The organism is Pseudoxanthomonas putridarboris (assembly GCF_038321125.1).
GTDB classification, from domain to species: Bacteria; Pseudomonadota; Gammaproteobacteria; order Xanthomonadales; family Xanthomonadaceae; genus Pseudoxanthomonas_A; species Pseudoxanthomonas_A putridarboris.
Genome location: NZ_JBBWWT010000006.1, coordinates 169106 through 225553, shown reverse-complemented (window position 1 = coordinate 225553; position 56448 = coordinate 169106). Strand labels below are relative to the sequence as shown.

Genomic DNA, 56448 nt, shown 5'->3' with positions numbered 1-56448 from the left:
CAACAACGGCGTGGTCCGCCGCGGCACGCTGGGGCTGGAATCGCAGGACGTGGACGAGCGCATGGCGCGCGGCCTGGGCCTGGACAACGCGCGCGGCGCGCTGGTGGCGCGGGTGTACCCCGGCTCGGCGGCGGCGGCCGCCGGCGTGCAGCCGGGCGACGTGGTGCTGGCGGCCAACGGCCAGCGCATCGACAACCGCGCGGCGCTGCACAACTTCGAGGGCCTGCAACCGGTGGGCGCGCGCATCACCCTGGACGTGCGCCGCGACGGCAGGCCGCTGCAACTGGTGGCGACCTTGAAGGAAGGCGTGCGCAACCTGGAAGGCGCCAGCATCGACCCGCGCCTGACCGGCGCGACGTTCAAGGACCTGGACGAAGCCACGCGCCAGCGCCTGGGCGTGCGCGGCGCCCTGCAGGTCAGTGCGGTCGCCGCCGGCAGCCGCGCCCACGCCAGCGGCCTGCGCACCAACGATCTGGTGCTTGCCAGCAGCAGCGGGGAGTTCGGCGACCTGGCCAGTTTCCGCGCCAGCTTCGAGCGCAAACCCGCGCAACTGGTGTTGCAGATCCGGCGCGGCAACGGCGTGGGCAGAGTGTTGATGCAGTGAGGGCCGGGATTCGGGATGGAGGGGATTCGGGATTCGGGAACGGATTCGCTTTTGCGAATCCCCAATCCCCAATCACGAATCCCAGCTTCGCCTAACAGCCCCTTCATCCGTCTGCGCTAGAGTGGCCTCATCCCCGCCCGCAGGAGATCACCATGAACAACCCCACCGCCACCGACACCGTGAAAGCCAACCTGAGCGAGGCCGGTTCGCACCTGAAGTCGGCCGCGTCGGCCGCCACCGAGGCGATCAAGGGCGCCGCCAGCGCCGCCGGCGACGAGTTGAAACTCGGCAAGGCGAACGTGAAATCCGAACTAGCCGACGGCGCGCTGTCGGGCCTGGCCGCCGCCGAAGCCGGCGGTGGCGCCGCGCGCGAACAGGTGGACGTGCTCATGGACAAGGGCCGCGACCTGGTCGACAGCGCGGCGGAACTGATCCGCGAGCGTCCGCTGACCTCGTTCGGCGTAGCCTTCGCCGCCGGCTGGATCATCGCCAAGCTGGCGCGCGGCAGCAGCGACAAGTAAGCCGTCCGCGCCGTGAGCGACGCACCGCGCGAGTCCCCCGACGCCGAAGACGAACGTCCGGCACCCCCGGGGCTGGAAGAAAGCCTGCGTGCGGTGGGTTCCGCCGGACGCGCGGCCTATGGTTCGGCCAGGGACACGGGGCGGGCATTCCGCACGCTGTTCTCCGCCGACCTGGCGCTGGCGCGCAGCGCGTTCGGCCGCGCGCTGGCGTGGTCGGGCGTGGCGATCGTGTTCGGCGCCTCGGCCTGGCTGCTGGTCGCCGCCGCGCTGATCGCGCTGATGCAGCGCTTCGGATGGTCGTGGCTGCAGTCGCTGTCGTTCGCCGCGCTGGTCAGCCTGGCCGTGACCGCCCTCGCCATATGGAAGGTCGGGCATTACTTCGATCATACCGGCCTGCACGCGACCCGCCGGCAACTGTCGCGCATGGGCCTGTTCGACGAGAGCGGCGGCAAGGACGATCCCGACGACGACGCGCCCGCCAAGGACGCACCCGGGAAAGGCACGTCGCCATGAGGTTCGAGGCGTTGCAGCAACGCGTGGCGCGCGCCGAGCAACGGGTGGAACTGCGCGCGACGCACACGCAGACGCAATGGACCACGCTGAAGCAGGCCTGGCGCGCGGGCTGGACGCCCGGCCGCATCGTCATCGCCGGTCTGGTCAGCGGCTTCCTGGTGGGCCGCGCCGAGCCGCTGCGCGCGCTGACCGGGGTGCGCTGGATGCAGATGTTCAGCGCGGTATCCGGCCTGCTGGCCACCGTGCAGGCCGCCGGCGCCGCCGAACAGGCCGAGCAGGCGGCCGACACCGCGCAGGAAGTGCAGGCCGAAGCCGAAGGCGCCACGCTGGAAGAGCCGGTGGTGGACCAGACGTTCGACGAGGACGACATCGTCGTCACCGCCCCGCGCCCGGCCGAAGCGGCGACCGAGCTTTCGGAGCGCTGAACCCCCACTGTGGGAGCGACGTCAGTCGCGACCGCGGAAACGAAGCATGCCGGATACCGGACCCCGCGGACACATCATGGCGGGATATTGCCGGTGTCGTTCCCGCCTCCCGTCGGTGAACTTTCGGGGTATTCCATTCCCGGGGTCGCGACTGACGTCGCTCCTACAGGGATGCGTCCATAATCGCCCGTCCCTTCCGGCAGCCTGCCCATGAGCACACCGTCCGTTCCCGGCGAACCGCTGCCCGACGCCACTCCGCCCCCGCCGGCATCCACCGCCTCGCCGCCTCGCCCGCGCGCTTCCGTGCCCTTGCTGGTGCTGGCCACGCTGGCGGTGGGCTACACGCTGTGGGCCGCGCAGGACGTGCTGCTGCCGGTGCTGCTGGCGATGTTCTTCGCGCTGGTCGGCAACCCGATCATCCGCCTGCTGCGCCGGCTGTACGTGCCGCGCTTCCTGGCCGCGCTGATCGTGCTGCTGGGCGGCATGACCGCGGCCGGCCTGCTGGCGCAGCAGATGCTGCCGTCGGCGATGGAATGGGCCCGCGAGGCGCCGCGCGAGCTGCGCCAGCTGGCGCCCAAGCTACGCCAGTTGACCAAGCCGATGCAGGACGCCAACCAGGCGGCGGAGAACTTCGCCCGCGCCGCCGGCGGCCAGACCGGCAGGCAGCCGCAGGTGGTGCGCACCGCGCAGGACGACCCCTACCGCATGCTTATCGCCACGCCGCGCCTGCTGGCCTCGCTGCTGGCGGTGGTGCTGCTGACGTTCTTCTTCATGGTCTACGGCGAGAACCTGCAACGCAACGCGATCGCCCTGCTGCCCGGCCGGCAGAAGAGGAAGTTCACCGTCGGCATCCTGCACTCCATCGAGCGCGAGGTGTCGCGCTACGTGCTGACCATCAGCCTGATCAACACGGTGGTGGGGCTGGTCTTCGCCGGCGCGCTGTACCTGCTGGAACTGCCGCTGCCGGAGGCGCTGCTGTGGGGCACGGTGGTGGCGCTGCTGAACTTCGCGCCGTACGTGGGCCCGCTGATCGGGATGGTGGCGATGCTGCTGGTGGGCTTCATCACCTTCGACGATCCGTGGCGGTCGCTGCTGCCTGCGGCCGCGTATCTGGTGTTGCACACGATCGAGGGCCAGATCGTCACGCCGATCGTGCTGGGCCGGCGGATGGCGCTGTCGCCGCTGGTGCTGATCCTGGCGCTGATGCTGTTCGGCTGGCTGTGGGGGATCATCGGGCTGTTGCTGGCGGTGCCGCTGCTGGTGTGCGTGAAGCTGGTGCTGGCGCGGGTGGAAGGGATGGAAGGCTGGGCGCGCTTGCTCGAGTAGGGTGCGCCCCGGCGCACCACATGCTGACCGCGATGACCCGAGCCCCTCTCCACCGGGAGAGGGGTTGGGCTGAGGGCCGAACGAAGCCCACCTGTTTCTTGTCTCCCGCACCGGTTACGTGCGCAATTCACTCGAAACGTTCACTTGCATTGAACGAAATACGTTCACTCTTCGGAAGGGGCTGTGCTGCTTCCAGCATGGCGCGCTCGCCGCGAGGCGTCACTTTCTTTGCTTGTGCAAAGAAAGTAACCAAAGAAAGCACACCCCAGGCGGCGCGCCCTGCGTGCTTCGCACTCCGGGTCCGCAAGCGGGCCGGGAATTTTCGTAAGGCACATCCTTGTGCCATACGAAAACGCCGCCCATCCGGGGCGGCGCCCTACGGGTTTTACCCGGCCCGCTTGCCGCGCCTAAATGGGGGCCCCTAAGAGCCAGAGACAAAAGCAAAGGCAAAGGCGCGCTCCGGTTGTGTCAGTCCTGGCTTTCGGGGCCCCTTTAGGTCCGGCAGTCCCGGCAGGTCAAACCCCGCAGGGGCGGCGCACAAGGATGTGCGCCGTTTCCGGATGACACAGGATGTGTCTTCCGGAAATTCCTGCCGGGACTGCGCACCCGCCACGCAGTGGCGGGCGGACCGCCGGGGTGTGCTTTCTTTTGCCTACTTTTCTTTGCACAAGCAAAGAAAAGTAGGGCCCCGCGGCGAGCGGCGCCATGCCGGAAGCAAAGCAAGTCATGCCGAAGGTGCAATGGCTTCAGTCTGGACGGATGGCGATCGTGCGCCAGGGCGCACCCTACGCATCGGATGGCGGAGGCGAACAGGCTCCGTTCGCCCCTCTCCCCAACCCCTCTCCCGCAGGGAGAGGGGCTTGTCCGCGGCCGGGTGAAGGCCACCGGGAGGGCTGGGGTAAAATCGCCCCGTGAGCTTTCCCGTCCGCGCCATCACCCTCGACCTCGACGACACCCTGTGGCCGTTCGCCCCCATCGGCGCCCGCATCGAACGCGTGCTGGACGACTGGCTGCGCGAGCACAGCCCGGCGACGGCCGCGATGTTCCCCGTCGAACGCATGCGCGCCGTGCGCGAGGAAGTGTTCGCCACCCACCCGCAGCACAAGCACGACCTCAGCACCCTGCGCCGGCTGACGCTGGAACGCGCCCTGCGCGAGAGCGGCGCCGACATGGCGCTGCTGGAACCGGCCTACGAAACCTTCTACGCCGCCCGCAACCAGGTGGAGTACTACCCCGACAGCCTGGCCGCGCTGGAACGCATCGCCGCGCGCGTACCCATCGCGGCGGTGACCAACGGCAACGCCGACCTGCAACGCATCGGGCTGACCCGCTACTTCGCCCACCAGATCCATTCGCGCGACCACGGCGCGGCCAAGCCCGAGGCCAGCATCTTCCTGGCCGCCTGCGAACGCCTGAGCGCGGCGCCGGCCGACGTGCTGCACGTGGGCGACCACATCGAGATGGACGTGCTGGGCGCCGCGCGCGCCGGCCTGCGCAGTTGCTGGATCAATCGCCCCGGCGATGACGGCCGACCGCAGGCGTGGACGCACGACACGCTGCGCCCCGACCTGGAATTCACTACCCTGACCGCACTGGCCGACTGGCTGGACGCGCATCCCCACTTCGCCACGGAGCATGCCGTCGCATGAGCCTCGCCAACGCCTATACCGATGCCTCCGCCGATGCGCGTCCGTTCCACGTGCTGGAACGCGCGCAACTGGCCGCATGGCGCGCCACGCAGTCCGCCGCGATCAACGCCTGGATCGACGCGCAGAACTTCACCGCCTCCGCGGGGTCGCTGCTGCTGCTGCCCGGCGAGGACGGACTGGCCGGCGCGGTGATCGGCATCGGCGATGCGCTGGACCCGTATTCGTACGGGCACGCGCCGTTCGGCCTGCCGATCGGCGACTGGCGGTTGGCGACCGACCTGCCCGACGACGCGCGCAACGCATTGCAACTGGGCTGGGGGCTGGGCAGCTACCGGTTCGACCGCTACAAGACGCCGCCGCGCAAGCCGGCACGGCTGGTGCTGGCGCAAGCCGACGCCGAAACGCTGGACCTGCTGGCCGCCAGCCTGCGCGTGCGCGACCTGGTCAACACGCCCACCGAGCACATGGGCCCGGACGAACTGGAAACCGCCGTGCGCGAACTGGCGCAGGTCCACGGCGCGCAGGTCGAGGCGATCGCCGGCGACGCGCTGCTGGCGCAGAACTTCCCCGCCATCCATGCGGTCGGCCGCGCCTCGCACCGCGCGCCGCGGCTGGTCGCGCTGCGCTGGGGCGGCGATACTGATGAAAGCCGGGCGCATCCGCACGTGGCGCTGGTCGGCAAGGGCGTGTGCTTCGACACCGGCGGGCTGGACATCAAGCCTGCCGACGGCATGCGCAACATGAAGAAGGACATGGGCGGCGCGGCGCACGCGATCGCGCTGGCGCAACTGGTGATGGCGCGCAAGCTGCCGGTGCGGCTGACCCTGCTGGTGCCGGCGGTGGAGAACAGCATCGGCCCCAACGCCTTCCGCCCCGGCGAAGTGATCGCCACCCGCAAGGGCGTCAGCGTGGAGATCGACAACACCGACGCCGAAGGCCGCGTGGTCCTGTGCGATGCGCTGACCTACGCGGGCGAGCAGTCGCCCGATCTGCTGCTGGATTTCGCCACCCTCACCGGCGCGGCGCGCATCGCGCTGGGTCCCGACCTGCCGGCGCTGTTCGCCAACGACGATGCGCTGGCCCACGATTGGATTTCCGCCGGCGAACGCATGCGCGACCCGGTCTGGCGCATGCCGCTGTGGCGCCCCTACCTGCGCTACCTGACCAGCGGCATCGCCGACCTGGCCAACGCCGGCTCGCGCATGGCCGGCGCGGTGACCGCCGCGCTGTACCTGGAGCGCTTCGTCCCCGAGGGCACGAAGTGGGCGCACCTGGACGTATACGCGTGGAACGACAGCGACCGCGCCGGCCGCCCCGCCGGCGGCGAAGCATTGGCGTTGCGCAGCGCCTACGCGATGCTGAAGGCGCGCTACGGCGTTTGACATGCCCCTTGTGGGAGCGACGTGAGTCGCGACGGAGAAAATGAAGTGCGATCCGCGCGGATGATACGAATGAACACGGATGATGTGTCGGGAGACTTCATTCGCGCTCATCCATGCTATCCGTGGCTTGCGCTTCCCGTCGCGACTCACGTCGCTCCCACAGGCACGTGGATTCACATCGACATCTCTGTAGGAGCGGCTTCAGCCGCGACCGCACGGACGACGAATCTTTTTAGCCACAGATTGGCTCAGATCACACGGATAAAGCAAAACTTGCTCTATCCGCATCAATCCGTGGCTAAGACGATTTCCTTGTAGTGCACGGTCGCGGCTGAAGCCGCTCCTACAGAGGATCCGCTTTGTAGGAGCGCCCCATGGGCGCGATGCTCCTGTTCCTGGCATGAGGCATGGCCCCCTCCTACAGCGAACCAACGGGACGGATACCTTGCAGCAACGCCCTTCATGCCTTCGGGCACGTGGGCGCGATGCTCCGCCGCACGGATGCGCGCATCGCGCCCATGGGGCGCTCCTACAACCACCCCCGTTGCCGCGCCAACCGGTACGCTTCGATGCGGTTGGTCACGCCCAGCTTGCCGATGGCCTCGGACAGGTAGTTGCGCACGGTGCCTTGCGACAGGTTGAGCTGTTTGGCGATGTCGCCGGCCGACAGGCCTTCGCCGGCCAGCCGCAGCACCCGCCGCTCGCGGTCGTTGAGCGGATCGGCGTCGGACCACGCCTCCACCGCCAGTTGCGGGTCGATGGCGCGGCCGCCGCGGTGCACCTTGCGCAGCGCTTCGGCGAGGTCTTCCGCCGGCGCGTCCTTCAGCAGATAGCCCGACACGCCGGCTTCCAGTGCGCGGCGCAGGAAACCCGAACGCGCGAACGTGGTGACGATGACCACCTTGCACGGCAGTTCCTGCCGATGGATGCGCTGGGCCAGTTCCAGCCCGGTCAGGCCGGGCATCTCGATGTCGGTGACCAGCAGGTCGGGCTTCAACCGTTGCAGCTCGCGCCATGCGGCCTCGCCGTCCGCCGCGCTGCCGACCACCTCGATGTCGTCCTCCAGGTTCAGCAGCGCCGACAGCGCGCCACGCACCATGGCCTGGTCTTCGGCAAGCAGTACGCGGATCATCGGAAGGCCGGCAGACGGGAAGTGGACGACACGCTAGCAAATCGCCGCCCAGGATGGGAACGCCCTTGTAGGAGCGACGTAAGTCGCGACCGCACGACTCATGAGTACGGGAGCCCTGCCGAAGCGCTGGAAATTTTCGTCGTGGCCATCATGCCCTTGGGTGGCTTTGGATGACGTGCAGGCGGGCGGCAGGCGGTCGCGACTTACGTCGCTCCTACAGTGCCTTCTTCGGAGGGTACTGGGGCATCCTGCGAACCGTCGTGGTCCTCGCCGGAAATCGGCAGCGTGGCCTCCAGCTGCGTGCCCTGGCGTGGCGCGGACTCGATGCGCAGCCGGCCGCCATGCGCTTCCACGCGTTCGCGCATGCCGGTCAGGCCGTTGCCCGGTGCGATGGCGCCGCCGGCGCCGTTGTCGCGCACGCGCAGCGTCACTTCGCGTGGCGACGCCGCCAGCGACACCTCGGCGAGGCTGGCGCGGGCGTGGCGCTGGATGTTGGTGACCGCTTCGCGCAGGGTCAGCGCCAGCACGGTCTCCACCTGCGGCGGCAGACTGGCGTCGTCCGCGGCGTACCGGAACGCGACGCCATCCGTTTCCAGCAGCAGCTTGGCCGACGCCAGTTCGGCGGCCAGCCCCGCCGCGCGGATGCCGGTCACCGCGCGGCGCACCTGCGACAGCGCATCGCGGGCGACGCGGCTGACCTCGCCGATCTCGTGGCGCGCGGCCTGCGGATCGCGCTCGACCAGGCGGCCGGCCAGGTCGGACTTCAACGCCACCAGCGACAGCGTGTGGCCCAGCAGGTCGTGCAGGTCGCGGCCGATGCGCTCGCGCTCGGCCAGCGCGGCCAGCCGCCGCACTTCGTCCTGCGACAGCTTGAGCACCGCCTCGCGCTCGCGGTTGATGCGATCGACCGCGACCACGGCGCCGACCACCACCGTGACCACCGGCATCCACACCACCGCCTGCCATGGATAGCCGATGTGGCGCGCATAAGCCGCCAGCGCCACGTTCAGCACGGCGAGCAGCGCGAAGTAGCCCAGGAGGGAGCGACTGCGCCGCGGCTGCAACATCACGCAGCCGAACACGAAGTAGCTCAGCCCGGACGGATACCACGGCAGCAGCGCCAGGCACAGCCCGACCATGCCCAGCGCGCAGGCATGGGCCTTGCGCGGCGCGGCGACCAGCGTCATCGCGTACAGCCACAGGAACAGCGGATACGACGCCAGGGTCAGCAGCGCCCATCGCGCCGTGAAGCCGAACGCGCCGCCCGAGAACGCCGGCGTCAGGAACACCCATACCGACCAGACCAGGTGGACGGCGTGCGTCCACGGCGAGCGGCCCATGCGCAGGTCGTGCGCGGCCAGCGAATCCGGTCGCGGTTCCAGCCAGCGCGTCAGTGCGGACGTCTTCACGGGCGCATCCTCAGGGACAGGCGGCGATCATCGCGCGCTCACGCGGCCGCGTACAGGCGGCGGCGCGCCAACACGAAGCAGGCCGTGGCGACCGCAATCAGCACCGCGACGTGCAGGGCCGGGGACCCTCCCGCATCCACCCCGACCACCTTCTGCGCCAGTTGCGCCACGTGGTAGGCCGGCCACAGCGGCGCCAACGCCTGCAGGGCCGAAGGCAGCACCGACAGCGGGACCCACAGGCCGGACAGCAGCGCCATCGGCAGGTAGACCAGGTTGATCAGCGCGGGCGCACCGCGTCCGCCGACCAAGGTACCCAGCCACAGGCCGAGCGCGCTGAAGGGCAGCGCACCCGACAACACCGCCAGCGCCAGGCCCAGCCACTGCGCCGGCGGCAGCCGCACGCCGGCCACGCCGACCGCCAGCGCGGCCAGCAGCAGGAGCACGATGGACGAGAACAGCATCGCCATGGCCATCTTCGCCGCCAGGTAGGCGCCGGGCGGCATCGGCTGCGCGCGCTTGAGCGTCAGCAGGCCCTGCTCGCGGTCCAGCGCCACCGTCACGCCGAAGCCGAACAGCGCCACGCCCATCGTGCCGAACACGCCGTAGCCGGCCAGCAGGTAATGCGCGACGGCCGTCGAGCCGTTACGGCCGCCCAGCAGCACGCCGAACAGCAGGTAGAACAGTGGCGGGAACGACAGGCACGGCAGCGAGAACGACGGCGTGCGCAACAGGCGCAGGAACTCGTAGCGCGCTTCCAGCAGGTAGGCGCGCCACGGGGAGAACGGTGCGGGAGCGACGGCGTCCATCAGGCGGCTTCCTCCAGGGCGGGTGGGCGGGTGAGCTGGATGAACGCGTCGGCCAGGCCGGCGCGCCGCACTTCCAGTTCGGACAGGGCGGGGTCTTCGGCCAGCAGGCGACGGACGATGGGCTCGGCGCTGTCGGCGACGATCTCCAACCGCCCGCCGACCTGGCGTGCGTCGTGCACGCCCGGCCATGCCGACACCGTGGCGGCGGGCAGCGACGACGCGCAGCCGATCCGTCGCTGCGACACGCGCGAGCGGATCTGCGCCACGCTGCCCTGCGCCACCAACCGTCCCTGGTTCACCACCACCACGCGGTCGGCCAGCGCCTCGGCTTCCTCCAGGTAGTGCGTGGTCAGCAGCACGGCGCAGCCCTGCGCCGCCAGTTCGCGGATCGCCTTCCACAGGCCATGGCGCGCCTCGATGTCCAGGCCGGTGGTGGGTTCGTCGAGGAACAGCACCTGCGGACGCCCGCACACCGCCAGCGCGAACTGCACGCGCCGCTGCTGGCCGCCGGACAACTGGCCGTAGCGGCGTTCCATCAGGCCTTCCAGCCCGGCCAGCGCCACGCAATCGGCCACGCTGCGCGGCTGCGGGTAGTAGCTGCGGGTCAGTTCGATCAACTCCCGCACCTTCAGCGTGTCCGGGATGCCAGCGGTCTGCAGCATCACGCCGATGCGCCGGCGCGCGGCCAGCGCGTGCGGCGACAGGCCGAACAGTTCCGCCTGCCCCGCATCCGGCGTCTGCAACCCCAGCAACAGGCTGATCGCCGTGGTCTTGCCCGCGCCGTTCGGGCCCAGCAGGGCCAGCACCTGCCCCGCATGCAGTTCCAGGTCCAGCGCTTCCAGCGCGCAGGTCGTGCCGTAGTGCCGCCGGGCGCCGCGCAGGCGGGCCAGGACAGGAGAAGAAGCAGTTGCCATGTTCATGTCCGTGCCTCGTGGGAAGTGCGGTCATGGTGGATTGTCGCCATGCGTGTGATCAGTGGCGTTGTTCAGGCGAATCAGATGACAGGTGTCACTTGGCTGCGCCACGGTCGTCACGCACGATGCGCCCCGTGCCGTCGGCCCATCGGCCGCCGGCCTCGGGCACGAAGTGACTTCCGGCAGCTAGGCTCGGTTACCCTAGCCGGTCACACTTTCCCGCATTCACCGTCTGGATACGCGATGAACTCTTCCGCCGACCTGTTGAAGGAACTCCGCATCGACCGCAAGGCGCCGCCGCCGGAACCGCCGTCGCGGCGTCGCCTGTGGATCGTGCTGGGCGTCGCCGTCGCGGTGATCGTGCTGGCGCTGGTCGCGTGGGCCGTGCTGGGCCGCGAGAAGGCCATCGAAGTGCGGACCGCGCCGGTCGCCGCGCTCGGCAACGGCGGCGGTGCGGCCACCGTGCTGGATGCCTCCGGCTACGTGGTCGCCCGGCGCATGGCCACGGTGTCGGCCAAGGTCACCGGCAAGGTGCAGGAAGTGCTGATCGAGGAAGGCATGCGCGTGGAGGCCGGCCAGGTGCTGGCGCGGCTCGAACCCATCGACGCCAACGCCGAGCGTGCCCTGGCCAGCAGCCAGTTGCAGGCCGCGCGCAGCCAGAGCGGCAGCGTGCAGGCGCAACTGATCGAAGCCGAGGCGAACGCGCGCCGGCTGTCGTCGCTGGCGGCGCAGCAACTGGTGTCGCGGGCGCAGTACGACCAGGCCGTGGCGCAGCGCGATTCGCTGCGCGCGCAGCTGCTGACCGCGCAGCGTAACGAGCGTTCCGCCGCCGACCGCCTGCGCATCGCCGATATCGGCCTGGACAACACGGTGGTGCGCGCGCCGTTCGCCGGCGTGGTGATCGCCAAGGCCGCGCAGCCGGGCGAGATCGTCTCGCCGCTGTCGGCCGGCGGCGGCTTCACCCGCACCGGCATCGGCACCATCGTCGACATGGAGTCGCTGGAAGTGGAAGTGGAGGTCAACGAGTCCTTCATCGGCCGCGTGCAGCCGAAGATGCCCATCCAGGCCACGCTGAACGCCTACCCGGACTGGCAGATCCCCGGCGAGGTGATCGCCATCATTCCCACCGCCGACCGCAGCAAGGCCACGGTGAAGGTGCGCGTGGCGCTGAACCAGAAGGACCCGCGCATCGTGCCCGACATGGGCGTGCGCGTGAGCTTCCTGGAATCCGCCAGGCCGCAGGCCGCGCAGGCGGCGCCCAAGGGCGTGCGCGCCCCGGCCGCCGCCGTGAGCGAACGCGACGGCGCCCAGGTCGCCTTCGTGGTCGGCGACGACGACACGGTCGAACAACGCACATTGAAAGTCGGCGGCAAGCTCGGCGACGACGTCCAGGTCACCGAAGGCCTGACCGCCGGCGAAACCGTCGTCGTCGACGCCCCCGCCGGACTGAAGGACGGCGCCAAGGTGAAACTGGCGGAAGACAACGAATAAGCCCCGTCGAAACGGCGCGCGTGAGGAAACCCACGCCGCGACGAATCACCGGGTGGTAGTTGGTTGCTGGTTGTCTTTGCTCTCGCTTTACCGGGCCCCATCTAGGCGCGGCAAGCGGGACGGGTAAAACCCGAAGGGCGGCGCGCAGGACGCGCGCCGTTTCCGGATGACACAGGATGTGTCTTCCGGAAATTCCCGGCCCGCTTGCGGACCCGGAGCGCTTCGCGCGGAGGGCGCGCCGCCTGGGGTGTGCTTTCTTTGGTCCTTTCTTTGCACAAGCAAAGAAAGGACGCCCCGCGGCGAGCGCGTCGAAACGATGCGCCATGGACCCGAAACGCAAGCCGCATCAAGCACGCCCAGCGGACAACCGCCAACGTGTCGAAAACCACCACCCCGCTTCGTCGCACGAAAGACTCCGCCCCTCCGCCAATCAGGCCAGAACCCGCCCTGATTGCCCGCAAAGATCGCAGTCTCCGTACTCCGTACACGCCAAATCCCGAACGCCACCGAAGGAAAACGCCCATGTCCTCCCTGGTTTCCATCCGCAACCTCACCAAGACCTACCAGCGCGGCCCCGAGAAAGTCCAGGTGCTGCACGGCATCGACCTGGACATCCCCCATGGCGACTTCGTCGCTCTGATGGGTCCCTCCGGCTCCGGCAAGACCACCCTGCTCAACCTGATCGGCGGCCTGGACAACCCCAGCAGCGGCGAGATCGAGATCGAAGGCCAGCGCATCGACCGCATGAACGACGCCCAGCTCGCCCAGTGGCGCAGCCACCACGTCGGCTTCGTGTTCCAGTTCTACAACCTGATGCCCACCCTGACCGCGCAGAAGAACGTCGAACTGCCGCTATTGCTGACCAAGCTGGGCGCCAGCCAGCGCAAGCGCAACGCCGAGATCGCGCTGCAGCTGGTGGGACTGGCCGAGCGCGGTTCGCACCGCCCCAACGAACTGTCCGGCGGCCAGCAGCAGCGCGTGGCTATCGCCCGCGCCATCGTCTCCGACCCCACCTTCCTGATCTGCGACGAACCGACCGGCGACCTCGACCGCCATTCGGCCGAGGAAGTGCTGGGCCTGCTGCAACTGCTCAACAAGGAACACGGCAAGACCATCATCATGGTCACCCACGACCCGAAGGCCGCCGAGTACGCCACCCACACCATCCACCTGGACAAGGGCGAACTGGCCGATACGCCGGCCGCCGCGCACTGACGGAGGCGGACATGAAATATTTCTCGCTGATATGGGCCGCGCTGTTCCGCAGCAAGACCCGCACGTTCCTGACCCTGCTGTCGGTGGTGGCGGCGTTCCTGCTGTTCGGCCTGCTCGATTCGGTGCGCGTGGCGTTCACCTCCGGCGGCGGCGTCGCCGGCGCGGACCGCCTGGTGGTGTCCTCGCGCCTTTCGCTGACGCAGATGCTGCCGCTGAACCTGGAACAGAAGATCGCCGCCACGCCGGGCGTGAAGCAGGTCGCCTACGCCGCCTGGTTCGGCGGCATCTACAAGGACCCGAAGAACTTCTTCCCCAACTTCTCGGTCGGCCCGGGCTACCTGGACCTGTACCCGGAATACCTGATCCCGCCGGACCAGCTGAAGGCCTGGGAGAACGACCGCACCGGCGCCGTCGTCGGCGATGCGCTGGCGAAGAAGTTCGGCTGGAAGGTCGGCGACACCATTCCCCTGCAGGCCACCATCTTCCCGCAGAAGGACGGCAGCAACGCCTGGCCGCTGACGCTGCGCGGCACCTTCACCGTGGCCGACGACAAGAAGAAGGGCGAAGAGAACCAGTTGCTGTTCCACTGGAAGTATTTCGACGAAGCCAACCAGTACGTCAACGGCCAGGTCGGCTGGTACATGGTGAAGCTGGACAACGTGGACCACGCCACCCGCGTGGCGAAGGCCATCGACGCGATCTCGGAGAACTCCGACCGCGAGACCAAGTCGCAGACCGAGCAGGCGTTCAACCAGTCCTTCCTCAAGCAGTTCGCCGACATCGGCTTCATCGTCACCGCCATCATGGGCGCGGTGTTCTTCACCCTGCTGCTGCTGACCGGCAATACCATGGCGCAGGCCGTGCGCGAGCGCGTGCCCGAACTGGCGATCCTGAAGACGCTGGGCTTCACCAACGGCAGCGTGCTGGCGCTGGTGCTGGCCGAGTCGGTGCTGCTGGTGGTGCTGGGGGGACTGATTGGAATGGGCATGGCTGCGGTACTGATGCCCATCCTGGGCAAGCTAACGGGCGGCGCGTTGCCGGTGGGCAGCATTCCGGTCGAGACCTGGGGCCTAGGCTTGGCACTGATGGTGGGCATCGGCCTGGTGGTGGGGGCATTGCCTTCGCTGCGCGCGATGCGCCTGAAGATCGTCGATGCGCTGGCCGGCCGCTGAGGAGAACACACCATGAAGAAGAATGTCTGGATCGGCAACCTGATCGCCGTCCTCTGCATCGTCATCGGGCTCGTCGCCTGGATCATGCTGCCCTGGCAGGGCGTGCTCGGCATCGTCGTGCTGCTCGCCCTGTGGCTGGCGCTGACCGGCACCGGCCGGGTGGCGCTGGCGGCCACGCGCATCGGCATCGCCAGCCTGCCGCAGCGCTGGGGCGCCTCGTCGGTGATCATCGTCGGCATCGCCGGCGTGGTCGGCGTGCTGGTGGCGATGCTGGCGATGGGCGCGGGCTTCGAGGCCACGCTCAAGCAGACCGGCAACGACACCACCGCCATCCTGTTGCGCGGCGGGTCGCAGGCGGAAACCAATTCCGTCATCACCCGCGACCAGTCGCCTCTGATCGGCAGCCTGCCCGGCATCGCCAAGGATGCGCAGGGACGCGCGGTGATCTCGCCGGAGCTGTCGCAGGTGGTCAACCTGCCCACGGCCAGCAGCGGCGAGGACGCCAACGCGCAGTTCCGCGGCGTCAGCGACGCGGCGTGGGCCATCCGTCCCAACATCAGGATCGTCGAGGGCCGCAAGTTCAACGTGGGCGTGCGCGAGATCGTGGTCGGCCAGGGCGCGAAGGGCCAGTACCGCGGCCTGGACGTGGGCAAGACGATCAAGCTGGGCAACCAGGACTGGACCATCGTCGGCGTGTTCGCGGCCGGCGATGCGTTCGACTCCGAACTGTGGACGGACATCGAGACGCTTTCGTCCGCCTACGACCGCCGCGCCTACCAGTCCATCACCGTGGGCCTGGACGGCAAGGAGGGCTTCGCCCAGTTGAAGGCGGCGCTGGACAACGACCCTCGCCTGAAGCTGGATGCGCAGACCACACAGGACTACTACTCCAAGCAGACGCAGCAGCTGACCATCATCATCAAGGCACTCAGCATCGTCATCGGCGCCATCATGGCCATCGGCGCGGTGTTCGGCGCGCTCAACACGATGTACGCCGCCGTCGCCGGCCGCGCGCGCGAGATCGCCACGATGCGCGCGATCGGTTTCCGCGGGCTGCCGGTGGTGATGGCGGTGATGCTGGAAACGATGCTGCTGGCGCTGCTGGGCGGCGTGCTGGGCGGGCTGGTGGCCTGGGCGATCTTCAACGGCTACAGCGTGGCCACGCTGGGTTCCAACTTCAGCCAGGTGGTGTTCCAGTTCAAGGTCACGCCGGAACTGCTGTGGAGCGGCCTGAAGTGGGCGCTGGGCATCGGCCTGGTGGGTGGCCTGTTCCCCGCCCTGCGCGCGGCGCGGTTGCCGATCACGCAGGCGCTGCGCGCGATCTGAGCGTATCCGGAAGCTGGAGCCGAGCAATCTCGGCTCCAGCAGAAGCGAACTGACCGAGACATGATCCCGCTTGTTGTGGGAGCGACGTCAGTCGCAACGGCCCTCCACGGCTGGGGGAACGACGAGCGCGCCGCCGGGTGTCCAGCTGAAGAATTACCGGAATTCGAGAGTGTTTCGGATGCGCGGTCGCGACTGACGTCGCTCCCACAGGAAATGGGCCGCGCTCATTCCGCTACGGCCACCACCACAGGACGCCGGCGCGAGCGCCACAGCCCGTCGCTGGCGAAGATCAGCAGGCCCAGCCAGATCGCCGCGAAGCCGATCATGCGTTCCGGGCCGAACGCTTCCTTGAACACCAGCACGCCGATCAGCAACTGGATGGTCGGCGCGATGTACTGCAGCAGGCCGACGATCGACAGCGGGATGCGGCGCACGCCGTAGGCGAAGCCGATCAAGGGCACCGCCGTCACTACGCCGCCGAACACCAGCAACAGATCGTCCTTCCAGCCGAAGCCGTGCACGAAACCGCCGCCGTGGCCCAGTTCGCCCCACACCACGTAGGCCAGCGCGGGCAGGAACAGGTACACGCTTTCCACTCCCAGTCCGGCCACCGGGTCCACCGAGACCAGCTTGCGCACCAGCCCGTACAGGCCGAACGAGAAGGCCAGGCCCAATGCGATCCACGGCGGCGAGCCGGATTGCAGCGTCAGCCAGGCCACGCCCAGCAGCGCGAACGCCACCGCCACCCATTGCGCCGGCGACAGGCGTTCGCGCAGCACCAGCACGCCCAGCATCACGTTGATCAGCGGATTGATGAAGTAGCCCAGGCTGGTTTCCACCACGTGCCCGGCGTTCACCGCCCAGATGTACAGGCCCCAGTTGAACGCGATCAGCACGCTGCTGATGCCCAGCAGCGGCACCGCGCGCGGCTGCGCGCGGACCTGACGCCACCAGGCCAGTCCGTTCTTCAGCAGCAGCCAGCCGATCACCAGCACCGCGCTCCAGACGATGCGGTGCGCGATGATCTGCAGCGACGGCACCGCCTTCAGCAAATGCCAGTACAGCGGCACCACGCCCCACAGGAAGAAGGTGCCGGCGGTGATCGCCAGGCCCTTGCGGTCGATCGCCTGCGGATTCATGCGCTTTTCCTCACGCGCGCCAGCGTGATGATCACCACGCCCGCCAGGATCACGCCCATCGCGCCCAGGTCATGCGCGGTGAAGGTCTCCTTGCCGATCCACGCGCCCAGCGCCACCGCGATCACCGGATTGACGTAGGCATAGCTGCCCGCCAGCATCGGGCGCGCGTGATGCAGCAGCCACACGTAGGCGGTGAAGGCGATGACGGAACCGAACACCGCCAGGTAGCCCACCGCCAGCGCGCCATGCAGCGTCCACTGCGCCGTGTTGAAGCGTTCGCCATACAACAGGCCCGCGACCACCAGCATGGCGCCGGCCGCCAGCATCTGCGCGGCCGCCGCCATGAACGGCGAAGGCAGGTCGCGACCCCGCGACCATACCGAGCCGTAGGCCCAGGCGATGGATGCGACCAGCAGCAGCACCAGGCCCACCGGCGAACCGGTCAGCGAACTGCCCGCGTTGAGCCAGACCACGCCGGCGAAGCCGACGACGATGCCCAGCCATTCGCCGCGCGTCGGGTGCTGCCCGCGCATCGCGCCGAACAGGCCCATCCACAACGGCATCGACGCCACCGCCACCGCGGCCAGGCCGGATGAGACGGTCTGCTCGGCCAGCACCACCATGCCGTTGCCCATCAGCAACAGCAGCGCGCCCATCACCAGCAGGTTCTTCCATTGCGCGCGCGTGGGCGGCGCCACCCCGCGCCAGTACAGGAAGGCGAACAACACCGCGCCGGCCGCCACGAAGCGGCTGCCGGACACCACCAGCAGGGGCGGAAAGCCGCCTTCCAGGGCGAAACGGATGCCCAGGTAGGTCGAACCCCAGACCACGTAGACGATGGCCAGGGCAGCAACGACGGCGAGGCCACCACGCGCGGGCGCGGCGGCGGATACGGAGGAGTTCATGGGAAAGAGGGGGATGCGGTGTAGTGCAATTCTAGGCCAGCCGCGGGCCAACGGCGTGACATGGATGTCCTCGACTGCTTGAAACCTTTCCGGGCCGGCTTGAATCCCGCTCAAGCCTTGGCCGCCCGTGCCCGTAGGAGCGCCCTTGGGCGCGATACTCTTGTTTCGGACATATCGGAACAGCATCGCGCCCAAGGGCGCTCCTACAGGGGGCAAGCTCAACCGCGCTCGCGTTCCAGCAACTGCTGCTTGCGCGGCAGGCCCCAGCGATAGCCGCCCAGCGAGCCGTCGCCGCGGATCACCCGGTGGCACGGCACCACCACGGCGATGCGGTTGTGCGCGCAGGCGCTGGCCACCGCGCGCGCGGCACGCGGCGCGCCCAGTTGCCGGGCCAGTCCGGCATAGCTGACGGTGTCGCCAGCGGGAATCTTCATCAGCGCTTCCCAGACGCGCTGCTGGAAGCTGGTGCCGATCAGGTCCACCGGCACGTCGCCGGCGCGCCCGGCCAGCCGCTCGGCCACCGCGCGCAGGCGCGGCGCCAGGAAGTCGTCGCTGCCCGCATCGACCCGCTCCACCCGCGCCTGCGGGAATTCGCCGCGCAGCCGCTGCTCCAGCGTCGCTTCGTCGTCGCCCAGTTCCACCGCGCAGATGCCGCGTTCGGTGGCGGCCACCAGCGCCTTGCCCAGCACCGTGTCCACCATGGCCCAGCGGATCTCGACGCCGCGCCCGCCGGCGCGGTAGGTGGCCGGCGTCATGCCCAGCTTCGCCGAGCTCTGCTCGTACACGCGCGAAGGCGAGCCATAGCCGGCGTCGTACAACGCGGTGGTGACATCGCGTCCGTCGCGCAACGCGGACTTCAGCGCGCCCAGCTTCTTCTGCGCCAGGTACTCGGCCGGGCTCAGCCCGTAGCGGGCGCGGAAGCGGCGCTGCAGGTGCGATGCGCTGAGTCCGGTCCGCGCCGCCAGTTCGGCCAGCGTGGGTTCGCCCGCGTCCAGCAGGCGGCGGGCCTGCTCCAGCGCATCGCGCGGAGCATCGGTGGAAGAGAGGGGCGGGCGGCGTGTCATCAGGTTCATGCGCCCATCGTAGGCAACGCCCCAGGCGCCCGCTATCCGGATCTTGCGCATCGGCCGGCCGGTCCGGCCGGCCGACGCATGCGGGTTATTCGGCCCAGCGGCCCGGGCCGGGGGATTCCGGCAGCACCTGCGCGGACAGCTTGCGGTCCTGCCCCAGGATGTCGATGGCGTCGGCCAGGATGGCGGCGGATTCGCGCAGCAGCGGATCGGGACGCTTCTCGGCCAGTTTCTCGCGCTGGGCGTCCTTGACGATGTCGCGCTCGGAGGCGCCCAGGCCGTCGTCGGCCAGGTCCTCGGCCAGCGGGTCCAGCGCCAATCCCAGCGCCTTGCGTTCCTCCTGCCGCTGCTTGCGCTGCACGTCCTGCTTGTCGCGCTCGGCGCGGCGCTCGGCCTCGTTGAGCGAGACGTACTTCTTGGCCGCCTCGGCGCGGAACTGCGCCACGTCCTCGGACCACCACTGGAATTCCTTGTCGTTGACCGAGCGCGCGGCGTGCATCGCCTGCAGGCGCGGCAGCAACGGGGCGAAGTTGCCGTACTGCGTGTGCGGCACGGGCGCGATGCGGGTCCACGGCAACGCGTTGTCGTAGGTGCTCTCGCCGTACTCGGTGGCGTCCACGCTCACCGGGAACGCGATGTCCGGCACCACGCCCTTGTGCTGGGTGCTGCCGCCGGCCACGCGGAAGAACTGCGCGATGGTCAGCTTGACCTGGCCGAAGCGCGCGTTCTCGTTGCTGGGCCAGCGATCCAGGTCGACCAGGTTCTGCACGGTGCCCTTGCCGAAGCTGGTCTCGCCAATCACCAGGCCGCGGCCGTAGTCCTGGATGGCGCCGGCGAAGATCTCCGACGCGGACGCCGAACCACGGTTGATCAGCACGGCCAGCGGGCCGTCCCACGCCACGCCGCTCTTGCGGTCGCTGTTGACGGTGACGCGGCCGCCCGATTCGCGCACCTGCACCACCGGACCCTTGTCGATGAACAGGCCGGTCAGTTCGACCGCCTCGTCCAGCGAGCCGCCGCCGTTGTTGCGCAGGTCCATGACCACGCCGTCCACGCCGTCGGCCTTGAACTGCGCCAGCAGCTTGGCGATGTCGCGGGTGGCGGAGTTGAAGTCGTTCGGATTGCGGCGGCGGCCTTCGAAATCCTGGTAGAACGCCGGCAGCTTGACCACCCCGATGCGGCGCTCGGGCTCGCTCGCGCTGGCCGGCAGCGTGATGGTCTCGGCCTTGGCCGCCTGCTCCTCCAGCTTGACCTTCTGCCGGGTGATGGTGACCAGGGTGTGCTTGCCGTCGATGCCGGTCTCGGCCGGGATGTACTCGATGCGGACCTGGGTGTCCTTCTTGCCGCGGATCTGCGCCACCACGTCGTCGATGCGCCAGCCGATCACGTCGGTCATCGCGCCGGACTTGCCCTGGCCGACCGCGACGATGCGGTCGCCGACCTTCAGCTTGCCGCTCAGGTCGGCCGGGCCGCCGGGCACGATCTCGCGGATCACCACCAAATCGTCCTGCCGCTGCAGCACCGCACCGATGCCTTCCAGCGACAGCGACATGGCCTGGTTGAAATTCTCCGCACTGCGCGGGGTGAAGTAATCCGTGTGCGGATCGATCGCGCTGGTGTAGGCGTTGAGGAAGGTCTGGAAGACGTCGTCGGTCTTCAGTTCGCCGATGCTGCGCTGCAGGTTGGCGTAGCGCTTGTCCAGCGTCTTGCGGATATCGTCGGGCTTCTTGCCGGCCAGCTTGAGGCGCAGCCAGTCGTTCATCACCGACTTCTTCCAGATGCCGTCCAGCTCCTGCGTGCCGGCGGCCCACGGCGCTTCCTTGCGGTCGTATTCCCAGCGCTGGTCGCCGGTGAAATCGAAGTCCTGCTTGAGCAGCGCGCGCGCATAGGCGACGCGCTCTTCCACGCGCTGCTTGTAGACGGCGAAGATCTCGTAGGCGGGCGCCAAGTCGCCGCTGCGGATCGCATCGTCCAGCCTGGTCCTGTACGGCGCGAAGCGCTCCACGTCGGCGGCGGTGAAGAACTGCTTGCTGCCGTCCAGCGCTTCCAGGTAACGCTTGAACACGTCCTGCGACAGCGCGTCGTCCAGCGGGCGCGGGCGGTACGCGTAGCGGCTGTCCGACAGCAGGCCGTAGACCAGCTTCGACGTGTTGGACTGGTCCGCGGTCGGCGCCACCGCGACGGCGTCGCCATCGCCGCGCGCCAGCAACGCCAGCGGGGTCATCAGGGTCAGGGCCAGCAACAGGGCAGGAGCTTTCTTCAGTTTCATCGCGTACTCGCGGCCCGGGGGCCAGGAAGGCTGTAGAGGAATGGCAGGTTCGACAGGCAGACAGTGCACAAAGTTGCGTGCCCTGTCATCTGCCTTTGGGCAGCCTAGCCGCGCCCGTGTAGTGAAATGTGAATGGAACTTGTGGGAGGAATTCCGGCTCCGACGGCCGGGCAATATGCGGCACTGGGGCGGCAGCGCTTCCCACGGGATCAGGGCCGGAGCCCCGGGTCAGCCGGCGACGGCGACGGCGGTGGCGCGGGCCGCCTCGGCGGCCTGGCGGTCGGCGTGGTAGGACGAACGCACCAGCGGCCCGGAAGCCACGTGGCTGAAACCCAGCCCGTTGCCGTACAGCTCAAGCTCCTTGAACTCGTCCGGCGTCCAGTAGCGCATCACCGGGTGGTGGTGCGGCGTGGGCTGCAGGTACTGGCCGATGGTCACCATCTCCACGTCGTGCGCGCGCAGGTCGCGCAGGGTGGCCTTCACCTGCTCCATGGTCTCGCCCAGGCCCAGCATGATGCCGGACTTGGTGGGCAGTTGCGGGTGCTGCTGCTTGAAGCGCTGCAGCAGGGTCAGCGACCACTGGTAGTCGGCGCCGGGGCGGACGTTGGGGTACAGGTCCGGCACAGTCTCGATGTTGTGGTTGAACACGTCCGGCGGATTGGCGGCCAGGATCTCCAGCGCGCGGTCCATGCGGCCCTTGCCGCGGAAGTCGGGTGTCAGGATCTCGATGCGCGTGCCGGGCGAATGCTCGCGGATGGCGGCGATGCAGTCGACGAAATGCTGGGCGCCGCCGTCGCGCAGGTCGTCGCGATCGACCGAGGTGACCACCACGTACTTCAGGCCCATGTCGGCGACGGTATGCGCCAGGCTCAGCGGCTCGGACGGATCCGGCGGCTTGGGCCGGCCGTGGGCCACGTCGCAGAACGAGCAGCGGCGCGTGCAGACCTCGCCCAGGATCATGAAGGTGGCGGTGCCGTGGCCGAAGCACTCGTGGATGTTCGGGCAGCTGGCCTCCTCGCACACGGTGACCAGGCGGTTCTCGCGCAGCTTGGCCTTGAGCTTGGCCACCGAACCGTCGGACGGGATGCGCACGCGGATCCACGACGGCTTGCGCAGCACCGGGGCATGGGCGAACTGCACCGGCGAACGGGAAATCTTGTCGCCGCCCAGCTGCTTGGCGCCCGTTTCCAGCGGAGCGGGCGCGGAACTGACGACCTGAAGGGGAATCAAGCGGGCGGAGGAGTCGGTCATGGGCCAATTCTAGCCGTTTTTGCTCTTCCGCCCTGGAAAGGATTGTCCTGCCGGGAACACCGGGCGCGCGTCTGGAGTAGAGCCCCCTGAGTCAGGGGGCGCGGCAACGCCGCGGGGTGTGGAAGCTCACGCTTGGGGCCCGAGATTCGCGCAGCGAATCTTGGGTTTTTATGCCTGCGTAGCGGGCATAAAAAAGCCCGCAAAGGCTAGGCCAATTGCGGGCTTGCTCCCTCCCCCACGTCGGGATGCGGGGCCATCGTGAAGGAGCGGTTACGGGTCTTGCACGCTGCACTGCAAAACAGTACCGGGCGGTATAGCCACGGCGGTGGCCCGAACACAAATGTGAACACGCGCACAACCCGCGCCGTTGCTGGATGTTACCGATACCAGACCAATTGCCCGGATGGAGGGTAGAACAGGAATTACTTTCTTCATTCCATTTACCTGAACAGGCCTCCCGCATCCCGTCCGCGCAAAAACCCGCCCGCGGCTACTTCAACAGGTCCGGCCGGCCGTCGTACCACTGCCTGGCCCGGACCAGGTGGAACTTGCGCTGGTCGTCCTGCAATTCCACGCCGACGCTCAAGGCACGCCACTTGGCGTACAGGTCGCCCTGCCGCTGCCTGCCCTGCAGGCGCAGCCGCGCCAACAGTTCGAAGCGATCGTTGTGGGCCTGCACGCGGTCCAGCACCAGCACGTCGTCCTGCCATTGCACGTGGCCGTTGACCTGCGCCTGGCCGGCATCGACCAGCGCGTAGACCCAGGCCGGGTATTCCTTCTTGCGCGAGAACAGCGCCAGCAGGAAAGCCACGTCCTTCATCGACACGTCCGCCTGCCCGCCCGCGCTGATCGGCCGGTCCACGTCCAGCCGCGCGCGATCCAGCCGCGCCCGCGCCCACCAGCCGCTGCGGGATTCGCCGCCGGGCTCGCTGAAGCTGGCGTTGCGCAGCTGCACGGTGCTGCCATCGGCGACGAAGGCATGCCGCTTCAGGTCGGCGCGGCGCAGCTTCAGGTCCAGGTCGACGTCGCCGCGCGCCTGGATGCCGGCCAGCACCATGCGCGTGCCGCGTCCGGCGATGCGCAGCGTGCCGTGCCCCACCTCGCCGGCCGCATCCAGCGACAGGTCGCCGCTGAGGAATCCCGCGCCGCCGTCGAACCGCATGTGCTCGCGCGGCAGGAACGGGTTGTAGACGCGCAGGTCGGGCACCGAGGCGTTGTCGAACACGACGCGCGCCTTCAGGTTCTGCGTCAGCTCCGTCAACTCGCCGTCCGCATTCAGCGACAGGCGCAGGTTGCGCCCCTGTACGTAGGGCTTGTCCGGCGCCTTCACCGCCGCGACATGGAACTCGCCCATCACCGCTTCCATCCGCGGCACCAGTTCGCCCTTGGGTCCCGCATCCAGGCGGATGTCGGCGCGCGCCTGGCCACGGATGCGGTTGCCCATCACGTCGGCCACCGCCTCCACGCCCGGCACGGTGATGCGGCTGCCCGCGGCCAGCTTGCCGTCCACGACCTGCACGTCGGCGCTGACGTCGCCGGCGCCGTCCAGTTTCAGCCAGGGCGCTTGCGGGAACAGGCCGGACAGCCAGCGCAGGGACGTGAAGCGCCAATCGCCGACGACATGGCCGGAAGCGCGCGGCAGCAACGACTGGAAATCGCGCAACGGCACCTGGTTGCCGCGCAGGCGCAGGTCGGCGTCCAGCGACAGCCGTCCATCCGCGCGCGGCGGCACGGTGGCCTTCAGCACGATGTCCTGGTCCACCGCCAGCGCAAGGCCCAACGCATCGTTGCGGGCCGCGCCCGCGATGTCGTGGCCGGTGACGGGCATGCTCCACTGCAACCGGCTCCCCGGCGTCAGCGCGCCCTGCGAGAAGCCCAGGTCGGCGTGCGCCTCGCCGGTGCCCGGCACCGGCTTCACGGCCACGCCGCCCTGCGGATCGACGTGCACGTCCACCCCCGAGGTGGCGCCGTCCAGCCTGATCCGCGCCTCGGTCTTCAGCAGCTTGTCCACGCCCGCGGCTTCCTCGCGGCGATGGCGCGCGATGGCGAACTCCGCCTGCAACACGCCGTCGCGCATGACGTCGGTTCCCTCCCGGGTGATGCGCGCATCGCGGAAATGCGCCTTCGATGGCATCACCTCCATCGGGCCGCCGCGTAGTTGCTTGTAGAAGCCGACTTCCGCACTGCCCTGCCCTTCCAGCACCAGTGCGCCGAAGTAGGCATGCCGCACCGAATCGCTGGCGATGCGGTCGAACAGCAGTTCCCAACCGCCTTCGCGCGGCGGGGGCGGCAGCAGTTCCTTGTCCACGCGCCGCGCACCGCCAATAACTTCCTGCGCATGGATCGTCGGGATCTGCAGGCGGCGGCGCAGCAGTGGCCACAGCGCGATGCGCCCTTCCACGCGCGCGGCCTGCGCCTGCCAGGCGATCCGGCGCGCCTGCCCCTTCAACTCGACCCCGGCCAGGGAAACGCGCCCCGGCCACCAGGTGCGACCGGATTCCCAGTGCATCTGGAAACGGTCCGGCTTGCGGTTGATCGTCGATTCGCCCCACGGCGTATTGAGGAAGAGATTGCCGGCGATCAGGTAAAGCGCATACAGCGCGACCGCGGCGACGAGGGCGCGCCGCAGCCACGAAGGCAGGCGGCGCGCGAAAGAGGGTGTCCGTTCCATCGACGCAGGATGCCGGAATCCGGCGCCCGCGCAAGCCGCCCCGCGCGGCGATGCCTCAAACCGCCGCGAAATGCCCGTGGAAGCCGAGCGGGAATGCGTACGGCAACCAGGCCTGCGCCAGCGGGCCATCGCCCACCCGTTGCGCGTCCAGCACGGCGATGCCGCTGCGGCCGCGCGCGCCGTCCAGCAGCGTGCCGACCAGCCAGCCCTCGTCCGGCCGGCGGCCACCGGGGCGCGGGACGAACAGGTGTTCCTCCACCAATACGTCGCGGCCGTAGCGATGCACCTGTTGTCGCCCGCGCGCCAGGTCGAAGGACGCCACCGCATTGAAATAGGGTACGGTGGACTCGTTCGTCTGCGCTGGCGCGTACAGGCGCGCGGCGCGATCCAACGGCGTGCGCGCGTCGAACACCGGGAACTCGATGCCGGCGATGCCGGTGTCCTCCCAGCGTGCACGCCCGTTGCGCAGGTCCAGCACCAGTTCGCGCAGCGTGCCATTGCCGCCATGCGTTTCGGCGCGGCCATTCATCGCCGCCCGCATCGGCGAACGCGCCGCGTCGAGATCGGCATGCTGCACCGCGCGCACCACGATCCGGCCACTGCGCTCGTGCGCATCGGCGAAATGGTAGACGGCGGCGAAATCGGCCTCGAACCAGCGCGCTTCCGACGGTGCGTTCTTGTCCACCACCGCGATGCGCAGCGCCTGGTCCGGCTGGAAGCGCAGGCGTTCGAAGAAGGCGCCCCGGCCTTCGGCGTAGCGGAACGGGATCAACGCGAACACCAGGTGCCGCTCGGTCATCGCGAAGCTGTGCAGGTAGCCGTGCACCGGGGTTTCCAGCACGTCGGCCGATACCAGTCGGCCATCCGCGCCGATGTGCCAGACCAGCAGGCCGTTGCCGCCCATCAGCGAGAGGGAGCCGAAGTTCCACGACGAACCGTCGCGATCCACCAGCGGATGCGCGGAAAACGGCAGCGCGGCCAGATCCGGGCGCCAGGTCACCGGGCCGATCGTGGTCAACTGGTCCGGGTCCAGTTCGAACGCGGAGCCGGCTTCGTTCAACGCGAACAGGCGGCCGTCGATGACGGTCACCGAGGTATTGGCGACATTGGCGTCGTCGTTGTTGCGCACCGGCTGCATGTCCGGGATGGATGTGCCGGCGGTGGGATACAGGAAGCGCCCGGCCTGCTGCTCGCGGGTGAACTTGGGCGTGGCCACCATGCGCGCTTGATGGGTGACGCGGCCCTTGCCGAACCGCCAGCCGTGCACCATGCCGTCGCCGTCGAACCAGTGTTCGTAGCGGAAGCCGGCGCGCTCGGTCCAGGCCGGGCCGTTGCGGTACAGCGTGCCGGCGAATCCGTCCGGCAGCCGGCCGTCCAGTTCGACCGTGGTGGGGCCCAGCGATTCGGCGCCGACCGACTTCCAGCCGGCCAGCCAGGGATGCTGGCGCAGGCCTTCGGCGAACCGCGCCGGATCGCCGGCGAAGGCGGCTTCGCTGCGCAGCAGCGCCGGCGCGATGGCCAGCGTGGTGGCGCCGGACAGCAAGGTGCGCAGGAAGCGGCGACGGCTATCGACGGTGCGCATGGCGGCGACCTCAGCGCAGCGCGATGTCGATGGCCTGGTCGGTCGCGACGTCGAAGCGGGCTTCCTCCCAGGTCGGCTTGCGCATCACCGCCGGATTGTTGCTGAAGCCGTAGCCTTCCACCGGCATGCCGATCAGGTTGGTGTCCAGCTTGCCGTTGCCGTTCTCGTCGTGCGTGACCATGACCGCGTAGGCGCCGGCCGGCAGGTCCTTGAACACGAAGGTGGCCGTATCGCCCCGCGGCGGCGCGCCATCGGCCCGCACCGGGACGGCCTGCCCGTCCCACCCGGCCTGCGAATCGACCAGCGCCAGCTTCAGCACGCCGGTCTGCACGCGCACGTCGCGCAGGGTGACGGTGAGGTCGGCGGCATGGGCCTGCGCGGCGCAGGCGCTGGCGACGAGGGCGGCGATCGAAAGCGTGCGGCGGACGAAGCGGTTCATGGCGAAATCTCGGCGACGGATGACGGCGCCAGTCTCCCGTCATCCCACGCGGCCGTCAGATGCCGGGCGTCACCACTTCGACCTGCCGGAAGTCACTTGCAGGAGGGGCTTCAGCCCCGACCGTGCAACGGGAAAGCGCGGTCGGGGCTGAAAAAGAATCAAGCTCACGCGGCCTGCGAGACGCGCTGCTCGCGCCGGCGGCGGACCGCTTCGGCCAGGCGTTCCAGCACGGCGACCGACGCCTCCCAGCCCAGGCAGCCATCGGTGATGCTCTGACCGTAAACCAGTGGCCGGCCGGCTTCCAGATCCTGCCGCCCGCCGACCAGATGGCTTTCCACCATCACGCCGACGATGCGCCGCTCGCCGCTTTCCAGTTGCGTGGCGATGTCGTCGATGACCTGCGGCTGGTTGTCCGGGTTCTTGCCACTGTTGGCATGGCTGGCGTCCACCATCAGGCGCGGGGGGATCCCCGCCTTGGCCAGCACCTGGCTGGCCGCCTCGATGCTGGACGCGTCGTAGTTGGGCGCCTTGCCGCCGCGCAGGATGACGTGGCAGTCCGGGTTGCCGGCGGTAGCCGCGATGGCCGAGCGGCCGTCCTTGGTCACGGCCAGGAAATGATGCGGATGCGAGGCCGCGCCCACCGCGTCCACCGCGATCTTGACGTTGCCGTCGGTGCCGTTCTTGAAGCCGACGGGACACGACAGCCCGCTGGCCATTTCGCGGTGCACCTGGCTTTCGGTGGTGCGCGCGCCGATCGCGCCCCACGCGACCAGGTCGCTGATGTATTGCGGCGAGATGGTGTCCAGGTATTCGCATCCAGCCGGCAGGCCCAGCGCGTTGATGTCGCGCAGCAGGCCGCGCGCCAGCCGCAGGCCGCGGTTGATGTCGAAGCTGCCGTCCAGCGCCGGGTCGTTGATCAGCCCTTTCCAGCCCACCGTGGTGCGCGGCTTCTCGAAGTAGACGCGCATGACGATTTCCAGTTCCCCGCCCAGCGCGTCGCGCAGCGGACGCAGGCGCGAGGCGTATTCCATCGCCGAAGCGGGATCGTGGATGGAACACGGGCCGATCACCACGATCAGGCGGTCGTCCTGCCCGTGCAGGATGCGGTGCAGCGCGTCGCGGGCATCGGCCACGGTCTGCGAGACCGATTCGTCGCACGGCAATTCGGCGATGACGGCGGCGGGCGTGACCAGCGTGTCGAGCTTCCTGATGCGCAGGTCGTCGGTATGGGGGGCCATGGGGTTTCTCCGGATCAATAAAAAAGCCGCCAGGTTCGCTGGCGGCTTCAAGGGGATTCTTCTGGTGTCTTACCTAGAACGAACGCTGCCCTTCCTCCGCCATCGGCATCGGATCGCCGTAATACCAGAACCAAAAGCGGGCGCGGTGGGTATTCATTCGCGGCCAGTGATAACACGCATTTCCCCCGCTGGCGAATGTTTCATCTGCAACGGGGCGCCGTCCGGCAAAGAAAAACCCCGCCTTGCGGCGGGGTCTTCGTGGTGCGGGTGCAGCGGGAAGCCGGACTCAAAAGTCCATGCCGCCCATGCCGCCCATGCCACCGCCGCCCGGCAGGGCCGGCTCCTCCTTCTTCGGCGCTTCGGCCACCATCGCTTCGGTGGTGATCATCAGGCCGGCGATGGACGCCGCGTTCTGCAGGGCCGAACGGGTGACCTTGGTCGGATCCAGGATGCCGAACTCGATCATGTCGCCGAACTCGCCGTTGGCGGCGTTGTAGCCGAAGTTGCCCGAACCGTCCTTGACCTTGTTGACGATCACGGAGGGCTCTTCGCCGGCGTTGGTGACGATCTCGCGCAGCGGGGCTTCCATCGCGCGCAGGGCGATCTGGATGCCGTGGTTCTGGTCTTCGTTGATGCCCTTCAGGCCGTTGATGGCCTGCAGCGCACGGATCAGGGCCACGCCGCCGCCCGGGACCACGCCTTCTTCCACCGCCGCACGCGTGGCGTGCAGGGCGTCTTCGACGCGGGCCTTCTTCTCCTTCATCTCGATCTCGGTCGAGGCGCCGACCTTGATCACGGCCACGCCGCCGGCCAGCTTGGCCACGCGTTCCTGCAGCTTCTCGCGGTCGTAGTCCGAAGATGTCTCTTCGATCTGCGCCTTGATCTGCTTGATGCGGGCCTGGATGCGCTCGGCATCGCCGGCACCGTCGATGATGGTGGTGTTTTCCTTCGACACCACGACCTTCTTGGCGCGGCCCAGGTCGTTGATGGTGGCCTTCTCCAGCTGCAGGCCGACTTCCTCGGAGATCACCGTGCCGTTGGTCAGCGTGGCGATGTCTTCCAGGATGGCCTTGCGGCGGTCGCCGAAGCCCGGCGCCTTGACGGCGGCGACCTTGACGATGCCGCGGATGGTGTTGACCACCAGGGTGGCCAGCGCTTCGCCTTCCACTTCCTCGGCCACGATCAGCAGCGGCTTGCCGGCCTTGGCGACGCCTTCCAGCACCGGCAACAGTTCGCGGACGTTGGAGACCTTCTTGTCGTGGATCAGGATGAACGGGTCGTCGAATTCGACCTGTTGGCTCTGCTGGTTGTTGATGAAGTACGGCGACAGGTAGCCGCGGTCGAACTGCATGCCCTCGACCACGTCCAGCTCGTTCTCCAGGCCCGAGCCTTCCTCGACCGTGATCACGCCTTCCTTGCCGACCTTCTTCATGGCCTCGGCGATGATGTCGCCGATGTTGCTGTCGGAGTTGGCCGAGATGGTGCCGACCTGGGCGATGGCCTTGTCGTCGGCGGTGGGCTTGCTGATCTTCTTCAGCTCGGCCACGGCGGCGATGACCGCCTTGTCGATGCCGCGCTTGAGGTCCATCGGGTTCATGCCGGCGGCGACCGCCTTGGAACCTTCGCGGATCAGCGCCTGCGCCAGCACGGTGGCGGTGGTGGTGCCGTCGCCGGCGTTGTCGGAGGTCTTGGAAGCGACTTCCTTCACCATCTGCGCGCCCATGTTCTCGAACTTGTCGGCCAGTTCGATTTCCTTGGCGACGGACACGCCGTCCTTGGTGATGGTGGGGGCGCCGAAGCTCTTCTCGAGCACGACGTTGCGGCCCTTCGGGCCGAGCGTTGCCTTGACGGCATTGGCGAGAATGTTCACGCCGCGCACCATGCGCGTACGAGCGTCTTCGCCGAAACGGATATCTTTGGCAGCCATGTTTCTGAACTCCGGGATTTCGTGATTGGGGATTGGGGATTCGCAGAAGCGGAAGGGCGGGACCGGGAGCGAGCGGAAAGATTCAGCGCGATGCGCTTTTGCGAATCCCTAATCCCGCATCCCGTATCCCGCTGTTCCGGGCTCAGCCCAGAACAGCGAAGATGTCGTCTTCCTTCACCACCAGGTAATCGGTGCCGTCCAGCTTCACTTCCGTGCCGCTGTACTTGCCGAACAGGACCTGGTCGCCCACCTTCACCTTCGGCGCGCGCACGTTGCCGTTGTCCAGCACCTTGCCTTCGCCCACGGCGATGACTTCGCCCTTGATCGGCTTCTCGGTGGCCGAGTCGGGGATCACGATGCCACCGGCGGATACTTTTTCTTCTTCGGTACGCTTGATGACCACGCGGTCGTACAGCGGCTTGATATTGCTCATTTCAATCCTCGTTAAGTGATTGATTGCACTGGGAAAGGGGCGGCGATGTTAGCACTCCCACCGGGAGACTGCCAACGCCGCGGGCACAAAAACCCGGCCAGGCCGGGATGCACCGGATGTTGGGGTGGCCGGCGGCGTTTCAAGGGGCGGACGCGCAAATCGCGCCCAGGCCGGCCGGCGCGGGTCTGCGATAATCCCCCGCTCATGTCCATCCGCCTGGTCCTGTCCACCTGCCCCGACGACGCCACCGCCCAGCGGCTGGCGCGGACGCTGGTGGAAGAACGGCTGGCCGCCTGTGTCAGCGCCCTGCCCGGCGTGGTCTCGACCTATCGCTGGCAGGGCCGGGTGGAGCAGGCCGGCGAGGTCCAGTTGCTGATCAAGACCACGGCCGACCGGCTGGACGCGCTGACCGCGCGGCTGGGCGAGCTGCACCCGTATGAACTGCCCGAGATCCTGGCGGTCGAAGCCGACGGCCTGCCCGCCTACCTCGGCTGGGTGGCCGAACAGACTCACGAGGAACCCTGACCCGATGCCGCTGCGCGTGCTGCTCCTGCTGTTGTCCTGTGCGCTGTTTCTCGGCGCGTTCCCGCCGGCGGCGCGTGCCGCCATCACCCAGGACGACCTGCTGCCGGTGGACGAAGCCTTCGCGCTCACGGCCACGGCGCCCAGCCGCGACCGCATCGAGATCCACTGGAAGATCGCCGACGGCTACTACCTGTACCGCCACCGCACCGGCGTGGAAGCCGACGCCGGTTTCGCCGCCCGGCCGCTGCAACTGCCCCCGGGCAAGGCGTACCGGGACGAATTCTTCGGCGACGTGGAAACCTACCGCGACCAGTTGGCGGCCACCCTGCCCGGCCGCGCCGAGGCCGATGCCGCCTCCGTCACTCTGAAGATCAAGTATCAGGGCTGCGCAGACGCCGGCATCTGCTACCCGCCGCAGACGCGCACGCTGACCGTCGCGCTGCCTGCCGCCGAAGCCGGCTTCGTGCCGCTGGGTACGCCCGCGCTCGCCGGAGGCGGGTTGCTGGGCCAGGGGCCGGGCGGCGCGGTGGACGAACTGCCGCTGCCGGCCGAACAGGCCTTCGCCTTCGAGGCCATCGCCTTCGACGGCGACCAGTTGCTGCTGCGCTTCACCCCGGCGCGCGGCTACTACCTGTATCGCGACCGCACCTCGATGGCGCTGGAAGGCGCGCCCGGCATCGCGTTGCAGGCGCCACGCTGGCCCAGGGGCGTGCCGCACCGCGACGAACACTTCGGCGACGTCACCGTGTATTTCGACCAGGCCGAAGTGCCGGTGCCGCTGCGGCGCGAACATGGCCGCGCGGCGGACGCGACGCTGCGGGTGACGTTCCAGGGCTGCCAGAAGGACGGCATCTGCTATCCGCCGATGACCCGGCGGGTGAAGCTCTCGATTCCCGCCGGCACCACGACGCCCGCCGATGCGCCGGCCACGGTTCCGGCGCAGCTGATCGAGCCGTTGCCCACCGCGACCATCGCGGATGCACCGGCGGATGCACGCCCCGCCGAAGAAACGGCGCCGGCGGAAGCCGCCGCGATACCGGCCGAAGTGGAACGCACGCGGCCGCCCGAAGAGGTGCTGGAACGCGCCCAGCGCGGTCCGACCACGCTGCTGGCCGCCTTGGCGCTGGCGCTGCTGGGCGGCCTGATCCTGAACCTGATGCCCTGCGTGCTGCCGGTGCTGTCGCTGAAGGCGCTGTCGTTGGCCGAGAGCGGGCGCAGCGGCGGCCATGCCCGGCAGAGCGCGCTCTGGTACACGGCCGGCGTGCTGGCCAGCTTCGTCGCCGTGGGCGCGCTGGCGATCGGACTGCGCGCCGCCGGGCAGGCGCTGGGCTGGGGCTTCCAGTTGCAGCAGCCCTGGGTGGTCGGGCTGCTGGCCTATGTGATGTTCGCGGTGGGCCTGAGCCTGTCGGGCGTGTTCGCCGTGGGTTACCGGCTGGCCGGCGCGGGCCACGGACTGACCCGGCGGAGCGGACCGGCCGGCGATTTCTTTACCGGCGTGCTGGCGGTGGTGGTGGCCAGCCCCTGCACCGCGCCGTTCATGGGGCTCGCGCTGGCGTATGCGTTCACCGCGCCGACGCCGCTGGCGCTGCTGGTGTTCGCGGTGCTGGGCCTGGGGCTGGCGCTGCCGTTCCTGCTGATCGGCTTCGTGCCGGCGCTGGCCGACCGACTGCCCAAGCCGGGACCGTGGATGGTGACGCTGAAGCAGGCGCTGGCGTTCCCGATGTACCTGACCGCGGCATGGCTGCTGTGGGTGCTGGGCAAGCAGCGCGGCATCGACGCGGTGGGCCTGGCACTGGTCGGGCTGGTAGTGCTGGCGCTGGGGCTGTGGTGGTTCCAGCGCCTGCAACTGCGCTCGGCGCCGCTGCAGCGCGCGCTGGCCGTTGCCCTGCTGGCGGCCTCGCTGGCGCCGCTGGCGCTGGCGCACCGGCTGCCGCAGGAAGCGCGCACCGCCGTCGCGAATGAAGGCGAGGTGGCGTATTCCGCCGAACGGCTGGCCGCGCTGCGCGCGGAAGGCCGCATCGTCTTCGTCGACATGACCGCGGACTGGTGCGTGACCTGCAAGGCCAACGAGAAGGCGGTGCTGGACAAGTCCGCCTTCCGCGACCTGCTGGCCTCGCACGACGCCGTGATGATGACCGGCGACTGGACCAACGTGGACCCGGCCATCACCGCCTTCCTCGAAAGCCACAGGGCCGTCGGCGTGCCGCTGTACGTGGTCTATCCGCGTGGCGGTGGCGAGGGCGAAGTGCTGCCCACCGTGCTGACCCACGACCTGGTCGCCCAGGCACTGGCGCGGGCGGCGCGATGAAGGCGACGACCCCACGCATCCTGCTGGTGGCCGCACTGGCGGGTGGGCTGGGGCTGCTGGCCAACCTGTGGTTCGACGGCAACCCGCTGTGGCGCAGCGCGCCGGGCGAGCGAGCCCTTCACGCCGCGGTCAACGCCACCGCGCCGGCGCCTCCCGCGGGCGTCACGCCCGCCGGCATCGGCGACCCGATGCCGGCCATCGCGCTGCCCGGACTGGACGGCGAGATCGTCGATCTGGGCGGCCACTACCGCGGCAAGCGGCTGCTGATCAATGTCTGGGCCAGCTGGTGCGGCCCCTGCGTCGAGGAGATGCCGGAGCTGGAGCGCTTCGCGCAATCGCAGGGACCGGATGGCGTGCAGGTGGTCGGACTGGCGCTGGATACCCCCGAGGGCGTCCACGACTTCCTGTCGCGCGTGCCGGTCGGCTACCCGATCATGCTGGATACCCCCGGCCCGGCCGACGCCAGCGTGTGGCTGGGCAACGCCAAGGGCGTGCTGCCTTATACCGTGCTGGTGAGCGCCGACGGGCGCATCGTCCGGCAGAAGATCGGGCCATTCCGGCACGGCGAGATCGGCGACTGGGCGAAATGACTGTTCGGCGGCCAACGTCGCCGAACTTGCAGGCTTTCGCCACGCGCAAGCGGTCGCGAAGTCACTGTTCGATGGCGTCGCACGCCGGGAAAGCCCCACAGGCCACCGATCCCGCGTGATCGCCGCCAAGATTCAAACACTCGCTTAAAACGAAGCAAACTTCGGCGAACTGGACAGCATCGACGGCTTGCCGCAGACTGCCGCCCTTCCGCTGGAGGCGCGAATGGCGAAACTGCTGGTCCTGCATGGCCCCAACCTCAATCTGCTCGGCACGCGCGAGCCGGAGGTCTATGGCCGCACGACCCTGGCCGACATCGACCTGTCGCTGGCGGCGCAGGCGCAGGCCGCCGGCCACCAGCTGGAATCCTTCCAGTCCAACGCCGAGCACGCCCTGGTCGACCGCGTCCAGGCCGCCCGCACGGACGGCACCGCCTTCATCCTGATCAACCCGGCCGCCTTCACCCATACCTCGGTCGCGCTGCGCGACGCGCTGGCGGCGGTGGCCCTGCCCTTCATCGAAATCCACCTGTCCAACCCGCACACCCGCGAGCCGTTCCGCCACACCAGCTATTTCAGCGACAAGGCGGTCGGCGTGGTCTGCGGCTTCGGCGCCGACAGCTACCGCTACGCCCTGGACGCCGCGCTGGCGCGGGTGGCGGTCGCATGACATACGGCACGTCGCTCCGACGCGGCGGCTGAGCCGCCCGCACCGCTGGCGCCCGGCGCCGCGCACCCCCTTTCCACCGCTGCATTCACTGGTACGAGGCCCCTATGGATCTCCGCAAAATCAAGAAACTGATCGACCTGCTGGAAGAGTCGAACCTGGCCGAAATCGAGATCAAGGAAGGCGAGGAATCGGTCCGCCTGGCGCGCACGCCCAAGGGCGGCTACGCGGTGCCGGCGCCGGTCGCCCAGGTCGAGGCGCGCGCCGCGGCGCCGATGCCGATGAGTTCGCCCACCGAAGCCTCCACCGGCGGTTCGGCCAAGCCGAGCAGCAACCTGCCCGACGGCCACGTGGTGCGCGCGCCGATGGTCGGCACGTTCTACGCCTCGCCATCGCCGGACAAGCCGGCCTTCGTCAGCGTGGGCCAGGCCGTGAAAGCCGGCGAGACGCTGGCCATCATCGAGGCGATGAAGATGTTCAACCCCATCGAGGCCGACGTGTCCGGCACCGTGCTGTCGGTCCTGGCCGAGAGTGGCCAGCCGATCGAATTCGACCAGCCTCTATTCGTGATCGGCTGACGCCAATCACGACGGGATTCGGGATTCGTGAATCGGGATTCGGAAAAGCAGCGGCCGCATGAGCGCCTGGAGGTCTGGCGCGATGCGATGGCGCTTGTCGAATCCGTCTACCGGTTCACCGCCACATTTCCCGATACCGAGCGTCTCGGCCTGACCATGCAACTGCGCCGCGCCGCCGTCAGTGTCCCGTCAAACATCGCCGAGGGCGCCGCCCGTCGCTCGACCGCCGACTACCTGCGCTTCCTGTCGATAGCGCGGGGCTCACTGGCGGAAATCAGTACCCAGATCGAAATCGCGCGGCGGCTCGGGTTCATGGAGGCAGGCAAGGCCGCGGACGATCTCGTGGACCGCACTTTCGCCCGCCTCAATGCCCTGATCCGCTCGCTCGACATATCGCCGCGCAACGTCCGCGAGACGCCTGCGCTTTACGAATCCCCTATCCCGAATCCCGAATCCCATGCTCGATAAAGTCGTCATCGCCAACCGGGGCGAGATCGCGCTGCGCATCCTGCGCGCCTGCCACACCCTGGGCATCCGCACGGTCGCGGTGCATTCCACCGTCGATCGCAACCTCAAGCACGTGGCCATGGCCGACGAGTCGGTCTGCATCGGCCCCGCGCCCTCGGCCGAGAGCTACCTCAACATCCCGGCGATCATCGCCGCGGCGGAAGTCACCGACGCGCAGGCGATCCACCCGGGCTACGGCTTCCTGTCGGAGAACGCCGACTTCGCCGAGCGCGTGGAGCAGTCCGGCTTCGTCTTCATCGGGCCCAAGGCCGACACCATCCGCCTGATGGGCGACAAGGTGGAGGCGATCCGCGCGATGAAGGCCGCCGGCGTGCCCTGCGTGCCGGGCAGCGGCGGGCCGCTGGGCGACGACATCGTGGCCAACACCAAGATCGCGCGCGAGATCGGCTACCCGGTCATCATCAAGGCGGCCGGCGGCGGCGGCGGGCGCGGCATGCGCGTGGTGCACGCCGAGGCCGCGCTGGGCAACGCCATCGCCACCACCAAGTCGGAAGCCAAGGCCGCCTTCGGCAACGGCGAGGTCTACATGGAGAAGTTCCTGGAGAATCCGCGCCACGTGGAGATCCAGGTGCTGGCCGACGGCCAGGGCAACGCCATCCACCTGGGCGAGCGCGACTGTTCGATGCAGCGCCGCCACCAGAAGGTGGTGGAGGAAGCGCCCGCCCCCGGCATCACCGACGAACAGCGCGCCGAGATCGGCAAGGTCTGCGTGGAGGCCTGCCTGCGCATCGGTTACCGCGGTGCAGGCACGTTCGAATTCCTGTTCGAGAACGGCCGCTTCTACTTCATCGAGATGAACACCCGCATCCAGGTCGAGCACCCGGTGACCGAGATGGTGACCGGCGTCGACCTGGTGGTCGAACAGCTGCGCATCGCCGCCGGGCACAAGCTTTCCATCAGGCAGAGCGACATCGTGCTGCGCGGCCATGCCATCGAGTGCCGCATCAACGCCGAGGACCCGGAAACCTTCATGCCGCATCCGGGCCTCATCCAGCATTTCCACGCCCCCGGCGGCGCCGGCGTGCGCGTGGACACGCATATCTACGAAGGCTACCGCGTACCGCCGAACTACGACTCGATGATCGGCAAGCTGATCGTGCACGGCCCCGACCGCGACACCGCCATCGCGCGCATGCGCGTGGCGCTCAGCGAGATGGTGGTGGACGGCATCAAGACCAACATCCCCCTGCAGCAGCGCATCATGCGCGACCAGGGCTTCCAGGCCGGCGGGCAGAACATCCACTACCTGGAAAAGCGCCTGGCCGAACGCAAGAACAAGAACATCGCGCTGGTCTGACCGGAACTGGGGCGGGCCGGCCCGATCGGCGTACGCGGAAAAACGAAGGGCCGGGAGATCGCCCTCCCGGCCCTTCTTCATGCATGGGTCCCGCCGCCCGCGGCGCGATCCCTCAGCGATCCGGCGATGCCTGCTGCGTGCCCTTCACCGGCACCACGCCCAACGGCGAGGACGGATCGGTGACGCGCACCATCTCCGATGAGCCGTCCGGCCACACCACCTTGATCGTGCTGCCCGGTGCCAGCGTGGAGAACGGCGTGCCGCTGCGCGCGCGGTAGATCGCCGCCACCTGCGCCGCGCCCAGGCGTCGCGCGTCGTCGGGCAGGTGGATGGTCATGTGCGCCACGCGCGTCAGGTCGCGGTATTCGGGCGCACGCGTCTCGATCACGATGGCCGTCGCGGCGGCGGCATAGGCCACCACCACCAAACCCCAGACCAGGAGATTGGCTCCCGGGCGTGTGTGCTTGTACTTCATCCGTCCACTCCTGCGTGGGACAGCAATGTGTCCACCATGTCGTCAACCTTGTCGCCACCCTGCCGCGGCACGCCGGCGTCGCGCGCGAAGGTGGGGAAATCCTGCGATTCGTCCCGCGAACAGATCCCGCCGTTCACGCAGTAATTCGTCATCATCGAACCGTCCGGGCTGCAGTCCATGCCCAGCTTGCACGAGGCGATGCGCCAGGCGATCTCCGACAGTTCGCTGCCCGACACCTCGCCCAGCGTGTCGCGTCGCGCGTTGCCCGCCGTGCCCATCGCCGGCGCGATGGCGACGAAGGCGAAGGGGTCGCCCGAGTCCAGCACGCGCTCGACCAGATCGCGCCGGTAGCCATCGTCGTCGCGCAGCGGCTGGTCCATCGCCAGCAGCGCCGCCTCCGCCGCCAGGCTGCCGGCATTGGCCGCCTGCACACGCTGGGTGACGATCTTCGGCGACGAGAAGCCATCCTGCGGCACGAAGCGTCCGCAACGCTGCTGCACGCGCTGGCGCGCCGACAGCATCGCACCGCCGCTGGACAGGCCCAGCCGGGCGATGACCTGGGTGTCCCGCGCATAGCCGGCGGGATCGGCCGCGTAGCCGGCGCAATAGTCCTGCACCAGACTCAGCAGCCACATCGCATCGGCATCGCCTTCGGCCGCATGCGACAGCAGCGCCTGCGAATACGCGAAGAGATCGTTGCTTTCCTCGAACCCGCGCCGCATGGGAGACAGCGAAGACCCCGTGCGCGTCACCGCCGGCAGGGCCCGCGCGACGGGCATCGGCGAGATGGCGTGAGCGGCCACCATCATCGGAGCGGCGTCCGCCGGCTCGGCCACGCGCGGCGCGGCCTGCCCGGCATGGCGCAGCGGAATCCACGCCAGCACACCCAGCAGGCCCAGCAGCGCGATCGGCAGCAGCGGCTTCCGGGTCATGACCGGGCATTATCCCGGCGAGTTCCCGACCTTTCAATGCAACGCGGGCGCGTTCGGCCCGCCACGCCCGCCTTTCGTCACCTGAACGCGGCAGGCGCCCGGGAAACCGCATGCGACAATTGCCGCCCGCATTTTCTGCACCGCCCCGTCGCCATGCCCTACCTGGAACTCACCCTGCGCTGCACCGAAGCCGAACAGCCGCGCTACGAGAACGCGCTGGAGGACGTGGGCGCGCTGTCGGTCACGCTGCTGGACGCCGATGCGGATACCGGCAACGAGAACGCGATCCTGGAACCCGGCGTGGGCGAGACGCCGTTGTGGAAGGCGCTGGTGCTGACCGCGCTGTTCGCCGACGACACCGATGCCTTGCTGCTGCTGGCGGCGCTGGAAGCCTTCGATCCCGGCCTGGACTGGACGCAGGCGAGTTTCCGCACCGTGCAGGACGAGGACTGGGAACGCGCCTGGCTGGACCAGTTCAAGCCGATGCGCTTCGGCGCGCGTACCTTCATCGTGCCGTGGAACCACGAGGTGCCCGGGGAAGCGCGTGGCGATGCCGCCATCGTGCGCCTGGACCCGGGCCTGGCCTTCGGTTCCGGCACGCATCCCACCACCGCGCTGTGCCTGCGCTGGCTGGACGCATTGGCCAGTGAAGGCCGGCTGGCCGGCGCGCGGGTGCTGGATTTCGGCTGCGGCTCGGGCATCCTCGCGCTGGCGGCGCTCAAGTTGGGCGCGCATTCGGCCGTCGGCGTGGACAACGACCCGCAGGCCCTGCTGGCCACCGCCGACAACGCCGAGCGCAACGAGGTGGGGGAACGGCTTTCGGTGCACCTGCCCGAAGACGAGCCCGTCGCCACCTATCCCGTGGTGGTCGCCAACATCCTGGCCTCGGCGCTGGACGCGCTGGCCGAGACGCTCGCCTCGCGTGTCGCGCCCGGTGGCCGCATCGCCCTGTCCGGCATCCTGAAGGGACAGGAGGACGAACTGCTGGCGCGCTACGCCCCGTGGTTCGATGCGCTGGCGGCCACGCAGGACGGCGACTGGATGCGCATCGACGGCGTGCGCCGCTGACGGACGCGCTCCCCGTCGTGGGTCACAACACGGCCCCGCACCGGCGTGATTGAATAAGGCCATGTTCGCCGCCTGTCCGCACTGCCAGTTCCTGGTCGCCCAGCATCCGCAGACCCGCGCATGGCCGCCGGTGTGTCCACGTTGCGGCCGCGCCATCGCGGACGAGGGCGTCGATGCGCCGGTCCCACCGCCCAGCCTCGCCGCCTACCTGCATCCCGCGGATGGCGTGGAACAGGCGGACGGCGCCGCCGTGCAGGCGCGCGATACGCGGGATGGATCGTCCGGCACCGATGCCGTTGCCGATGGCGGCATCGCCGATCCGGTCGGCGGCGATGCGGTGGATGCGGTGGATGCACACGACGCCGTCCATGCGGTTGAGGCGCAAGCGACTCCGCAGGCACGGGAAGAAGAAACCGACGCAGCGGCGGATGCCATCCCCACCGCCGCTGCGCCCGGCGGGCCAGCGGCGCCTTCGGCTGCGGTCGCCCCTGTCCGCGCGCGCGCCGCCGCGACACCGCGCTTCACCCGCGCCCCGCGCACCACCACGGTGCATGCACGTGCCGCGCGCTGGCAATGGGGTGCCCTGGCCGGCCTGTCGTTGCTGTTGTGCCTGCAGGTGATATTGGCCGACCGCGACCGCCTTGCCGCGCAGGCCGCCTGGCGGCCCGTGGTGTCGGCCCTGTGCGGCGCATTCGCCTGCGACGTGCCCACCTGGCGCGAGCCTGCCGCCTTCGCCATGCTCAGCCGCGACGTGCGGCCCATACCCGGCGCGCCCGGCACGCTGCAGGCGCAGGCGACCTTCCGCAACGATGCCCGCTGGACGCAGGCCTGGCCAGTGATCCTTCTCACATTGAAGGATGCCGACGGCCGCACGCTCGGCGCGCGCGCGCTGCAGCCGCAGGATTACCTGGCCGGCGCGGAACCCCAGGCCGGCATCGCCCCGGGACAAAGCGCGCAGGTGGCCGTGCGCGTGCGCGAGCCCAGCGCCAACGTCGTCGCGTTTTCATTCGACTTTCGCTAGGGCCTGTTAACGCCATGGGGACAGGTCACGTTGCCGTTGCCCAGCCCCGGTTCATCAAAAAACCGGATGCGCGCGCCGCGATCAGGCGCTAGACTCGTCCCCCCGCCGAAAACCGACAAGCAGAAGGCGGGCGTCAGAAACCGTGGCATCAGGGGACCTGTGTGAACGCTGCCTCCACCCGTCAGGACACTCCACGCGGCACGCAGAGGCCGCCGCTCCGCGAGCATGTCGCGCAGTCCGTGCGCCGCTACCTGCGCGACCTGGACGGTTGCGACGCCGATGACGTGTACGAGATCGTGCTGCGCGAGATGGAGATCCCGCTGTTCGTGGAAGTGCTGAACCACTGCGACGGCAACCAGAGCCGCGCCGCCGCCATGCTGGGCATCCACCGCGCCACGCTGCGCAAGAAACTGAAGGACTACGGGCTGGCCTGAGCACCGGCTCCGCCGGAGCGGCCCGCTATAATGCGCGTCTCCGTTCCGCACTCCCTTCCCCGATGACCTCTGATCCGAAGCCCGTGCGCCGGGCGCTGCTGTCCGTTTCCGACAAGACCGGCCTGGTCGAACTGGCCCAGGCTTTGGCCGCCCGCGATGTCGAACTGCTGTCCACCGGCGGCACCGCGAAGGCATTGCGTGACGCCGGCCTGTCCGTGCGCGACGTATCCGAGGTCACCGGGTTCCCGGAAATGATGGACGGCCGCGTCAAGACGCTGCACCCGATGGTGCATGGCGGCCTGCTGGGCCGCGCTGGCCTGGACGATGCGGTGATGGCCGAACACGGCATCGGCGCGATCGACCTGCTGGTGCTGAACCTGTATCCGTTCGAGCAGGTCACCGCGAAGGCCGACTGCACCCTGGCCGACGCGGTGGAAAACATCGACATCGGCGGCCCGGCGATGCTGCGCTCGGCGGCGAAGAACTTCGCCCGCGTGGCGGTCGCCACCGACCCCTCGCAGTACGCCGGCATCGCGCGGGAACTGGAAGAGAACGATGGCGCGCTCTCCGCGCAGACGCGCTTCGCGCTGTCGGTGGCCGCGTTCAACCGGGTGGCGCAATACGACGCGGCGATCAGCAACTACCTGTCCGCCGTGCGCGATCCCGACGCGCTGGTGCCCCCGCGCGACGAGTTCCCCGCGCAGATGAATTCCACCTTCGTGAAGGTGCTGGACCTGCGCTATGGCGAGAACCCGCACCAGTCCGGCGCGTTCTACCGCGACCTCGGTCCGGTGCCGGGCACGCTGGCCACGTTCCAGCAACTGCAGGGCAAGGAGCTGAGCTTCAACAACCTGGCCGACGCCGACGCGGCATGGGAATGCGTGCGCCAGTTCGACGCGCCGGCCTGCGTGATCGTCAAGCACGCCAATCCCTGCGGCGTGGCCGTCGGCGTGGCCTGCGGCGACGCCTACGAGCTGGCCTACGCCACCGACCCGACCAGCGCCTTCGGCGGCATCATCGCCTTCAACCGCACGCTGGACGCGGCCACGGCGAAAGTGATCCTGGACCGCCAGTTCGTCGAGGTGCTGATCGCGCCCGGCTACGAAGAAGGCGCGCTGGACTACGCGAAGAAGAAGGCCAACGTGCGCGTGCTGAAGATCCCGCACGGCGCCGGCCTCAACAACTACGACAGCAAGCGCATCGGCTCGGGCCTGCTGCTGCAATCGTCCGACAACCGCGGCATGACGCTGGACGAATTGAAGGTGGTGACGAAACGCGTGCCGACCGACGCCGAGCTGCGCGACCTGCTGTTCGCCTGGCGCGTGGCCAAGTACGTCAAGTCCAACGCGATCGTCTACGCGAAGGACAACCGCACCATCGGCGTGGGCGCGGGCCAGATGAGCCGCGTGTATTCGGCGCGCATCGCCGGCATCAAGGCCGCGGACGCCAACCTGCAGGTCGAAGGCTCGGTGATGGCCAGCGACGCCTTCTTCCCGTTCCGCGACGGCATCGACGCGGCGGCGCAGGCCGGCATCAAGGCGGTGATCCAGCCCGGCGGCTCGATGCGCGACGGCGAGGTCATCGCCGCCGCCGACGAGCACGGCCTGGCGATGGTGTTCACCGGCGTGCGCCACTTCCGCCACTGATCGCGACGCGCCATGTGGATCCGCGCCGAAACCGCCGCCGACCATGACGCGATCCGCCGCGTGACCGAGGCGGCGTTCGCGGGCGCGGAACACGCCTCCGGCACGGAAGCGCGCATCGTCGACGCGCTGCGCGAGGCGGGTGCGTTGCGCCTGTCGCTGGTCGCCGACATCGACGGCCGCATCGCCGGGCACGTCGCGCTGTCGCCGGTGACGCTCGACGACGGAACCGGCGGCTGGTACGGGCTGGGACCCGTCGCCGTCGATCCGCGCGACCAACGCCACGGCGTGGGCGGCGCGCTGATCCGCGCCGCGCTGGCGGAACTGCCGGCGCTGGGCGCGCGGGGCTGCGTGGTGCTGGGCGATCCTGGCTACTACACGCGCTTCGGTTTCCGCCAGCACACCACGCTCCGCTATCCCGAAGCGCCGCCCGAATATTTCATGGCCCTGTCGCCGGACGATACGCTCCCGCAGGCCCGCGTCGCCTACCACCCCGCATTCTCGGTCGCATGAAGCGGCCGTCCTCTCTCCAGGAGTCGTCACCATGAAAGTCCTCGTCATCGGTTCCGGCGGGCGCGAGCACGCGCTGGCCTGGAAACTGGCCCAGTCGCCGCGCGTGGACGAGGTGATCGTCGCCCCGGGCAACGCCGGCACGGCGACGGAGGCCAAGTGCCGCAACGCGGCGGTGAAGGTCGCCGACATCGAGGGCCTCCTGCGGCTGGCGCAGGACGAAGGCGTCGCGCTGACCGTGGTCGGCCCCGAGGTGCCGCTGGTGGCCGGCGTGGTGGACCGCTTCCGCGTCGCCGGCCTGCGCATCTTCGGCCCCACCGCCGCCGCCGCGCAGTTGGAAGGCAGCAAGGCCTTCGCCAAGGATTTCCTGCATCGCCACGGCATTCCCACCGCGTTCTATTCGGTGTTCACCGACATCGATCCCGCGCTGGCCTACATCGCCGAGAAAGGCGCCCCCATCGTGGTGAAGGCCGACGGCCTGGCCGCCGGCAAGGGCGTGATCGTGGCGACGACCCGCGAGGAAGCCGAGGCCGCCGTGCGCGACATGCTGTCGGGCAATGCGTTCGGCGATGCCGGCGCGCGCGTGGTGATCGAGGAATTCCTGGAGGGCGAGGAAGCCAGCTTCATCAGCATGGTGGACGGCAGGACCGCATTGCCCATGGCGACTTCACAGGACCACAAGCGCGTCGGCGACGGCGACACCGGCCCCAACACCGGCGGCATGGGCGCGTATTCGCCCGCGCCGGTGGTGACTCCCGAGGTGCACGCGCGGGTGATGCGCGAGGTGGTGAATCCCACCGTGCAGGGCATGATCGCCGACGGCACGCCGTTCACCGGCTTCCTCTACGCGGGCCTGATGATCGACGCCAGCGGCGCGCCCAAGGTGATCGAGTTCAACGTGCGCTTCGGCGATCCGGAAACCCAGCCGGTGATGCTGCGCCTGCGATCCGACCTGGTGGACCTGGTGGAAGCCGCCATCGACGGCCGCCTGCACGAAACGGAAGCGCAGTGGGATGCGCGACCGTCGCTGGGCGTGGTGATGGCCGCGGCACCGTATCCGGAATCGCCGAAGACCGGCGACGCGATCGCCGGCCTGGACGACGTGCCGGACAACGCCAAGGTATTCCATGCCGGCACCGCATTGGATGCGGAGGGCCACGTGGTCAGCGCCGGCGGCCGCGTGCTGTGCGTGGCCGCGCTGGGCGACAGCGTGTCCGATGCGCAGCGCAATGCCTATGCCGGTGTCGGAAAGATCCGCTGGACGAACGAATTCCACCGTTCGGACATCGGCTGGCGCGCCATCGCGCGCGAACGCGACCAGGCCTGACCCCTCGCGATCCGTCCGCCGTCCGCGGCGGATGGATCGTGGCCGGATCAGTCCTGCACGAACAGGTCGGCGAACTCGCGTGGCGCGCTGCGCAGGTACTGGGGCGCCACCGTTATCCGGTCGCCCAGTGCGGCGGCGGCATGCCAGGGCCAGCGCGGGTCGTAGAGGATGCCGCGGGCCAGCGCCACCGCATCGGCCTGTCCGTCGGCCAGCACGCGTTCGGCCTGCTGCGGTTCGGTGATCAATCCGACCGCGACCACCGGCATCGACACTTCGTGCCTGATCGCTTCGGCGAACGGCAACTGGTAGCCGGGACCGGCGGCGATCCGCTGGGCGGGGTGCAAGCCGCCGCTGGACACGTGGATGTAGTGGCAACCGCGCGCATCCAGCGCCTTGGCCAGCGCGATGCTCTGCGGCAGGTCCCAGCCGCCTTCGACCCAATCGCTCGCGGAGATGCGGATGCCCACCGCCATCGAGGCCGGCACCGCCGCCTTGATCGCATCGAACACCTCCAGCACCAGACGCATCCGGTTCTCCAGCGAACCGCCATAGCGGTCCTCGCGCTGGTTGCTCAGCGGCGACAGGAACTGGTGCAGTAGGTAGCCATGGGCGGCATGGATCTCGATCAGGTCCAGCCCCAGCTTGACCGCGCGCCGCGCGCTGTCGGCGAACGCCGCCACGATGCCGTCGATGCCGGCCTGGTCCAACGCGATCGGCGGATGCCCGCCTTCCGCGTACGGCAACGGCGAAGCCGATACCGTCTGCCAGCCGTGCGGGTCATCGGGCGGAATGGCGCCGCCGTGATGTTCCCAGGGCCGGTGCGTCGAAGCCTTGCGGCCGGCATGGGCGAGTTGCACGCCGACCGGCGTGCCCGAGTGGCGACGGACGACGGCGAGCGCCTGGGCGAACGCCGCTTCGGTGGCATCGTCCCACAGGCCGAGGTCGGCCCAGCTGATGCGTCCGCGCGCTTCCACCGCCGTTGCCTCGACGATCATCAGGCTGGCGCCCGACAGGGCGAGATTGGGCCAATGGAACGCGTGCCAGTCGGTGGCACGGCCTTCGTCGGCGGAGTACTGGCACATCGGCGCGATGACGATGCGGTTCGACAGGCGCAGCGGCCCGATGTCGAGGGGAGAGAACAGGCGGCTCATGGGGGGAGGTTTCCGGATGGCGGCCGCGGCACGCGCCGCGGCGGAGGGCGCCACTATCCGCCCGGCGCATCCCGCCATCAACGCCATGCGCGGAACACAGTCGGGCGACGGCGCCAGATTTGCTAGGCTGCGCGCAACCCAAGGAGCCCCCATGTCCAGTCACAGTCAGTTCTCGCTGCTGAAACAACGGCGGTTCCTGCCGTACTTCACCGTCCAGGCGCTGGGCGCCTTCAACGACAACGTCTACCGGCAGGCCATCATCGGCCTGCTGATCTTCCTGGGCGCCAGCACCGAGGAGCGCTCGCTGTACGCCATCCTGGCGCCGGCGATCTTCATCCTGCCCTACTTCCTGTTCTCGGCCATCGCCGGGCAGATCGCCGAGAAGCTGGAGAAGCAGCGGCTGATCGTCATCACCACCACGATGGAGATCGCGATCATGTCGCTGGCCGCGGTCGGCTTCCTGCTGCAGAGCATGCCGCTGCTGCTGGTGGCGCTGTTCTGCACCGGGATGCAGTCGACGCTGTTCGGACCGGTGAAGTATTCGGTGCTGCCGTCGATCCTCAAGCCGGAAGAGCTGACCGGCGGCAACGGCCTGGTCGAGATGGGCACGTCGCTCTCGATCCTCTGCGGCATGATCGCCGGCGGGCTGATCTTCCAGGTCGCCGGGGCGCATGGTCCGCAGGCGGCCGCCACCGCCATCATCCTGCTCGCCGTCATCGGCAACGTGGTATCGCGGCTGATCCCGCGCATGGATGCCGGCGCGCCCGAGCTGAAGATCCGCTGGAACCCGATCCCCGAATCGATCGCCGTGCTGCGCATGGCCAGGCAGCAACTGGCGGTGCGCAACGCCATCCTGGGCGTGTCGTGGTTCTGGTTCTTCGGCACGCTGCTGACCTCGCAGTTGCCGGCGTATGCCGAAGTGCACCTCGGCGGCCTCGCAGACTCCGCCACGCTGTACGTGTCCGCGCTGGCGCTGTTCTCCATCGGCACCGGCACCGGCTCGCTGCTGTGCGAGAAGCTGTCCGGGCGCACGGTGGAGATCGGCCTGGTGCCGGTGGGCGCGTTCGGCATGAGCGCGTTCCTGCTGGACCTGTATTTCGCCCGGCCCGGGCCGGCCCCGGTGGGCGGGCTGGAACTGGCGGCCTTCCTGCAGCAGCCCGGCAGCCTGCGCATCATCATCGACCTGGTCGGCATCGGCCTGTTCACCGGCATCTTCGTGGTGCCGCTGTTCGCGTTGATCCAGAGCCGCACGGACAACTCGCGGATGTCGCGCGTGTTCGCCGCGCTGAACATCCAGAACTCCGGCTTCATCGTGCTGGCGGCCATCGCCGGCCTGCTGCTGCAGCGCGTGCTGGGCTGGACCAGCCCGCAGATGTTCCTGGCGCTGGCCGTCGCCAACATCCTGGTGGCGATCTGGATCTTCAGCATCGTGCCCGAGTTCCTGATGCGCTTCCTCAGCTGGCTGGCGGTGCGCGCGCTGTACCGGCTGCGCCTGCACGGCATCGAGAAGAACGTGCCGGACGAAGGCCCGGCGCTGCTGGTCTGCAACCACGTCAGCTACATGGACGCGCTGATCCTGGCGGCGACGATCCCGCGGCCGGTGCGCTTCGTCATGTACTACCGGATCTTCAACATCCCGGTGATGAGCTGGATCTTCCGCACCGCCAGGGCCATCCCGATCGCCGGGGCGAAGGAAAACCCGGAACTGATGCGGCGCGCGTTCGACGAGATCGACGCGGCGCTGGCCAATGGCGAGATCGTCGGCATCTTCCCGGAAGGCGCGTTGACCCGGGACGGCGAGATCGCGCCGTTCAAGTCCGGGATGGAGAAGATCCTGGCGCGGCGCCCGGTGCCGGTGGTGCCGATGGCGTTGAAAGGCATGTGGTCCAGCATGTGGAGCCACCGCGACAGCCGCATGGGCCGCATGCGCGTGCCGCGGCGCTTCCGCGCGCACGTCGAGGTGATGGTGGGCGAGCCGGTGGACGGCGCCACGGCCACGGCGGAGGCGCTGGAAGCACGGGTCAGGGCCTTGCGCGGCGGCGACGCCTGACGCTTCCGCCTCCGCGCGGGCTCGGTTAGGCTATCGGCGGGGATCGCCACCGTCATCGCTTCATCGCCAGCGGCGCACATCCACGCCCGTTCCCGTCTTTCCGGATCACGACATGAGTGCCATGCCGCCGCTGCCCTCGCAGCCAGCCCCGTACATCCCCAACCACCTGGTCTGGGCCATCCTCTCCACGCTGTTCTGCTGCCTGCCGTTCGGCGTGGTGTCCATCGTGTTCGCCGCGCAGGTGGACGGCAAGCGCATGGCCGGCGACATCGCCGGCGCGCAGGAGTCCTCGCGCAAGGCGAAACTGTGGGCCATCGTTTCCGCGGCCACCGCACTGGTCCCGATCACGCTGTACCTGCTGTTCGTGTCCGTGATCGGCGGCGTCGGCCTGTTGGGCGGATTCGCCGGCTGACCGCGGCCCACGCTTCCTCGCATTCCGGAGAATCCGCATGAGCGCCATGCCACCCCTGCCCGACACGACCGTGGGCAACATCCCCAACCATCTGGGCTGGTCCATCGCGGTGACGATCATCGCCGCCGTCGCCACGCTGTGCACCTGCTGCGGCCTGGGCGCCGTGCCCGGCATCGTCGCCATCGTGTTTTCCGCCCAGGTCAACGGCAAGCTGCGCAACGGCGACCCGGAAGGCGCGCGCAATGCCGCGAAAGTGGCCAAGATCCTGTGCTGGGCCACCGCCGGCTTCGCGCTGCTGTGCCTGGTCTATCTGGCCTGGAGCATCCACAGCGCCGGCGGCATCGGCCAGATGGAAAGCATCTTCGAGGAAGCCATGGAACAGGCGCGCCGGCAGCAGCGCTGATCGCGGATGAACATGACCTTCGCGCAACGGGCGGGAATCGCGATCGCGACGCTGGCGGTCCTGTCGCTGGCGGTGGCGGGCGTGTGGCTGTTGCGCACCTTCGATCCCAACGCGCCGGGCAATCCGTTCCCCGCCTGCATGTTCAAGGCGCTCACGGGCCTCTACTGCGCCGGCTGCGGCGCCACGCGCGCGTTGCACGCACTGCTGCACGGCGACGTGCGCGCCGCATTCTCGATGAACCCGCTGTTGGTGCTGGTCCTGCCGGTGCTGCCGGTGCTGACGGCTTGGTCGCTGGGCTGGCGCCCGGTCCGCTTGCAGCCGGCGATGCGCTGGCTGCTGGCGCCGAAACTCTGGCTGGCCCTCCTGCTGGGGTTCTGGGTCCTGCGCAACCTGCCCTGGCCACCCTTCTCCTGGCTGGCACCCGGATGATCCGCATGCCTTCCCCCGGCCCGACTCGCATCCGCGTTATCGTCGCACCCGTCCCCCGCCATTACCAAGACCACCCAAGGAGCAAGAACAGATGAACACCAACACCACTTACGTGCCCAACAACCTGGTCTGGGCGATCCTGTCCACGCTGCTCTGCTGCCTGCCGCTGGGCATCGTGTCCATCGTGTTCGCCGCGCAGGTCAACGGCAAGCTGGCCGCCGGCGACGTGGCCGGTGCGCAGGAAGCCTCCGAGAAGGCGAAGAAGTGGGCCATCTGGTCGGCCGGCGTCGGCATCGCCGTTGTCGTGCTGTACCTGATCTTCATCTTCGCGATGGGCGGCCTGGCCGCGATCCAGCAGTAAGCGCACGCCGGAAGACGGAAGGGCCAGCGCCCGTCCCGGACCACCGGGGCAGGCACTGGCCCTTCTGCTTTCACGGCCTTCCGCATCCGTCGGTCGCGGATCAGCCCACCCAGCCACCGATCACGAACAACGCCAGCACCGCCAGCCACAGCAGCAGGATGCGCCAGACCAGGCTCATCGCATCGCGAAGCTCGGGCAGTTCGCGCATCGCCTGCACCATGCCTTCCTGGGCGTATTCCTCGGCCTCCTCGGCCAGTTCGCATTTCACGCTGGCGCGCGCCGCATGGCCCAGGAACGCCACGTCCGATTGCCAGCGGTCGCCGCGGGCTTCGCGCCAGGCGGTGAACACGGTGTCGAAGTTGCCCACCAGCGCCATCGCCAGCGTCATCAGCTGCGCCACCGGCCAGTTGAGGACGGCGTACAGCGCACGCGCGCCGACACGCGCTTCGCCGGGCAGCGCATGGGAATAGTCGCCCTCGCTGGCCAGTGCGACCAGCCGGTACAGCGCGGCGCCCACCGGTCCCAGCAGCAGGAACCAGAACAGCACGCCGAACCAGCGCGACAGCGCGTTGTGGAAGACCGCCTCGACCAGTGCCGGGCCATCCAGCGCGACCGCGTCCCCCGACAGTCCGAGCCGCGCGATGGCATCGCGGCGCGCCTGCGGGTCGTGCGCATCGACGATCGCCTCCACGTCCACGTCGAGATCGCGCGGACCCCATGCGTAGACCAGCACCGCGATGTCGAACAGCAGTCCGACCAGGCCGAAGACCGGCTCGTCCAGCAGCCATTGCAGCAGCGCCACCAAGGCCAGCAACGGCAGCAGCGCCAACGCGATGCCGTAGCGGCCGTGCCAGAAACCGTCTTCGCCGGACTGGTCGCCCAGCCAGCGCAGCCATGCGCCATACCAGGCGTACTGACGCGCGGACGTGGCCAGTGCGGGCGCCACATGCCCCAGCACCAGTGCGACCACGACGGCGACCAACGTTATGGACATGCGGTTCCTCCATCGCGGATTCTAGCGTGGGCGCGCGTTAACGCCCGGTCTTGGCGGCCGCCGCGCGTCCGTCACGCCGCGCGCGTCCGCATGCCGGCGTGCCAGTGCTCGATCAGCGAGCGGGCGATGGAGATCGAGGGCGACAGCAGCAAGCCCTCGCCATCATCGTTCCCCTCGCGCACGAGCGCGGCGTCGATCTCGGCGAAGGTAAACCAGCGCGCGTCCTCCAGTTCGCCATCGACCTGCGGCGCATCGGGCTCGCCTTCCGCGCTGAAACCCAGCATCAACGCGCCGGGGAACGGCCACGGTTGCGCGCCCAGGTAGCGGCACTGGCGCACACGCACCTGGGTCTCCTCCCGCACTTCACGGGCGACGGTCTGCTCCAGCGTTTCGCCCGGCTCCACGAATCCGGCGATCACCGAATAGCGCCGCGCCGGCCACGACGCCTGCCTTCCCAACAGCAGGCGTTCGCCGTCGCTGACCGCCACGATCACCGCCGGATCGACGCGCGGGTAGTGGTCCTTGCCGCATCGCGTGCAATGGGCGATATAACCGGCGCGGCGGAAGGTGATGTCGCCGCCGCAGGCGCTGCAGAACTTCGTCGAGGACTGCCAGTGCAGCAGCGCGCGCGCCATCGCGAACACGCCCGACTCGAACGCCGGCCAGGCCGCCGCGGCGCGGCGCAGGTCGATCTGCGCTGGCGCCTGCCAGGCCACGTGGGCGGCCTGCGCGGCGAACCATGCCGTGCCGTCCTTCAAGCCCAGGAACAGGCCGGTGCCCGGCCCACCGCCGAGTTCCGCGCCGGTCGGCGCGGACAGGTTTCCCTCGGCATCGGCCAGCGCGCGGCCTTCGGCATCCAGCAACATCACCCGCGCCGCGGGCCACAGGCGCGCCAACGCTCCGGCGTCGTCGCGCAGCGCGTCGGCGCGGTCCAGCGTTTCGCCCGCGAAGGCGAAACCGGTCAGTGCGGGCGGAGAACGACCTGTCACGGAGCGCGGCAGGTGCGGGCTTACATGCTGAAACTGCTGCCGCAGCCGCAGGTGGTCTTGGCATTGGGGTTGCGGATGACGAACTGCGCGCCCTGCAGGCTTTCGCTGTAGTCCACTTCCGCGCCCATCAGGTACTGCAGGCTCAGCGGATCGACCAGCAGCGACACGCCGTCGGTATCCACGGCCAGGTCGTCCTCGGCACGGTTCTCGTCGAACTCGAAGCCGTACTGGAAGCCCGAGCAGCCGCCGCCCTGGATGTAGACGCGCAGCGCCAGCGCCGCGTTGCCCTCTTCTTCGATCAGCTCGCGCACCTTGGCGGCGGCCGAATGGGTGAAGTTGAGCGGCCGGTCGATGGACTGGTAGTCCGGCGCGGCCGACGCAATGGGCAGGGAAACGACGGTGGTCATGGCGAAAGGATGGGGGTTGCCGGGGGCGAGTTCAAGTTAATGGGCGCCGGCGCCTTCGCCGGCCCCGCCCTTGCCCGCGGCCTGGACCCAGGGAAAGGACTGTTCCGTGGCGGCGCCGTTCTGCGGCACCAGCCGGGCGATCACGCGCACCGGCTTGAAACCTTCCGGCAGGAACAGGTCGCCCTCGACCTGCTGGAAGTACTTGAACGAATAGGCCAGGCCCGGGGCGTCGGGCTGCTGGCGCAGGTCCGACCAGGCCAGCCGCTGCAGCTTGTTGCCCTGCGTGCCCTCCACGGACACCAGCAGCCGGCCGGCGTTGACCGCGCCGCGGTTGAGGTTCTGGGTCAGGGTGGCGGTGAAGTGCCAGGTCCGCTCGTCCTGCGGCTGCAGGGTCAGTTCGTGCACCGACAGGCCGCGACGCTGCGCGGTTGCGCCGACGAAACGCTCGTAGAAGGCCACGTCGGCGCGCAGGCCGGCGATCTCCTCGTCGCGCTCGGACAGGGTGGCCTGCAGGTCGCGGTTGGCGTCGCGGCTGATCTGGTCCGAGCGCGCCAGGGTGGCGGCGCGCTGTTCCAGCTCATCGATGCGCTGCTGCTGCGCGCGCAGCTGGGCCGGGGTGGGGGCATCGCCGGTGCCGCCCGCGAACACCTGCCGCAGCCCCCAGCCCGCCGCCAGCAACAGGACCACGGCCAGCAGCGCCAACAGCAGGGGGCGCGCCAGCGGCGGCGGCGGCACGGTGGGCCGAAGGGGCGGGGAATCCATGGCCGCAGCATAGCGCGGCCGGTCTAAGGGGCCTCTGAACGGTCCCCGCCGGACCGCGGCTCAGGCCTCGGCGGCGACCCAGGCTTCCGGCAATGCGGCATCCGCGGCCACGGCGGCGGCATCGGCGTGGATCAGCCGGCCGGTCAGCTGGGCACCGGCGCTCATCTCCACCACCTTGTAGTGCAGGTTGCCCTGCACGCGGGCGTTGGCGGCCAGTTCGATCCGTTCCAGCGCGTGCACGTCGCCGGTCATGCGGCCGTTGATCACCACCACCGGCGCGCGGATCTCGCCCTCGATGCTGCCCTGCTCGGCCAGCGTCACCACCGCGCGCTCGCCGTCCTCGGCCACCACCTTGCCGTGGATGCGGCCTTCCACGTACAGGCCGCCGCTGAACACCACGTCGCCGCGGATGATCACCTGGGGGCCGATCAGGGTGTCGATGGCGCCCACGTCCGGGCGGATCGGCTTGGGGGTCTTGAACTTCATCACTTGCCTCCTGCGGCTGTGGCGGTCTTCCAGTCGAAGGCCTGCTCCACCGCCACGTTCTCACCGTCCAGCGTCACCTTGACGCGCTGGGGGGTGAAACCGCGCGGCAGCATGACGCTGCCATCCAACTGCTGGAAATAACGGAAGGAATATCCCTGCCCCGGCGCGGCGCGCTGCTGGTGCAGTTCGTCCCAGGCGACCGAGGCCAGCTTGCCGTCGCGCACGCCCTCCACGCTGAAACGCATCTGCCCTTCGCTGATGGCGCCGCGGTTGAGGGTCTGGGTCAGCATGATCTGGTAGCGCCAGCTGCCGCCGGACGCGGGTTCGAACTCGGCCACGTGGACGTTGAGGCCCTTGCGCGGGCTGGTCGCGCCGACCAAGCGTTCGTAGAAAGCGACATCGGCGCGCAGGCCGGCGATTTCCTCGTCGCGTTCGGCCAGCGTGGCCTGCACTTCGGCATTGGCCGCACGGCTGATCTGGTCCGAACGGGCCAGCGTGGATTCGCGCTGCTGCAGCGTGCCCAGCTGGGTGCGCGTCTGCTGCAGGGCGACCTCGGCCTGGCGCAGGCGGGCGTCCACCTGCGCCAGGCGCGGGGCGGCCGTGTGGCTGGCCAGCACCCATGCCGCCGCCACCGTGGCGATCCACGCCAGCGCCCATGCCCACCACAGGCCGACCCGGCGGGTCCTCTGGCGCGGCACGATCTGGAAGCGGGACGGGGAATGCGCGGGCATTGCGGAGATGCGGCGCGCCTGCGGCTCAGCCAGCAGCCAGTCGGGACGCCTATACTCGCCGAGTCAACAGGGCCGCTGAGTCTAAAGGGAATCGCCGGCATGTCCGAAGCACATCTTTTCGTAATTGGGATCCTGTTGGCATGGATGGCCGGGATCCGGGTCTACCTGACCGTGTTCGGTCTGGGACTGGCCGGCGCGCTGGGCTGGCTGGACCTGCCGCCCGCCCTGCAGGTCACCCAGTCCTGGTGGGTGCTGGGCACCTCGGGCGCATTGGCGCTGACGGAATTCTTCGCCGACAAGATCCCGGGCGTGGACTCGGGCTGGGACCTGTTGCAGACCCTGGCGCGGGTGCCGGCGGGCGCCTTCCTGGCCGCCGCCACGCTGTCGCCGGACGGCCAGCTCAGCGGCGGCGCGCTGGCCGCCGGTGCCGGCGTCGCCTTGACCAGCCACCTGCTGAAGAGCGGCTCGCGCGCGCTGATGAACACCTCGCCGGAGCCGGTCAGCAACTGGACCGCCTCGGTCGCCGAGGACGCCGTGGTGGTCGGCGGCCTGTCGCTGGCCTTCGCCTACCCCTGGGTCGCGTTGTCCATCGTCGTCGGCGTCTCCGTGCTGGTGGCGCTGATGGTGTGGTGGGTCTGGCGCAAGCTCTCGCGCGGCCTGAAGCGCATGTTGCAGCCGTCCCCGGTGGGCGCCTCCACGCCCACCACGACCTCCGGCCCGTGACACCCGCCACCGCATCGGGGATGATGGGCCTGCCCAGACCCGTGAACTTCATCGCATAATGGGGCTCAGCTTGGGGAAGCCTGATGTCCGCCATCGATTCCACATCCCGTATGCAGGATGAGCCTTCGCGTTCCCGCCTGCGGGCCGAAACCCCGCCCGCGCACTATTGGCGCCGCTGGGTCGGCGATGCCGGCGCCGAGGACGTGGAAACGCCCGGAACCGGAGAGCCCATCGAGATGACCGCCACGCCCCCGACGCCCGAAGACCCGTCGACCGCGCCGTCCGCCGCTGCCGTTGCGGCGCCCGCGACGGCGGACCGCGCGGCCGCGGACGAACCGGTGCGGGCCGATGCGCCCTACCGCGTGCTGATCGTCGAGGACGACCGCGGCCAGGCCCTGTTCGCGCAAAGCGTGCTGCATGGCGCCGGCATGCAGGCCGAGGTGCAGATGCAGTCCGACGGCGTGCTGGAGACGATGCGCCGCTTCCGTCCCGACCTGGTGCTGATGGACCTGCACATGCCCGGCCAGGACGGCATGTCGCTGACCATGCTGCTGCGCCAGCAACCCGAGTACCTGCACCTGCCGATCGTGTTCCTGACCGGCGACCCGGACCCGGAACGCCAGTTCGAAGTACTGGAAAGCGGCGCGGACGACTTCCTCAACAAGCCGATCCGCCCGCGCCACCTGATCGCCGCGGTGTCCAACCGCATCCAGCGCGCGCGCCAGCGCGACCAGGCGTCGGCGCCGCGGCCGGCCGTCAACACCGAGACCGGCCTGCCGACGCGGACCTTCGTGCTGCAGCAGCTGACGGATTCGCTGCAGCGCCGCTCGCGCGGCGGCCTGTTCTTCGTCGAGGTCAACAGCGCGCTGAGCCTGCGCGAGCGCTACGGCTACGCGGTGTTCGAGCACCTGATGAACCAGGCCGCCCGGCAACTGGCCGCCTCCGCGTCGCCGCACCCGGTGGCGCGGCTCAACGACAACAGTTTCCTGATGCTGGCCGACAGCGTGGACGAGACCACCCTGGCTGCGCTGGCGCAGCAGTTGCGCGACGGGCTGGCCGGCCACGACTTCCAGGCCCGCCCGGACGAAGTGCTGAAGCTTCGCGGTTCGGTGGGCTATACCGCGCTTTCGCTGGGCTTCGCCGACGCGGGCAGCGCGCTGGAAGCGATCGAGCGTGCCGTGCTGCAGGCGCGCCTGAAGGCCGACAGCATGGCCGCCTACGTGCCGGCGCAGGTCGACGACGACGCGCCACGCATCTCGCTCGAGGACGGCCAGTTCGAATTGGCGTACCAGCCGATCGTGGCCGTGGCCGGCAACGACCAGGCGCAGTACCAGGTGCTGCTGCGCATGCGCCAGCCCGACGGCTCGCTGCTGCCGGCCTCGCAGGTGATCCCGGCGGCGGAACTGGCCGGCGGCATCGCGCAGATCGACCACTGGGTGCTGGAACACGCGCTGTTCGTGCTGGCCGAGCGGCAGGCGCAGGGGCCGTCGCTGCGGCTGTTCGTCTCGCAGTCTCCGCGCTCGCTGGCGCGCGAATCGCATGCGCAATGGCTGCTGGATGCGCTGCGTGCGCGCGGCATCGAAGGCACTTCGCTGGTCATCGACCTGCGCCTGGCCGACGCGCTGATCCATACGGTGACCCTGCGCGAGTTCTGCCAGCAGCTGATGCCGGCCGGCGTGCAGTTCTGCCTGAGCCAGTTCGAGCCGGGCGCCGAGGCCGATGCGCTACTGACCCAGTTGCCCCTGGGTTTCGTGCGCGTGTCCAGCAAGTTCGCCGGCGCGCACGCCGACCCGAAGCTGCGCGACCAGTTGCGCAGCGTCATCGACCATGCCCATCGCCAG

55 protein-coding genes (2 of these 55 only partly in view) are annotated in these 56448 nt (G+C 69.2%); 31 read left to right on the top strand and 24 right to left on the bottom strand.

Annotated features, from left to right (window positions below):
- From AAD027_RS14235 to AAD027_RS14205, 7 genes are all read left to right on the top strand, one after another.
- Positions 1-604, top strand: the 3' end of a protein-coding gene (locus AAD027_RS14235; RefSeq protein ID WP_341726680.1) for a Do family serine endopeptidase. The gene continues 848 nt to the left of window position 1, outside the view; the window shows 604 of its 1452 coding nt (coding positions 849-1452); its start codon lies off the left edge, out of view; its stop codon occupies positions 602-604.
- Between the two features lie 152 nt (positions 605-756).
- Positions 757-1125, top strand: coding sequence for a hypothetical protein (locus AAD027_RS14230; protein ID WP_341726679.1), 369 nt, complete (start codon positions 757-759; stop codon positions 1123-1125).
- Positions 1126-1137: 12 nt separating this feature from the next.
- Positions 1138-1638, top strand: coding sequence for a phage holin family protein (locus tag AAD027_RS14225; protein ID WP_341726678.1), 501 nt, complete (start codon positions 1138-1140; stop codon positions 1636-1638).
- The gene (locus tag AAD027_RS14220; RefSeq protein ID WP_341726677.1) at positions 1635-2063 is read left to right on the top strand and encodes a hypothetical protein; all 429 of its coding nucleotides are present in this window, start codon (positions 1635-1637) and stop codon (positions 2061-2063) included. Before AAD027_RS14225 ends, AAD027_RS14220 begins: the two co-directional genes overlap by 4 nt.
- Positions 2064-2273: 210 nt before the next feature.
- On the top strand, positions 2274-3389 hold the full coding sequence (locus tag AAD027_RS14215; protein WP_341726676.1) for an AI-2E family transporter: 1116 nt from the start codon (positions 2274-2276) through the stop codon (positions 3387-3389).
- Between the two features lie 911 nt (positions 3390-4300).
- Positions 4301-5038 carry an HAD family hydrolase gene (locus AAD027_RS14210; RefSeq protein WP_341726675.1) on the top strand — a complete coding sequence of 246 codons (738 nt, stop codon included), beginning with the start codon at positions 4301-4303 and terminating at the stop codon, positions 5036-5038.
- Complete coding sequence (locus AAD027_RS14205) at positions 5035-6420, top strand: leucyl aminopeptidase family protein (protein WP_341726674.1); 1386 nt, start codon at positions 5035-5037, stop codon at positions 6418-6420. Before AAD027_RS14210 ends, AAD027_RS14205 begins: the two co-directional genes overlap by 4 nt.
- A gap of 529 nt (positions 6421-6949) precedes the next feature.
- On the opposite strand, the gene AAD027_RS14200 is transcribed toward AAD027_RS14205, so the two are convergent.
- The 4 genes from AAD027_RS14200 to AAD027_RS14185 all read right to left on the bottom strand — a co-directional run bounded on the left by AAD027_RS14200 (position 6950) and on the right by AAD027_RS14185 (position 10681).
- The gene (locus tag AAD027_RS14200) at positions 6950-7552 is read right to left on the bottom strand and encodes a response regulator transcription factor (protein ID WP_341726673.1); all 603 of its coding nucleotides are present in this window, start codon (positions 7550-7552) and stop codon (positions 6950-6952) included.
- Between the two features lie 203 nt (positions 7553-7755).
- Complete coding sequence (locus AAD027_RS14195; RefSeq protein WP_341726672.1) at positions 7756-8961, bottom strand: sensor histidine kinase; 1206 nt, start codon at positions 8959-8961, stop codon at positions 7756-7758.
- Positions 8962-8999: 38 nt separating this feature from the next.
- Positions 9000-9767, bottom strand: a complete 768-nt coding sequence (locus AAD027_RS14190; protein ID WP_341726671.1) for an ABC transporter permease — start codon at positions 9765-9767, stop codon at positions 9000-9002.
- A complete protein-coding gene (locus AAD027_RS14185) occupies positions 9767-10681 on the bottom strand; it encodes an ABC transporter ATP-binding protein (RefSeq protein ID WP_341726694.1) in 915 nt (304 codons plus the stop codon). Before AAD027_RS14185 ends, AAD027_RS14190 begins: the two co-directional genes overlap by 1 nt.
- Before the next feature lie 243 nt (positions 10682-10924).
- Here AAD027_RS14185 and AAD027_RS14180 point away from each other — a divergent pair, with 243 nt between their 5' ends.
- From AAD027_RS14180 to AAD027_RS14165, 4 genes are all read left to right on the top strand, one after another.
- Positions 10925-12172 carry an efflux RND transporter periplasmic adaptor subunit gene (locus AAD027_RS14180; protein WP_341726670.1) on the top strand — a complete coding sequence of 416 codons (1248 nt, stop codon included), beginning with the start codon at positions 10925-10927 and terminating at the stop codon, positions 12170-12172.
- 522 nt (positions 12173-12694) lie between these two features.
- Positions 12695-13387, top strand: a complete 693-nt coding sequence (locus AAD027_RS14175) for an ABC transporter ATP-binding protein (protein WP_341726669.1) — start codon at positions 12695-12697, stop codon at positions 13385-13387.
- Positions 13388-13398: 11 nt separating this feature from the next.
- Positions 13399-14559 carry an ABC transporter permease gene (locus AAD027_RS14170; RefSeq protein ID WP_341726668.1) on the top strand — a complete coding sequence of 387 codons (1161 nt, stop codon included), beginning with the start codon at positions 13399-13401 and terminating at the stop codon, positions 14557-14559.
- 12 nt (positions 14560-14571) lie between these two features.
- Positions 14572-15885 (top strand): ABC transporter permease, encoded by a 1314-nt coding sequence (locus AAD027_RS14165; RefSeq protein WP_341726667.1) that lies wholly within the window; start codon positions 14572-14574, stop codon positions 15883-15885.
- A gap of 224 nt (positions 15886-16109) precedes the next feature.
- Here the strand turns inward: AAD027_RS14165 and rarD are convergent, their stop codons facing one another.
- The 11 genes from rarD to groES form a co-directional block, all read right to left on the bottom strand.
- A complete protein-coding gene (rarD, locus tag AAD027_RS14160) occupies positions 16110-17024 on the bottom strand; it encodes an EamA family transporter RarD (protein ID WP_341726666.1) in 915 nt (304 codons plus the stop codon).
- Positions 17021-17929: a drug/metabolite exporter YedA gene (gene yedA, locus AAD027_RS14155; RefSeq protein ID WP_341726665.1), complete on the bottom strand. Its 909-nt coding sequence runs from the start codon at positions 17927-17929 to the stop codon at positions 17021-17023. The genes rarD and yedA overlap by 4 nt, the downstream gene beginning before the upstream one ends.
- 218 nt (positions 17930-18147) lie before the next feature.
- Entirely contained in the window at positions 18148-19002 is an 855-nt protein-coding gene (locus AAD027_RS14150; RefSeq protein WP_341726664.1) for a bifunctional transcriptional activator/DNA repair enzyme AdaA, read from the bottom strand.
- A gap of 85 nt (positions 19003-19087) precedes the next feature.
- Positions 19088-21268: a carboxy terminal-processing peptidase gene (locus AAD027_RS14145; RefSeq protein ID WP_341726663.1), complete on the bottom strand. Its 2181-nt coding sequence runs from the start codon at positions 21266-21268 to the stop codon at positions 19088-19090.
- Positions 21269-21496: 228 nt separating this feature from the next.
- Complete coding sequence (lipA, locus tag AAD027_RS14140; protein WP_341726662.1) at positions 21497-22519, bottom strand: lipoyl synthase; 1023 nt, start codon at positions 22517-22519, stop codon at positions 21497-21499.
- 490 nt (positions 22520-23009) lie between these two features.
- Entirely contained in the window at positions 23010-25190 is a 2181-nt protein-coding gene (locus AAD027_RS14135; protein WP_341726661.1) for a hypothetical protein, read from the bottom strand.
- Between the two features lie 55 nt (positions 25191-25245).
- Positions 25246-26772: a carotenoid oxygenase family protein gene (locus AAD027_RS14130; protein WP_341726660.1), complete on the bottom strand. Its 1527-nt coding sequence runs from the start codon at positions 26770-26772 to the stop codon at positions 25246-25248.
- A gap of 10 nt (positions 26773-26782) precedes the next feature.
- Positions 26783-27211, bottom strand: coding sequence for a DUF2141 domain-containing protein (locus AAD027_RS14125; protein WP_341726659.1), 429 nt, complete (start codon positions 27209-27211; stop codon positions 26783-26785).
- A 164-nt stretch (positions 27212-27375) separates the two neighbouring features.
- Positions 27376-28449: a 3-deoxy-7-phosphoheptulonate synthase gene (locus AAD027_RS14120; protein ID WP_341726658.1), complete on the bottom strand. Its 1074-nt coding sequence runs from the start codon at positions 28447-28449 to the stop codon at positions 27376-27378.
- Between the two features lie 286 nt (positions 28450-28735).
- A complete protein-coding gene (gene groL / locus AAD027_RS14115; protein WP_341726657.1) occupies positions 28736-30376 on the bottom strand; it encodes a chaperonin GroEL in 1641 nt (546 codons plus the stop codon).
- A gap of 142 nt (positions 30377-30518) precedes the next feature.
- Complete coding sequence (gene groES / locus AAD027_RS14110) at positions 30519-30809, bottom strand: co-chaperone GroES (protein ID WP_341726656.1); 291 nt, start codon at positions 30807-30809, stop codon at positions 30519-30521.
- A 204-nt stretch (positions 30810-31013) separates the two neighbouring features.
- Between groES and cutA the strand changes: the two genes are divergently transcribed.
- The 7 genes from cutA to accC all read left to right on the top strand — a co-directional run bounded on the left by cutA (position 31014) and on the right by accC (position 37299).
- Complete coding sequence (cutA, locus tag AAD027_RS14105; protein WP_341726655.1) at positions 31014-31334, top strand: divalent-cation tolerance protein CutA; 321 nt, start codon at positions 31014-31016, stop codon at positions 31332-31334.
- A gap of 4 nt (positions 31335-31338) precedes the next feature.
- On the top strand, positions 31339-33642 hold the full coding sequence (locus tag AAD027_RS14100) for a protein-disulfide reductase DsbD family protein (RefSeq protein ID WP_341726654.1): 2304 nt from the start codon (positions 31339-31341) through the stop codon (positions 33640-33642).
- Positions 33639-34232: a TlpA family protein disulfide reductase gene (locus tag AAD027_RS14095; RefSeq protein ID WP_341726653.1), complete on the top strand. Its 594-nt coding sequence runs from the start codon at positions 33639-33641 to the stop codon at positions 34230-34232. Before AAD027_RS14100 ends, AAD027_RS14095 begins: the two co-directional genes overlap by 4 nt.
- A 223-nt stretch (positions 34233-34455) precedes the next feature.
- Positions 34456-34899 (top strand): type II 3-dehydroquinate dehydratase, encoded by a 444-nt coding sequence (aroQ, locus tag AAD027_RS14090; RefSeq protein WP_341726652.1) that lies wholly within the window; start codon positions 34456-34458, stop codon positions 34897-34899.
- 104 nt (positions 34900-35003) lie between these two features.
- Positions 35004-35474 (top strand): acetyl-CoA carboxylase biotin carboxyl carrier protein, encoded by a 471-nt coding sequence (gene accB, locus AAD027_RS14085; RefSeq protein WP_341726651.1) that lies wholly within the window; start codon positions 35004-35006, stop codon positions 35472-35474.
- 27 nt (positions 35475-35501) lie between these two features.
- Positions 35502-35942, top strand: a complete 441-nt coding sequence (locus AAD027_RS14080; protein WP_341726650.1) for a four helix bundle protein — start codon at positions 35502-35504, stop codon at positions 35940-35942.
- Positions 35932-37299, top strand: coding sequence for an acetyl-CoA carboxylase biotin carboxylase subunit (gene accC, locus AAD027_RS14075; protein ID WP_341726649.1), 1368 nt, complete (start codon positions 35932-35934; stop codon positions 37297-37299). Before AAD027_RS14080 ends, accC begins: the two co-directional genes overlap by 11 nt.
- Before the next feature lie 112 nt (positions 37300-37411).
- On the opposite strand, the gene AAD027_RS14070 is transcribed toward accC, so the two are convergent.
- Both AAD027_RS14070 and AAD027_RS14065 read right to left on the bottom strand, forming a co-directional pair.
- On the bottom strand, positions 37412-37774 hold the full coding sequence (locus AAD027_RS14070) for a hypothetical protein (protein ID WP_341726648.1): 363 nt from the start codon (positions 37772-37774) through the stop codon (positions 37412-37414).
- A complete protein-coding gene (locus AAD027_RS14065; protein WP_341726647.1) occupies positions 37771-38706 on the bottom strand; it encodes a hypothetical protein in 936 nt (311 codons plus the stop codon). Before AAD027_RS14065 ends, AAD027_RS14070 begins: the two co-directional genes overlap by 4 nt.
- Before the next feature lie 153 nt (positions 38707-38859).
- Between AAD027_RS14065 and prmA the strand changes: the two genes are divergently transcribed.
- The 6 genes from prmA to purD all read left to right on the top strand — a co-directional run bounded on the left by prmA (position 38860) and on the right by purD (position 44709).
- Positions 38860-39774, top strand: coding sequence for a 50S ribosomal protein L11 methyltransferase (gene prmA, locus AAD027_RS14060; protein WP_341726646.1), 915 nt, complete (start codon positions 38860-38862; stop codon positions 39772-39774).
- A 61-nt stretch (positions 39775-39835) separates the two neighbouring features.
- Positions 39836-40795 carry a DUF3426 domain-containing protein gene (locus AAD027_RS14055; protein WP_341726645.1) on the top strand — a complete coding sequence of 320 codons (960 nt, stop codon included), beginning with the start codon at positions 39836-39838 and terminating at the stop codon, positions 40793-40795.
- Between the two features lie 161 nt (positions 40796-40956).
- On the top strand, positions 40957-41229 hold the full coding sequence (fis, locus tag AAD027_RS14050; RefSeq protein ID WP_341726644.1) for a DNA-binding transcriptional regulator Fis: 273 nt from the start codon (positions 40957-40959) through the stop codon (positions 41227-41229).
- Positions 41230-41291: 62 nt separating this feature from the next.
- A complete protein-coding gene (gene purH, locus AAD027_RS14045; RefSeq protein WP_341726643.1) occupies positions 41292-42875 on the top strand; it encodes a bifunctional phosphoribosylaminoimidazolecarboxamide formyltransferase/IMP cyclohydrolase in 1584 nt (527 codons plus the stop codon).
- 12 nt (positions 42876-42887) lie between these two features.
- Positions 42888-43385 (top strand): GNAT family N-acetyltransferase, encoded by a 498-nt coding sequence (locus AAD027_RS14040; RefSeq protein ID WP_341726642.1) that lies wholly within the window; start codon positions 42888-42890, stop codon positions 43383-43385.
- Between the two features lie 31 nt (positions 43386-43416).
- Positions 43417-44709 carry a phosphoribosylamine--glycine ligase gene (gene purD / locus AAD027_RS14035; RefSeq protein WP_341726641.1) on the top strand — a complete coding sequence of 431 codons (1293 nt, stop codon included), beginning with the start codon at positions 43417-43419 and terminating at the stop codon, positions 44707-44709.
- A 47-nt stretch (positions 44710-44756) separates the two neighbouring features.
- Here purD and AAD027_RS14030 read toward each other — a convergent pair whose 3' ends face one another.
- Positions 44757-45860 carry an NADH:flavin oxidoreductase/NADH oxidase gene (locus AAD027_RS14030; protein ID WP_341726640.1) on the bottom strand — a complete coding sequence of 368 codons (1104 nt, stop codon included), beginning with the start codon at positions 45858-45860 and terminating at the stop codon, positions 44757-44759.
- Between the two features lie 151 nt (positions 45861-46011).
- Between AAD027_RS14030 and AAD027_RS14025 the strand changes: the two genes are divergently transcribed.
- From AAD027_RS14025 to AAD027_RS14005, 5 genes are all read left to right on the top strand, one after another.
- Positions 46012-47910: an MFS transporter gene (locus AAD027_RS14025; protein WP_341726639.1), complete on the top strand. Its 1899-nt coding sequence runs from the start codon at positions 46012-46014 to the stop codon at positions 47908-47910.
- Positions 47911-48022: 112 nt separating this feature from the next.
- On the top strand, positions 48023-48322 hold the full coding sequence (locus AAD027_RS14020; RefSeq protein ID WP_341726638.1) for a CD225/dispanin family protein: 300 nt from the start codon (positions 48023-48025) through the stop codon (positions 48320-48322).
- 37 nt (positions 48323-48359) lie between these two features.
- Entirely contained in the window at positions 48360-48725 is a 366-nt protein-coding gene (locus AAD027_RS14015; protein WP_341726637.1) for a CD225/dispanin family protein, read from the top strand.
- A gap of 6 nt (positions 48726-48731) precedes the next feature.
- Positions 48732-49154 (top strand): DUF2752 domain-containing protein, encoded by a 423-nt coding sequence (locus tag AAD027_RS14010; RefSeq protein ID WP_425605465.1) that lies wholly within the window; start codon positions 48732-48734, stop codon positions 49152-49154.
- 91 nt (positions 49155-49245) lie between these two features.
- Positions 49246-49515 carry a CD225/dispanin family protein gene (locus AAD027_RS14005; protein ID WP_341726636.1) on the top strand — a complete coding sequence of 90 codons (270 nt, stop codon included), beginning with the start codon at positions 49246-49248 and terminating at the stop codon, positions 49513-49515.
- Positions 49516-49615: 100 nt separating this feature from the next.
- On the opposite strand, the gene AAD027_RS14000 is transcribed toward AAD027_RS14005, so the two are convergent.
- The 6 genes from AAD027_RS14000 to AAD027_RS13975 all read right to left on the bottom strand — a co-directional run bounded on the left by AAD027_RS14000 (position 49616) and on the right by AAD027_RS13975 (position 53884).
- Complete coding sequence (locus tag AAD027_RS14000; protein WP_341726635.1) at positions 49616-50509, bottom strand: hypothetical protein; 894 nt, start codon at positions 50507-50509, stop codon at positions 49616-49618.
- 71 nt (positions 50510-50580) lie between these two features.
- Positions 50581-51498: an NAD(+) diphosphatase gene (nudC, locus tag AAD027_RS13995; RefSeq protein ID WP_341726634.1), complete on the bottom strand. Its 918-nt coding sequence runs from the start codon at positions 51496-51498 to the stop codon at positions 50581-50583.
- Between the two features lie 20 nt (positions 51499-51518).
- Complete coding sequence (gene erpA, locus AAD027_RS13990) at positions 51519-51905, bottom strand: iron-sulfur cluster insertion protein ErpA (RefSeq protein WP_341726633.1); 387 nt, start codon at positions 51903-51905, stop codon at positions 51519-51521.
- Positions 51906-51941: 36 nt separating this feature from the next.
- Complete coding sequence (locus AAD027_RS13985) at positions 51942-52667, bottom strand: DUF6776 family protein (protein ID WP_341726632.1); 726 nt, start codon at positions 52665-52667, stop codon at positions 51942-51944.
- Positions 52668-52727: 60 nt separating this feature from the next.
- A complete protein-coding gene (locus tag AAD027_RS13980) occupies positions 52728-53153 on the bottom strand; it encodes a bactofilin family protein (RefSeq protein WP_341726631.1) in 426 nt (141 codons plus the stop codon).
- Positions 53153-53884, bottom strand: coding sequence for a DUF6776 family protein (locus tag AAD027_RS13975; protein WP_341726630.1), 732 nt, complete (start codon positions 53882-53884; stop codon positions 53153-53155). Before AAD027_RS13975 ends, AAD027_RS13980 begins: the two co-directional genes overlap by 1 nt.
- Before the next feature lie 99 nt (positions 53885-53983).
- On the opposite strand from AAD027_RS13975, the gene AAD027_RS13970 reads away from it, so the two are divergent.
- Both AAD027_RS13970 and AAD027_RS13965 read left to right on the top strand, forming a co-directional pair.
- Positions 53984-54607: a DUF4126 domain-containing protein gene (locus AAD027_RS13970; RefSeq protein WP_341726629.1), complete on the top strand. Its 624-nt coding sequence runs from the start codon at positions 53984-53986 to the stop codon at positions 54605-54607.
- Positions 54608-54690: 83 nt separating this feature from the next.
- On the top strand, positions 54691-56448 hold the 5' portion of the coding sequence (locus tag AAD027_RS13965; protein WP_341726628.1) for an EAL domain-containing protein. The gene runs 144 nt beyond the window's last position; 1758 of the gene's 1902 nt are visible here — the first part of the coding sequence; its start codon is at positions 54691-54693; its stop codon lies off the right edge, out of view.

Coding starts and splice junctions, on each gene's coding strand:
- AAD027_RS13985 (WP_341726632.1), bottom strand. CDS start 52,667: ATGGATTCCCCGCCCCTTCGGCCCACCGTGCCGCCGCCGCCGCTGGCG.
- AAD027_RS14175 (WP_341726669.1), top strand. CDS start 12,695: ATGTCCTCCCTGGTTTCCATCCGCAACCTCACCAAGACCTACCAGCGC.
- erpA (WP_341726633.1), bottom strand. CDS start 51,905: ATGACCACCGTCGTTTCCCTGCCCATTGCGTCGGCCGCGCCGGACTAC.
- AAD027_RS14100 (WP_341726654.1), top strand. CDS start 31,339: ATGCCGCTGCGCGTGCTGCTCCTGCTGTTGTCCTGTGCGCTGTTTCTC.
- AAD027_RS14010 (WP_425605465.1), top strand. CDS start 48,732: ATGAACATGACCTTCGCGCAACGGGCGGGAATCGCGATCGCGACGCTG.
- AAD027_RS14165 (WP_341726667.1), top strand. CDS start 14,572: ATGAAGAAGAATGTCTGGATCGGCAACCTGATCGCCGTCCTCTGCATC.
- purH (WP_341726643.1), top strand. CDS start 41,292: ATGACCTCTGATCCGAAGCCCGTGCGCCGGGCGCTGCTGTCCGTTTCC.
- AAD027_RS14030 (WP_341726640.1), bottom strand. CDS start 45,860: ATGAGCCGCCTGTTCTCTCCCCTCGACATCGGGCCGCTGCGCCTGTCG.
- groES (WP_341726656.1), bottom strand. CDS start 30,809: ATGAGCAATATCAAGCCGCTGTACGACCGCGTGGTCATCAAGCGTACC.
- AAD027_RS14020 (WP_341726638.1), top strand. CDS start 48,023: ATGAGTGCCATGCCGCCGCTGCCCTCGCAGCCAGCCCCGTACATCCCC.
- AAD027_RS14095 (WP_341726653.1), top strand. CDS start 33,639: ATGAAGGCGACGACCCCACGCATCCTGCTGGTGGCCGCACTGGCGGGT.
- AAD027_RS14070 (WP_341726648.1), bottom strand. CDS start 37,774: ATGAAGTACAAGCACACACGCCCGGGAGCCAATCTCCTGGTCTGGGGT.
- groL (WP_341726657.1), bottom strand. CDS start 30,376: ATGGCTGCCAAAGATATCCGTTTCGGCGAAGACGCTCGTACGCGCATG.
- AAD027_RS14230 (WP_341726679.1), top strand. CDS start 757: ATGAACAACCCCACCGCCACCGACACCGTGAAAGCCAACCTGAGCGAG.
- AAD027_RS14025 (WP_341726639.1), top strand. CDS start 46,012: ATGTCCAGTCACAGTCAGTTCTCGCTGCTGAAACAACGGCGGTTCCTG.
- purD (WP_341726641.1), top strand. CDS start 43,417: ATGAAAGTCCTCGTCATCGGTTCCGGCGGGCGCGAGCACGCGCTGGCC.
- AAD027_RS14015 (WP_341726637.1), top strand. CDS start 48,360: ATGAGCGCCATGCCACCCCTGCCCGACACGACCGTGGGCAACATCCCC.
- AAD027_RS14005 (WP_341726636.1), top strand. CDS start 49,246: ATGAACACCAACACCACTTACGTGCCCAACAACCTGGTCTGGGCGATC.
- AAD027_RS14135 (WP_341726661.1), bottom strand. CDS start 25,190: ATGGAACGGACACCCTCTTTCGCGCGCCGCCTGCCTTCGTGGCTGCGG.
- cutA (WP_341726655.1), top strand. CDS start 31,014: ATGTCCATCCGCCTGGTCCTGTCCACCTGCCCCGACGACGCCACCGCC.
- AAD027_RS14185 (WP_341726694.1), bottom strand. CDS start 10,681: ATGGCAACTGCTTCTTCTCCTGTCCTGGCCCGCCTGCGCGGCGCCCGG.
- AAD027_RS14170 (WP_341726668.1), top strand. CDS start 13,399: ATGAAATATTTCTCGCTGATATGGGCCGCGCTGTTCCGCAGCAAGACC.
- AAD027_RS14220 (WP_341726677.1), top strand. CDS start 1,635: ATGAGGTTCGAGGCGTTGCAGCAACGCGTGGCGCGCGCCGAGCAACGG.
- AAD027_RS14125 (WP_341726659.1), bottom strand. CDS start 27,211: ATGAACCGCTTCGTCCGCCGCACGCTTTCGATCGCCGCCCTCGTCGCC.
- AAD027_RS14120 (WP_341726658.1), bottom strand. CDS start 28,449: ATGGCCCCCCATACCGACGACCTGCGCATCAGGAAGCTCGACACGCTG.
- AAD027_RS13980 (WP_341726631.1), bottom strand. CDS start 53,153: ATGAAGTTCAAGACCCCCAAGCCGATCCGCCCGGACGTGGGCGCCATC.
- AAD027_RS14190 (WP_341726671.1), bottom strand. CDS start 9,767: ATGGACGCCGTCGCTCCCGCACCGTTCTCCCCGTGGCGCGCCTACCTG.
- aroQ (WP_341726652.1), top strand. CDS start 34,456: ATGGCGAAACTGCTGGTCCTGCATGGCCCCAACCTCAATCTGCTCGGC.
- AAD027_RS14065 (WP_341726647.1), bottom strand. CDS start 38,706: ATGACCCGGAAGCCGCTGCTGCCGATCGCGCTGCTGGGCCTGCTGGGT.
- AAD027_RS14055 (WP_341726645.1), top strand. CDS start 39,836: ATGTTCGCCGCCTGTCCGCACTGCCAGTTCCTGGTCGCCCAGCATCCG.
- yedA (WP_341726665.1), bottom strand. CDS start 17,929: ATGAACTCCTCCGTATCCGCCGCCGCGCCCGCGCGTGGTGGCCTCGCC.
- AAD027_RS14130 (WP_341726660.1), bottom strand. CDS start 26,772: ATGCGCACCGTCGATAGCCGTCGCCGCTTCCTGCGCACCTTGCTGTCC.
- lipA (WP_341726662.1), bottom strand. CDS start 22,519: ATGACCGACTCCTCCGCCCGCTTGATTCCCCTTCAGGTCGTCAGTTCC.
- AAD027_RS13970 (WP_341726629.1), top strand. CDS start 53,984: ATGTCCGAAGCACATCTTTTCGTAATTGGGATCCTGTTGGCATGGATG.
- AAD027_RS14040 (WP_341726642.1), top strand. CDS start 42,888: ATGTGGATCCGCGCCGAAACCGCCGCCGACCATGACGCGATCCGCCGC.
- AAD027_RS14145 (WP_341726663.1), bottom strand. CDS start 21,268: ATGAAACTGAAGAAAGCTCCTGCCCTGTTGCTGGCCCTGACCCTGATG.
- AAD027_RS14200 (WP_341726673.1), bottom strand. CDS start 7,552: ATGATCCGCGTACTGCTTGCCGAAGACCAGGCCATGGTGCGTGGCGCG.
- AAD027_RS14150 (WP_341726664.1), bottom strand. CDS start 19,002: ATGAACCTGATGACACGCCGCCCGCCCCTCTCTTCCACCGATGCTCCG.
- AAD027_RS14000 (WP_341726635.1), bottom strand. CDS start 50,509: ATGTCCATAACGTTGGTCGCCGTCGTGGTCGCACTGGTGCTGGGGCAT.
- accB (WP_341726651.1), top strand. CDS start 35,004: ATGGATCTCCGCAAAATCAAGAAACTGATCGACCTGCTGGAAGAGTCG.
- accC (WP_341726649.1), top strand. CDS start 35,932: ATGCTCGATAAAGTCGTCATCGCCAACCGGGGCGAGATCGCGCTGCGC.
- rarD (WP_341726666.1), bottom strand. CDS start 17,024: ATGAATCCGCAGGCGATCGACCGCAAGGGCCTGGCGATCACCGCCGGC.
- AAD027_RS14205 (WP_341726674.1), top strand. CDS start 5,035: ATGAGCCTCGCCAACGCCTATACCGATGCCTCCGCCGATGCGCGTCCG.
- AAD027_RS14215 (WP_341726676.1), top strand. CDS start 2,274: ATGAGCACACCGTCCGTTCCCGGCGAACCGCTGCCCGACGCCACTCCG.
- prmA (WP_341726646.1), top strand. CDS start 38,860: ATGCCCTACCTGGAACTCACCCTGCGCTGCACCGAAGCCGAACAGCCG.
- AAD027_RS14180 (WP_341726670.1), top strand. CDS start 10,925: ATGAACTCTTCCGCCGACCTGTTGAAGGAACTCCGCATCGACCGCAAG.
- AAD027_RS13975 (WP_341726630.1), bottom strand. CDS start 53,884: ATGCCCGCGCATTCCCCGTCCCGCTTCCAGATCGTGCCGCGCCAGAGG.